At 60.1% G+C, this 51,547-nt stretch carries 72 protein-coding genes (1 of these 72 cut by a window edge); 25 read left to right on the top strand and 47 right to left on the bottom strand.

Annotated features, from left to right (window positions below):
- Nucleotides 1-452 carry the 3' end of an acyltransferase family protein gene (locus IRZ77_RS15125; protein ID WP_196173835.1) on the top strand. The gene continues 1,570 nt to the left of window position 1, outside the view, so 452 of the gene's 2,022 nt are visible here — the last part of the coding sequence; its start codon lies off the left edge, out of view; the stop codon is at nt 450-452.
- A 24-nt stretch (nt 453-476) separates the two neighbouring features.
- On the opposite strand, the gene IRZ77_RS15120 is transcribed toward IRZ77_RS15125, so the two are convergent.
- The 39 genes from IRZ77_RS15120 to IRZ77_RS14930 all read right to left on the bottom strand — a co-directional run bounded on the left by IRZ77_RS15120 (nt 477) and on the right by IRZ77_RS14930 (nt 31,883).
- Nucleotides 477-695 carry a hypothetical protein gene (locus tag IRZ77_RS15120; protein WP_108479904.1) on the bottom strand — a complete coding sequence of 73 codons (219 nt, stop codon included), beginning with the start codon at nt 693-695 and terminating at the stop codon, nt 477-479.
- Between the two features lie 60 nt (nt 696-755).
- Nucleotides 756-1,340: a tail fiber assembly protein gene (locus IRZ77_RS15115; protein WP_196173834.1), complete on the bottom strand. Its 585-nt coding sequence runs from the start codon at nt 1,338-1,340 to the stop codon at nt 756-758.
- Nucleotides 1,341-1,348: 8 nt separating this feature from the next.
- Nucleotides 1,349-1,834, bottom strand: a complete 486-nt coding sequence (locus IRZ77_RS15110) for a hypothetical protein (RefSeq protein ID WP_196173833.1) — start codon at nt 1,832-1,834, stop codon at nt 1,349-1,351.
- Between the two features lie 11 nt (nt 1,835-1,845).
- Nucleotides 1,846-2,850 (bottom strand): hypothetical protein, encoded by a 1,005-nt coding sequence (locus IRZ77_RS15105; RefSeq protein ID WP_258229906.1) that lies wholly within the window; start codon nt 2,848-2,850, stop codon nt 1,846-1,848.
- A gap of 44 nt (nt 2,851-2,894) precedes the next feature.
- Nucleotides 2,895-8,567: a TipJ family phage tail tip protein gene (gpJ, locus tag IRZ77_RS27300; protein ID WP_196173831.1), complete on the bottom strand. Its 5,673-nt coding sequence runs from the start codon at nt 8,565-8,567 to the stop codon at nt 2,895-2,897.
- A 56-nt stretch (nt 8,568-8,623) separates the two neighbouring features.
- Nucleotides 8,624-9,235: a tail assembly protein gene (locus IRZ77_RS15095; protein ID WP_153670787.1), complete on the bottom strand. Its 612-nt coding sequence runs from the start codon at nt 9,233-9,235 to the stop codon at nt 8,624-8,626.
- Between the two features lie 56 nt (nt 9,236-9,291).
- Complete coding sequence (locus IRZ77_RS15090; RefSeq protein ID WP_153670786.1) at nt 9,292-9,624, bottom strand: hypothetical protein; 333 nt, start codon at nt 9,622-9,624, stop codon at nt 9,292-9,294.
- Between the two features lie 176 nt (nt 9,625-9,800).
- Nucleotides 9,801-10,178, bottom strand: a complete 378-nt coding sequence (locus IRZ77_RS15085) for a hypothetical protein (protein WP_230386425.1) — start codon at nt 10,176-10,178, stop codon at nt 9,801-9,803.
- Nucleotides 10,179-10,375: 197 nt separating this feature from the next.
- Entirely contained in the window at nt 10,376-11,131 is a 756-nt protein-coding gene (locus IRZ77_RS15080; protein ID WP_196173829.1) for a C40 family peptidase, read from the bottom strand.
- Nucleotides 11,132-11,133: 2 nt separating this feature from the next.
- Nucleotides 11,134-11,883 carry a phage minor tail protein L gene (locus IRZ77_RS15075; protein ID WP_108479911.1) on the bottom strand — a complete coding sequence of 250 codons (750 nt, stop codon included), beginning with the start codon at nt 11,881-11,883 and terminating at the stop codon, nt 11,134-11,136.
- Entirely contained in the window at nt 11,880-12,218 is a 339-nt protein-coding gene (locus IRZ77_RS15070; protein WP_108479912.1) for a phage tail protein, read from the bottom strand. The genes IRZ77_RS15075 and IRZ77_RS15070 overlap by 4 nt, the downstream gene beginning before the upstream one ends.
- Entirely contained in the window at nt 12,218-15,505 is a 3,288-nt protein-coding gene (locus IRZ77_RS15065; RefSeq protein ID WP_196173827.1) for a phage tail tape measure protein, read from the bottom strand. Before IRZ77_RS15065 ends, IRZ77_RS15070 begins: the two co-directional genes overlap by 1 nt.
- Before the next feature lie 45 nt (nt 15,506-15,550).
- Entirely contained in the window at nt 15,551-15,787 is a 237-nt protein-coding gene (locus IRZ77_RS15060) for a hypothetical protein (protein ID WP_196173825.1), read from the bottom strand.
- Complete coding sequence (locus IRZ77_RS15055; RefSeq protein ID WP_153670783.1) at nt 15,784-16,128, bottom strand: hypothetical protein; 345 nt, start codon at nt 16,126-16,128, stop codon at nt 15,784-15,786. The genes IRZ77_RS15060 and IRZ77_RS15055 overlap by 4 nt, the downstream gene beginning before the upstream one ends.
- A 40-nt stretch (nt 16,129-16,168) precedes the next feature.
- Nucleotides 16,169-16,669 (bottom strand): hypothetical protein, encoded by a 501-nt coding sequence (locus tag IRZ77_RS15050; protein WP_047933890.1) that lies wholly within the window; start codon nt 16,667-16,669, stop codon nt 16,169-16,171.
- Nucleotides 16,670-16,722: 53 nt separating this feature from the next.
- Nucleotides 16,723-17,109 carry a DUF3168 domain-containing protein gene (locus IRZ77_RS15045; RefSeq protein WP_135002678.1) on the bottom strand — a complete coding sequence of 129 codons (387 nt, stop codon included), beginning with the start codon at nt 17,107-17,109 and terminating at the stop codon, nt 16,723-16,725.
- Nucleotides 17,102-17,677, bottom strand: a complete 576-nt coding sequence (locus IRZ77_RS15040; RefSeq protein ID WP_196173823.1) for an HK97-gp10 family putative phage morphogenesis protein — start codon at nt 17,675-17,677, stop codon at nt 17,102-17,104. Before IRZ77_RS15040 ends, IRZ77_RS15045 begins: the two co-directional genes overlap by 8 nt.
- 3 nt (nt 17,678-17,680) lie before the next feature.
- Entirely contained in the window at nt 17,681-17,851 is a 171-nt protein-coding gene (locus tag IRZ77_RS15035; RefSeq protein WP_173015093.1) for a hypothetical protein, read from the bottom strand.
- A 9-nt stretch (nt 17,852-17,860) separates the two neighbouring features.
- Nucleotides 17,861-18,187, bottom strand: a complete 327-nt coding sequence (locus IRZ77_RS15030; protein WP_196173821.1) for a head-tail adaptor protein — start codon at nt 18,185-18,187, stop codon at nt 17,861-17,863.
- Nucleotides 18,184-18,525, bottom strand: coding sequence for a head-tail connector protein (locus tag IRZ77_RS15025; RefSeq protein ID WP_196173820.1), 342 nt, complete (start codon nt 18,523-18,525; stop codon nt 18,184-18,186). Before IRZ77_RS15025 ends, IRZ77_RS15030 begins: the two co-directional genes overlap by 4 nt.
- A gap of 4 nt (nt 18,526-18,529) precedes the next feature.
- Nucleotides 18,530-19,063 (bottom strand): hypothetical protein, encoded by a 534-nt coding sequence (locus IRZ77_RS15020; RefSeq protein ID WP_196173819.1) that lies wholly within the window; start codon nt 19,061-19,063, stop codon nt 18,530-18,532.
- Nucleotides 19,064-19,109: 46 nt separating this feature from the next.
- On the bottom strand, nt 19,110-20,291 hold the full coding sequence (locus tag IRZ77_RS15015) for a phage major capsid protein (protein ID WP_196173818.1): 1,182 nt from the start codon (nt 20,289-20,291) through the stop codon (nt 19,110-19,112).
- Nucleotides 20,292-20,293: 2 nt separating this feature from the next.
- Nucleotides 20,294-21,151, bottom strand: coding sequence for a head maturation protease, ClpP-related (locus tag IRZ77_RS15010; protein ID WP_196173817.1), 858 nt, complete (start codon nt 21,149-21,151; stop codon nt 20,294-20,296).
- A gap of 16 nt (nt 21,152-21,167) precedes the next feature.
- Entirely contained in the window at nt 21,168-22,466 is a 1,299-nt protein-coding gene (locus IRZ77_RS15005; RefSeq protein ID WP_196173816.1) for a phage portal protein, read from the bottom strand.
- A gap of 150 nt (nt 22,467-22,616) precedes the next feature.
- Nucleotides 22,617-24,305: a terminase large subunit gene (locus tag IRZ77_RS15000; protein WP_196173815.1), complete on the bottom strand. Its 1,689-nt coding sequence runs from the start codon at nt 24,303-24,305 to the stop codon at nt 22,617-22,619.
- Complete coding sequence (locus IRZ77_RS14995; protein WP_196173814.1) at nt 24,302-24,847, bottom strand: terminase small subunit; 546 nt, start codon at nt 24,845-24,847, stop codon at nt 24,302-24,304. Before IRZ77_RS14995 ends, IRZ77_RS15000 begins: the two co-directional genes overlap by 4 nt.
- Before the next feature lie 157 nt (nt 24,848-25,004).
- Nucleotides 25,005-25,343 carry an HNH endonuclease gene (locus IRZ77_RS14990; protein WP_196173813.1) on the bottom strand — a complete coding sequence of 113 codons (339 nt, stop codon included), beginning with the start codon at nt 25,341-25,343 and terminating at the stop codon, nt 25,005-25,007.
- The gene (locus IRZ77_RS14985; protein ID WP_196173811.1) at nt 25,343-25,624 is read right to left on the bottom strand and encodes a phage holin family protein; all 282 of its coding nucleotides are present in this window, start codon (nt 25,622-25,624) and stop codon (nt 25,343-25,345) included. Before IRZ77_RS14985 ends, IRZ77_RS14990 begins: the two co-directional genes overlap by 1 nt.
- Entirely contained in the window at nt 25,625-25,999 is a 375-nt protein-coding gene (locus IRZ77_RS14980; protein WP_196173809.1) for a putative holin, read from the bottom strand.
- Between the two features lie 74 nt (nt 26,000-26,073).
- On the bottom strand, nt 26,074-26,610 hold the full coding sequence (locus tag IRZ77_RS14975; protein WP_196173807.1) for a YfbU family protein: 537 nt from the start codon (nt 26,608-26,610) through the stop codon (nt 26,074-26,076).
- 179 nt (nt 26,611-26,789) lie between these two features.
- A complete protein-coding gene (locus tag IRZ77_RS14970) occupies nt 26,790-27,476 on the bottom strand; it encodes a hypothetical protein (protein ID WP_196173805.1) in 687 nt (228 codons plus the stop codon).
- Between the two features lie 11 nt (nt 27,477-27,487).
- A complete protein-coding gene (locus IRZ77_RS14965) occupies nt 27,488-27,805 on the bottom strand; it encodes a hypothetical protein (RefSeq protein ID WP_196173803.1) in 318 nt (105 codons plus the stop codon).
- Entirely contained in the window at nt 27,802-28,050 is a 249-nt protein-coding gene (locus tag IRZ77_RS14960; protein WP_196173801.1) for a hypothetical protein, read from the bottom strand. The genes IRZ77_RS14965 and IRZ77_RS14960 overlap by 4 nt, the downstream gene beginning before the upstream one ends.
- Nucleotides 28,047-29,345 carry a tyrosine-type recombinase/integrase gene (locus tag IRZ77_RS14955; RefSeq protein ID WP_196173799.1) on the bottom strand — a complete coding sequence of 433 codons (1,299 nt, stop codon included), beginning with the start codon at nt 29,343-29,345 and terminating at the stop codon, nt 28,047-28,049. The genes IRZ77_RS14960 and IRZ77_RS14955 overlap by 4 nt, the downstream gene beginning before the upstream one ends.
- A complete protein-coding gene (locus tag IRZ77_RS14950; protein ID WP_108479931.1) occupies nt 29,342-29,770 on the bottom strand; it encodes a VRR-NUC domain-containing protein in 429 nt (142 codons plus the stop codon). Before IRZ77_RS14950 ends, IRZ77_RS14955 begins: the two co-directional genes overlap by 4 nt.
- Nucleotides 29,767-30,063 carry a DUF1364 domain-containing protein gene (locus IRZ77_RS14945; RefSeq protein ID WP_102885479.1) on the bottom strand — a complete coding sequence of 99 codons (297 nt, stop codon included), beginning with the start codon at nt 30,061-30,063 and terminating at the stop codon, nt 29,767-29,769. The genes IRZ77_RS14950 and IRZ77_RS14945 overlap by 4 nt, the downstream gene beginning before the upstream one ends.
- 25 nt (nt 30,064-30,088) lie before the next feature.
- Nucleotides 30,089-30,772: a replication protein P gene (locus IRZ77_RS14940; RefSeq protein WP_196173797.1), complete on the bottom strand. Its 684-nt coding sequence runs from the start codon at nt 30,770-30,772 to the stop codon at nt 30,089-30,091.
- Complete coding sequence (locus IRZ77_RS14935) at nt 30,769-31,497, bottom strand: DnaT-like ssDNA-binding domain-containing protein (protein WP_196173795.1); 729 nt, start codon at nt 31,495-31,497, stop codon at nt 30,769-30,771. Before IRZ77_RS14935 ends, IRZ77_RS14940 begins: the two co-directional genes overlap by 4 nt.
- 209 nt (nt 31,498-31,706) lie before the next feature.
- Nucleotides 31,707-31,883 carry a Cro/CI family transcriptional regulator gene (locus tag IRZ77_RS14930; RefSeq protein WP_003260575.1) on the bottom strand — a complete coding sequence of 59 codons (177 nt, stop codon included), beginning with the start codon at nt 31,881-31,883 and terminating at the stop codon, nt 31,707-31,709.
- Between the two features lie 88 nt (nt 31,884-31,971).
- Here IRZ77_RS14930 and IRZ77_RS14925 point away from each other — a divergent pair, with 88 nt between their 5' ends.
- Both IRZ77_RS14925 and IRZ77_RS14920 read left to right on the top strand, forming a co-directional pair.
- Nucleotides 31,972-32,823, top strand: coding sequence for an XRE family transcriptional regulator (locus IRZ77_RS14925; protein WP_196173793.1), 852 nt, complete (start codon nt 31,972-31,974; stop codon nt 32,821-32,823).
- A 23-nt stretch (nt 32,824-32,846) separates the two neighbouring features.
- The gene (locus IRZ77_RS14920; RefSeq protein WP_137163815.1) at nt 32,847-33,740 is read left to right on the top strand and encodes a DUF7946 domain-containing protein; all 894 of its coding nucleotides are present in this window, start codon (nt 32,847-32,849) and stop codon (nt 33,738-33,740) included.
- A gap of 33 nt (nt 33,741-33,773) precedes the next feature.
- Here IRZ77_RS14920 and IRZ77_RS14915 read toward each other — a convergent pair whose 3' ends face one another.
- Complete coding sequence (locus IRZ77_RS14915; protein ID WP_196173791.1) at nt 33,774-34,094, bottom strand: DUF1654 domain-containing protein; 321 nt, start codon at nt 34,092-34,094, stop codon at nt 33,774-33,776.
- Between the two features lie 348 nt (nt 34,095-34,442).
- On the opposite strand from IRZ77_RS14915, the gene IRZ77_RS14910 reads away from it, so the two are divergent.
- The 6 genes from IRZ77_RS14910 (at nt 34,443) to IRZ77_RS14885 (ending at nt 37,294) form a co-directional block, all read left to right on the top strand.
- A complete protein-coding gene (locus IRZ77_RS14910; RefSeq protein ID WP_196173790.1) occupies nt 34,443-34,748 on the top strand; it encodes a hypothetical protein in 306 nt (101 codons plus the stop codon).
- Between the two features lie 140 nt (nt 34,749-34,888).
- Nucleotides 34,889-35,272, top strand: coding sequence for a response regulator transcription factor (locus tag IRZ77_RS14905; protein ID WP_196173788.1), 384 nt, complete (start codon nt 34,889-34,891; stop codon nt 35,270-35,272).
- 19 nt (nt 35,273-35,291) lie between these two features.
- Nucleotides 35,292-35,561 carry a hypothetical protein gene (locus IRZ77_RS14900; protein ID WP_196173786.1) on the top strand — a complete coding sequence of 90 codons (270 nt, stop codon included), beginning with the start codon at nt 35,292-35,294 and terminating at the stop codon, nt 35,559-35,561.
- On the top strand, nt 35,558-36,016 hold the full coding sequence (locus tag IRZ77_RS14895) for a hypothetical protein (RefSeq protein WP_196173784.1): 459 nt from the start codon (nt 35,558-35,560) through the stop codon (nt 36,014-36,016). Before IRZ77_RS14900 ends, IRZ77_RS14895 begins: the two co-directional genes overlap by 4 nt.
- 88 nt (nt 36,017-36,104) lie before the next feature.
- The gene (locus IRZ77_RS14890) at nt 36,105-36,452 is read left to right on the top strand and encodes a hypothetical protein (RefSeq protein WP_196173783.1); all 348 of its coding nucleotides are present in this window, start codon (nt 36,105-36,107) and stop codon (nt 36,450-36,452) included.
- Between the two features lie 26 nt (nt 36,453-36,478).
- Nucleotides 36,479-37,294: a DUF2303 family protein gene (locus IRZ77_RS14885; RefSeq protein WP_196173782.1), complete on the top strand. Its 816-nt coding sequence runs from the start codon at nt 36,479-36,481 to the stop codon at nt 37,292-37,294.
- 98 nt (nt 37,295-37,392) lie between these two features.
- On the opposite strand, the gene IRZ77_RS14880 is transcribed toward IRZ77_RS14885, so the two are convergent.
- Together IRZ77_RS14880 and IRZ77_RS14875 are read right to left on the bottom strand one after the other, a co-directional pair.
- Complete coding sequence (locus tag IRZ77_RS14880; protein ID WP_196173781.1) at nt 37,393-38,262, bottom strand: hypothetical protein; 870 nt, start codon at nt 38,260-38,262, stop codon at nt 37,393-37,395.
- Between the two features lie 110 nt (nt 38,263-38,372).
- Nucleotides 38,373-39,344: a hypothetical protein gene (locus tag IRZ77_RS14875; protein ID WP_196173780.1), complete on the bottom strand. Its 972-nt coding sequence runs from the start codon at nt 39,342-39,344 to the stop codon at nt 38,373-38,375.
- Here IRZ77_RS14875 and IRZ77_RS14870 point away from each other — a divergent pair.
- Nucleotides 39,343-39,936: a hypothetical protein gene (locus IRZ77_RS14870; protein WP_196173779.1), complete on the top strand. Its 594-nt coding sequence runs from the start codon at nt 39,343-39,345 to the stop codon at nt 39,934-39,936. The genes IRZ77_RS14875 and IRZ77_RS14870 overlap by 2 nt on opposite strands.
- A gap of 78 nt (nt 39,937-40,014) precedes the next feature.
- Here IRZ77_RS14870 and IRZ77_RS14865 read toward each other — a convergent pair whose 3' ends face one another.
- The 3 genes from IRZ77_RS14865 to IRZ77_RS14855 form a co-directional block, all read right to left on the bottom strand.
- Nucleotides 40,015-40,185: a hypothetical protein gene (locus IRZ77_RS14865; protein ID WP_196173778.1), complete on the bottom strand. Its 171-nt coding sequence runs from the start codon at nt 40,183-40,185 to the stop codon at nt 40,015-40,017.
- Between the two features lie 93 nt (nt 40,186-40,278).
- The gene (locus IRZ77_RS14860) at nt 40,279-40,458 is read right to left on the bottom strand and encodes a hypothetical protein (RefSeq protein ID WP_196173777.1); all 180 of its coding nucleotides are present in this window, start codon (nt 40,456-40,458) and stop codon (nt 40,279-40,281) included.
- Between the two features lie 113 nt (nt 40,459-40,571).
- Nucleotides 40,572-40,853: a hypothetical protein gene (locus tag IRZ77_RS14855; RefSeq protein WP_196173776.1), complete on the bottom strand. Its 282-nt coding sequence runs from the start codon at nt 40,851-40,853 to the stop codon at nt 40,572-40,574.
- Nucleotides 40,854-40,905: 52 nt separating this feature from the next.
- Here IRZ77_RS14855 and IRZ77_RS14850 point away from each other — a divergent pair, with 52 nt between their 5' ends.
- Entirely contained in the window at nt 40,906-41,829 is a 924-nt protein-coding gene (locus IRZ77_RS14850; protein ID WP_196173774.1) for a DNA cytosine methyltransferase, read from the top strand.
- Here IRZ77_RS14850 and IRZ77_RS14845 read toward each other — a convergent pair.
- Entirely contained in the window at nt 41,826-42,284 is a 459-nt protein-coding gene (locus IRZ77_RS14845) for a hypothetical protein (RefSeq protein ID WP_196173772.1), read from the bottom strand. The genes IRZ77_RS14850 and IRZ77_RS14845 overlap by 4 nt on opposite strands.
- 46 nt (nt 42,285-42,330) lie before the next feature.
- Between IRZ77_RS14845 and IRZ77_RS14840 the strand changes: the two genes are divergently transcribed.
- The gene (locus IRZ77_RS14840; protein WP_196173859.1) at nt 42,331-43,005 is read left to right on the top strand and encodes a hypothetical protein; all 675 of its coding nucleotides are present in this window, start codon (nt 42,331-42,333) and stop codon (nt 43,003-43,005) included.
- 53 nt (nt 43,006-43,058) lie between these two features.
- Here IRZ77_RS14840 and IRZ77_RS26955 read toward each other — a convergent pair whose 3' ends face one another.
- Nucleotides 43,059-43,358: a hypothetical protein gene (locus tag IRZ77_RS26955; RefSeq protein WP_230386423.1), complete on the bottom strand. Its 300-nt coding sequence runs from the start codon at nt 43,356-43,358 to the stop codon at nt 43,059-43,061.
- A 182-nt stretch (nt 43,359-43,540) separates the two neighbouring features.
- Between IRZ77_RS26955 and IRZ77_RS14835 the strand changes: the two genes are divergently transcribed.
- The 13 genes from IRZ77_RS14835 (at nt 43,541) to IRZ77_RS14775 (ending at nt 51,488) form a co-directional block, all read left to right on the top strand.
- Nucleotides 43,541-43,867, top strand: coding sequence for a hypothetical protein (locus IRZ77_RS14835; RefSeq protein WP_196173770.1), 327 nt, complete (start codon nt 43,541-43,543; stop codon nt 43,865-43,867).
- Nucleotides 43,864-44,160, top strand: coding sequence for a hypothetical protein (locus IRZ77_RS14830; protein WP_196173768.1), 297 nt, complete (start codon nt 43,864-43,866; stop codon nt 44,158-44,160). Before IRZ77_RS14835 ends, IRZ77_RS14830 begins: the two co-directional genes overlap by 4 nt.
- Nucleotides 44,157-44,483, top strand: coding sequence for a hypothetical protein (locus IRZ77_RS14825; protein ID WP_196173766.1), 327 nt, complete (start codon nt 44,157-44,159; stop codon nt 44,481-44,483). The genes IRZ77_RS14830 and IRZ77_RS14825 overlap by 4 nt, the downstream gene beginning before the upstream one ends.
- Nucleotides 44,480-44,788: a hypothetical protein gene (locus IRZ77_RS14820; protein WP_108479838.1), complete on the top strand. Its 309-nt coding sequence runs from the start codon at nt 44,480-44,482 to the stop codon at nt 44,786-44,788. The genes IRZ77_RS14825 and IRZ77_RS14820 overlap by 4 nt, the downstream gene beginning before the upstream one ends.
- On the top strand, nt 44,785-45,180 hold the full coding sequence (locus IRZ77_RS14815; RefSeq protein ID WP_196173764.1) for a phage protein NinX family protein: 396 nt from the start codon (nt 44,785-44,787) through the stop codon (nt 45,178-45,180). Before IRZ77_RS14820 ends, IRZ77_RS14815 begins: the two co-directional genes overlap by 4 nt.
- 43 nt (nt 45,181-45,223) lie before the next feature.
- Nucleotides 45,224-45,997 carry a DNA-methyltransferase gene (locus IRZ77_RS14810; RefSeq protein WP_196173762.1) on the top strand — a complete coding sequence of 258 codons (774 nt, stop codon included), beginning with the start codon at nt 45,224-45,226 and terminating at the stop codon, nt 45,995-45,997.
- Between the two features lie 50 nt (nt 45,998-46,047).
- Nucleotides 46,048-46,545 carry a hypothetical protein gene (locus IRZ77_RS14805; RefSeq protein ID WP_196173761.1) on the top strand — a complete coding sequence of 166 codons (498 nt, stop codon included), beginning with the start codon at nt 46,048-46,050 and terminating at the stop codon, nt 46,543-46,545.
- Nucleotides 46,487-46,825, top strand: a complete 339-nt coding sequence (locus IRZ77_RS14800; RefSeq protein WP_456239167.1) for an excisionase — start codon at nt 46,487-46,489, stop codon at nt 46,823-46,825. The genes IRZ77_RS14805 and IRZ77_RS14800 overlap by 59 nt, the downstream gene beginning before the upstream one ends.
- Nucleotides 46,806-47,912, top strand: coding sequence for a phage integrase Arm DNA-binding domain-containing protein (locus tag IRZ77_RS14795; protein WP_196173855.1), 1,107 nt, complete (start codon nt 46,806-46,808; stop codon nt 47,910-47,912). The genes IRZ77_RS14800 and IRZ77_RS14795 overlap by 20 nt, the downstream gene beginning before the upstream one ends.
- Nucleotides 47,913-48,097: 185 nt before the next feature.
- Nucleotides 48,098-48,838, top strand: coding sequence for a response regulator (locus IRZ77_RS14790; RefSeq protein ID WP_003250463.1), 741 nt, complete (start codon nt 48,098-48,100; stop codon nt 48,836-48,838).
- Complete coding sequence (locus tag IRZ77_RS14785) at nt 48,835-50,121, top strand: sensor histidine kinase (protein ID WP_046615676.1); 1,287 nt, start codon at nt 48,835-48,837, stop codon at nt 50,119-50,121. Before IRZ77_RS14790 ends, IRZ77_RS14785 begins: the two co-directional genes overlap by 4 nt.
- Before the next feature lie 246 nt (nt 50,122-50,367).
- A complete protein-coding gene (locus IRZ77_RS14780; RefSeq protein ID WP_046615677.1) occupies nt 50,368-50,985 on the top strand; it encodes a ferric reductase-like transmembrane domain-containing protein in 618 nt (205 codons plus the stop codon).
- A 14-nt stretch (nt 50,986-50,999) separates the two neighbouring features.
- Nucleotides 51,000-51,488 carry an HvfX family Cu-binding RiPP maturation protein gene (locus IRZ77_RS14775; protein WP_046615678.1) on the top strand — a complete coding sequence of 163 codons (489 nt, stop codon included), beginning with the start codon at nt 51,000-51,002 and terminating at the stop codon, nt 51,486-51,488.
- Nucleotides 51,489-51,547: the final 59 nt, after the last annotated feature.

The raw sequence follows: 51,547 nt of genomic DNA, 5'->3' as shown, positions 1-51,547 counted from the left end.
ATAACGGATCATACGAAGACGTGAACGACCGTATCGATGAATTGCAGTTCGACACAATAAAAAAATACCTAGACGCCGGCGTAATAGTTATAATCCTAGTTCAGCCATACGCCGAAATTGGAAAGACTGAAGTTAATCGACTGCGCGAGGAGAAGTTACGACACGCAATCATTGATGAAACGTACAAGCCCGTACAGGCCGATACAGACCGCATAGAATATAAAATCAAAGCCAAATTCCCGCAAGTCATTCTGATTGATCCGAACAATGTCCTTTGCGACTCAGGTAGATGCAATGCAGTTGTCGGCGGAAAAATAATCTTCCGCAACGACGGCTCGCATCTAAATGCCGTAGGAGCCGAAAAAATTGGGGAAGAGTATTTGAAGAGGTTTGGAAACCCGCTTGCGGGATTGGAAAACACCCAAGCCATTCGTCGCTCTAATGGAACGTAGCAATAACTTCTATTACTGGAGTACTCATTCAACGACCTCTTGTACTGGCTGCTCTGCAGCCTCCTCCACGGACACGGTGACCTTGGCGGAATAGCGCTTTAGTACCTGTGCGGTGCGGACGATTGCAGTTGGCTGCTCCTCCAGCAGCTTGCGGGCTGCGGCATCCGCCACCTGCTCGGTCGCGTACTCGTTCTGGTGGATCGGGTCAAAGTTGTTGCTGCTGTTGATGACGATGAAAGGCATGGGTTTTCTCCGGGCAAAAAAATACCGCCAGGCGGCGGTTGAGTTGGGTGTTGCTGCGAGTCAGGCCGGTGGTACAGGCCAGTCGATATCAGTCGGCCAGCCAGCCTGTTCTGGCACTCGGTTGAGCAGTACGCGGAACCGTTGCCAGTCCGTGAGTTTTTTCGCCTCCGCCTCGCTGGCCATCCCCAGGGCCACGGCATCGGCCAACGGCGCTACGGCCTGGTCAGCTTCCCTGCGGAGCTGGGCAATAGTCGTGAGCGCCAGCGCCTCAGCCTGTTGGGCTGGGGTCTGCATCAGGCTCCAGTCGATCTGAGCGAAGCCAAGGGTCGGGAAATGTTCCTCGACCGCCTTGCCGGGCAGAGCGACGCGCCCGTCGGGAACATCTACCAGGTCGCGAGGGAAGCGCTCGGCTTCGGTTGACTCAGGACTATTCGGGAAGAAAAGAGTCAGCACCACTTGTCCGCCAACACGCTGGATGGGCCCAGCTACCCATGCCGAGCCGATAGCGTTGGCCGGCAGTGAAGCCCCGTCCACCAAGTTGGCCAAGTCAATCGTCAAACCGTTGATGTTGAGCTGCTCGCCGTTCTTCCATACAGCGAGCTGCTGCGGCGGGTACATTTCCTGGGGTGTAAGTTTGATGATCATGAATGCCCCTATTTCCACCAGCCAGTGCCAGTGAGCGACACGACGTTTTGTGCACGGGTGACGCTAGAGATGAACGCCGCCCCGCTAGGAGTGGCCCACGCAGTCGGTGATGAATTGTCGTACCCAGTGACTGGCACGTTCGAGACACCTAACCCGACATTAGTACTGGCCTGAAAAGCGAATGGCCAAGTCACGTTCTTCACCACGTTGGCGGAATAGCCGGTGAACGTCGCAACACAGATCAGTAGGCCGCTGGCGAACTGGAAGTAGTAGCCATTGGTATTTGAGCCTGATCGCATAAGTGCTCCGGCTGCCGGGTCCCCCATGATCGGTGCTGCTGCAGCGATACCTGCCGGAATTGCTCCATTGGCGGGCGCTCCCAAGGCGCTGTAGAGCTCGTTGAAGTTGTTGATAGCTTTCAACCAGGCGCTCCGGCGGTCATCCCCGCCAGCACCGCTGGGTGCGGTGCCGAGGTTGATAGTTTGCTTGGCCATATCATTCCTTGCTAAAGAGTAGGTCGGGCTGCGAACAACGTTCGCCCGTTTGGATCAACTGGGTTGATTGCGCCGTAGTTCTCGGTATAGGCCTGTAACATATCGCGTCGCCCGTTCAAGAAGCCCGCAATAGTGGCTAGCCATGGACTTGTAGTTCCTGCAGGAACGTACGTTGGCGAAAGTAATGCATTAGCCAGAAAGTAGTCACCCACATTGTTAGTCCAGGGCATCTGACAACTAGCCGCATAATATCCGGCACCAACAATTGGGCTTCCCGCCACTATGAAAGAGGTGGTTGTCGGCTGGCTGTTTAAGCGAACAATGTTGTTTGTGGATGTGAATATGTCCACCCCCGATGCATCACTCACTGTGGCGCCATACGCTCCGACAGACACCGGACTGGCTGAATAGCTGCCCACGAACCAGTCCACCTGCATGGCTTCCAGCCATACGGGCCCAAAGTCAGAGTGCATGTATTTGGCGACTCGCCAGCCAGTCCAGTTGCCTGGCTGCCCCAACACATAAAAGTTCGAGAGCATCAAATGCCCAGGGCCGTTCACGAAAACAAGCGGACGTTCATATGTCGTTATCGGCGTCGGAAAATCATATCCATTGAGGAACGGCTGATCCCTGTTCGCCCACGATGGAAAGGTAAAAGAACCTTGATACATAACATTCAAGACCCGATTAACCGAGTCGATTTGTGATTGGATGTTATTGTTTACCGATCGCACCCCATACTGACCAACTGCTGTAAATGGGGCTCCACCGCTCGACAAGACCAGAACCTGCCACGTCTCGTTGAACCCACGTCGAATTGTAAGAAGCCCAGGCGAGTACCAGGCCTGTGGAGACCAGTTAGTCGTCGGGCTCGATGCCGGCGCCAACCGGTCCACCACCACAAAAGAGTCACTTTTGATTTCTGGTATCGAAAAGGTCTGCTCAAAGCTACCGTCACAAGTTACCTGTAGCATCTTGAGGGAGCGGATTGGCGTGCTTGCGGTGTCGAGTGTCACCCTTGAGGATGCATCCTTCGTCCTCAGCCCATATAGAGCAGCCATCAGGTAAGCCTCCCAACCGCAACACGTTCAACGCCATTCACGTCGTACACATAGAGTCCTCCATTGTTCAGCAGCGTGGAGCCCTGAGCATCCTGGCCCCGCAGCGTAAACGTGCCCGCAGCGAAGTTGATTTCCAGCAGTGGGAGACCTTGGGCGTTCAGCGCAGCAGATCGAATCGTCATCCCGGCTACAATCTGCTGGATGAACGCGGTATTGATCACCGCCTGGTTGATGAACACCTGTCCGCCTTCGACTACGAACGGCAGGATCGTCTGGCCATTCAGGCTGTCGATAATCGCTAGGCGTTGGGCCATCAGCAGGATCTCGCCCTCCTCCCCATTGCTACCGATCGCGATGCCCGAGACGACCTTGCGGCCGCCCTGGTTTGTCTCGACCTTCAGCGTGGTTTGAGCCGACACCCTGCCGTTGATGTCAGCCATGACCTCGCTGACCTGCTGGACCGACGCATTGGTCTGGCCCATCTGCGCTTGGACCGTTTCAACCTGCCGCCCCATAGCGATACCGTCCTCGATCCGGGCCGATTGCTCAGTCCAGACACCCACCAGACCACCCGCGGCGCCAGCCAGGCCGGACGCATCACCCTCCATTTCCGGGTTCACCTGGACATAAAGCCCATCCAGGCGACTGGCCTGCGCGGTTATGGCCGTGCCCTGCTGCTTCACAACCGTGTCCATCTGGCTGATCGCAGTAGCCTGAGCGGTGACCGCCCGAGCGCTAGGCCCAGCGACAAACGGTGACGGGGTGTTGCTCTCTCCGACCCGCTTTTCGACCATGATCGAGTCCACCACCATCGAGGCGCTTGGCGCTGCATGCCGGTTCGGGTAGATCAGTAGACCGACCTTGCCGCTTTCCGTGATGGTGATTGGGAACGTGATGCGCGTACGCTCGGTGGTATACGGCTGGGTCGCCGATCGAGAGGTCACTCCGTTGTACAGGTTGACCATCATTGAGCCGGACGTGCCGCCTTTCACATGCATCGACACAAGGTAAACACCAGGTTCAACCCGGATGTTGAAGGCCGCCGGATTGTTGGTCGGAGCTAGCACGATGTACGAAAACAGGCTGTCGGTGTCTGCCTCCAGGGAGTAGCCGAACCCGGAGTCAGCCTCGGGCACCGCCACCCCAGTCTTGGTCAACAACGCGCCCCCAGTGACTGGCAACGCGGCCGAAGTCAACCAGCTGTAGGCAATGTCGAGCAGATTGGCGCCGTTCCCCCCAATTCCTCCGACGCTGCTTTGCAGTTGCGTCAGAGCCTGGCCCTGGCTGGTCAGCATGTTGCCTTGCTGGGTGACACTCGCGCCGAGGGTGCTGATGGCATCCGCGTTCGCTGTATCGGCAGCGGTGACGCGGCGCGCGACGATGTTGCACCACAGCGATCGACCTGTGCCGTCCGCCGGTTCAGTACGGGTTAAAAACCGCGCCGATACGGCTCCCGCCGGCGCAGTAATGCGCCCGGCGTGAGACTTGAATCCTGTCGCCGCAGCCACTATCGAGAATGCGTTGAAATAGCCCAAGTTGGTCCCGGCCTTGTCAAAGAACTGCATCTGCAGCCGGGCAGTTTGGCCAGCGGTCATGTAGCCCGGCCAGATATCTGCCGACAGGTCGAACTGCTCGCCGCCAGCAGTCACTACGTTTGCTGCCGCCCCGCAGAAGCTGTTCGTATAGAACGACACGCCTTTGCCGGCGGAGGGATGCGCCGAGACATTTGTTATCCGGGCATCACCGGTCCAAGGGTCAGTCAGGCCATCCTCGAAACTGCCACGCAGGATCAGGTTGTCAGGTTGCTGACCGATGGACGCCTTGATCTGAGTGAGCGAGGTGCCCTGGGCAGTCAGCGTGTTGCCTTGGTTGGTGACTGCGGTTTGCAACGCCTGCAACGCAGAGGCGTCAGCTTTGGCCGCAACTTGAGCGAGCGCACTAGCGGCAGCTGCTGCCGCATCGGTGGCCACCTTGTCGGTTACCGCAACCCAGGCGGACCCGGTCCAGCGCTTCGGTGTGTTCGCCGCCCCCGTGGTATCGATCCACAGGTTCTGCGCCAGGCGCTTATCCGTTGCCGGCTCGGTGCTGCTGTAGATCACCTCCCCTTTGCCGCCGGCCTTGTCGGATGCCGCTTGGGCAGCCTGCTGCGCAGCCGTCACGTTTCCGTTTGTGGTCTGCAAGCTGCTGCTTACGCCCATGATGGCCGAAGCGTTCACCTCATCACCACTGATCCGGGCGGTGCGCTCCTCCACAACGGAGGCCACGGACGCCGAGGGCGCGATCTGGCCCACAGCGATCCAGTCGATTTCGAACACATCACCAGCTGACGCGCTAAGCCACAGGTAAAACCTGGTGATCGTGCTGTCCGACCAGTCGGACCCGCCGACAGTCAGCTGCGACATGTCCCACTCCAGCACCATGCTCTGACCGACCGCCAAGCCTGGGTCCGGGATGACTTTACTGTAGGACGAGCTTGAGAAATGGTTAGCTGTCGCATAAGTGACCTGCCCGCGCCATCCGGTACCGGCTCGACGAGTGATCCTGCAGCGAATGCGGTCATGATCGCGCCCATTGATAGACACAACCGGACTGTTGAGGCAAGCGTTGATGTCATTGTTGGTTGCGATCAACCGCCCATTCTCCACCGCCAGGCTGCAGCGGGTGCCCGACCAACCTTCTTCGATCGCGGCAAAGCCAAAGTTCAAAGCGGTATCGAACCCACCAGACTCGGCCCGGATTGTTGCAATCTGCGAAGCCAGGGCCGCGTCCGCATTGGTTCGCGCCGTGGTCTCGTTGCTGATTGCCGACGAGTTGGCCGCGCTGCTGGCCGCCACGGTGTCGATCCGCTGCCCCAGAGCCGTGTCCGCATTGGTGCGCGCGGTGATCTCCGACTGGATGGCAGCAGCGTTCCCCCCCGCCGAGGCAGTGACGGTGTCAATGCGCTGACCCAGGGCGGCATCGGCCGATTGGCGGGTCTGCGCCTCGCTGGTGATGGCGGTGCCACGCGCCTGGGCCTCGGCCAGCAGGCCCTGAGCGCGTGCCGCCGCCTCGGCGTCGATCGCCTGGGTGCGCGCCGTCGCTTCGGCTGCAACTCGCTGAGCGACAGAGCCTTCCAGTGTGGGCGGACCCGAGATCAATTCGATCTCTTCCCGCAGCTCCGGATACAGAGCGCCATTGGTGATCTTGTCCTTGAAGTACTCCTCGTATTCCGATTGGTCGCTGCTGGCTTGGCCGTTCACCCCGACACCAGTTGGATACCATGGACCGACATTCCCGCTCCGATCCACTAGGCGCGCCCAGTAGAAGAAGGAAACGCCCGCGGCAAGACCGTGGATTTCGTGCTCAGCCTGCGGATAGGCGAAGTCGCCGAGTTTGGTGGCGTCGTTACTACTGGTCGTCGCGCTCTGCCAGATCTCCGTCCGCTCGGTGTCTTCGGCGCCAGCCGGGAAGCCCCAACTCAAACGAGTTCCGTATACGAGTGGTGTCGTGGAAAGGAATGCAACCGCGGGCGGCAGCCCCTCTTTCCCCTTCAGCTGGGTCAGCGTGGAGTCGCGCCAAATCGAGGTAATGTCGAACGAGCTGACTGCACGCACACGGGCAAGGTAAGCGCCCGCGTAAATCCCTACCACATCGACCGAAGTCGCACCGGTACGCTGAATTCGAACCCAGTTACCATTGTCCTTCCGCCATTCGACGTCATAAGCAATTGCGCCCTGTACTGCCGGCCAGGCGATCGTCATGGTGTTGACGCCGATACCCTGGTCAACGGCATAGGCCGATGTCAGCGTCACGCTGGCCGGCGGCTGCACGGTTGTCACCGGGATGATGCTGATCGGGCGCTCATCCAGCTTGGCACCAGTGTCGATAGCCGCAAACTTGCTCGGATTGAACTCGAGGGCGGTGATCTCGTACTCGCCTTCCTGGGTGCGCGTCGTTTTCAGGACGCGGAACAGCTGGACCGCCAGGTCCTCATAGTCGATCGCCCATTGCAACTCGGGTTCTGGCTCCACGCTGTATGCGGTAGTGACCGTCACGGAGCGGCCAGAAACGGACTGCACGGTACGAGCCTGGGCGGTGCCGTTCGGCAGGTTCAGGATCAGACGGTCACCGGCCTTGATAGGCGTGTCACGGTCCAGCGTCACAACCCGGCCAGCGGCCGCCGAAATCCGACCACCGTTAGGCCGGCCTGCCACCAGCTCGTCAGCCACAGGGATGACGAAGCCAGGCAGCGGGATGCGGCCTTCCATGCCAGTCTTGAAGGTGACGGTGCGATCCTGACTGTTGCTCAGCAGCGCCCACTTACCACGGCGCTGGGCCTCCGAGGCCCGTGTGCACCCGATAGCCGAAATCTCTACCGGACGATCTCGGTACCGTCTCTGGAGTGCCAGGTCGGTCACCGGAATCACGTCGGTGTCGTAATTGTTGGCCGGATTGTCGTAGCTGACCAGGGCGCGGCTGTAGTGGGTGTTGCGCTCGGCCCCGCCATACACGAACTCGCCGTCGATGACGTTGGCTCGGGTGAACACGTAGTCGATGTCCTGGGCGCGCGGCATGTCCGCCTGCATGAACAGCGAGCCGTGAGCCCAGTACACCATGCCACGGTAGATGGCCGAAAGGTCGCGCAGCAGGGTCCAGGCTTCGGCGCGGCCCTGCAGGTTCATGTCGCACAGGTAACGCGGTTCCTGGCCACCCCGCCCATCCGAAACCAACTGGTCGCAGTACTGGGCGATGCGGTACATCTCCCATTTGTCCACCATCCATGACTTGATGCGCTTGCCCAAGCCAAAACGGTCCTCGACGCACAGGCCGTAAGTGACGAACGCCGGATTGTTGGTCCAAGCCTGCTTGAAGGTGCCATCCCACACACCGGTGTAGGTACGGGTCACCGGATCGTAGTTGGACGGCACGGGCCAGCGCTTGGCCTTGCACTTCACAGTCACGGCCGGGATGTTCTGGAACTGTTGTGCGTCGAACTCGATGTAGAGCAGAGCCGTATTCGGGTAGCGCAGCTTCTCGTCGATGATCTCGGTGTAGCCGGCAATGGTCATCGTGTCAGCTACGGTACCGCTGTTGGCATTCGGGGTAATTCGACGCACACGCATCATCCAACCGGACGTTGCCGCCGGCAAATTCACCCGCACCGAGCGCTGATACCCGTTTGTAGTTTTGCCGTCCACCGCCCCCAGGTGAGCCTCGACGTACGCGCCGCCATCGGTGGCAATGTCGATGGCATACTCGATGCGGTAGCCATTGGTGTTGCCGCTGCTGTCCTGCTGGGCCAGGCGCGGCCAGGACATACGCACGCGCACGGCCGACAGTTGGATGTTGCTCAGCGCCCGGGTGAACGGGTTGTCGCTGCGCAGTTCGACGTTGACGGTGGTCTCGCTCTCCACCGACGGAATACCCTGGATGTAGTCCTGCTCGACGGAGCCAGGGCGCCACTCCCACTTCACACCCGGGAAGTTCACGTTGCCGCTGGCGTCCATGATCGGCGTGTTGTCGAGGTAGATGTCGCGATCAGTCGGCGTGCCGTCGAACTCACCTTCACCCAGGGCCAGCAGGATTTTGGCGATGTTCGTCGACTGCAGGCTGTCAGGAGCCTCGACGGGTGTCTTCGGTTTGCTCCCGCCACCCTTGCCGCCGGTGATGTCCAGATGATCTGTCGGGCCCATGCTTTCCTCCGGGCAACAAAAAACCGCCCGGAGGCGGTTTGTACGCTGAATCGGCGCTAGGCCTTGTCCTGTGCCTCGATGGAGGCCGAAATGATCGCCCCGCCCCACCGGCGCTCGCCGATGCAGATCGGGACTGGGTTGCCGCTTGCGGTGGTGTTCTTAGCGCTGCCGAAGGCGTAGGACGCCAAGTTTTCGGGTGCAGCGCTTTGGGACAGGCCCTTGGCTTGGGGGCTGAGCATCTGGATGACGCCACCAATCATCATGGCCGCGCCAGCCTGATAGAGGAACGGAGATGCACCGGCGAAAGGCGTGAAGGACAGCACAAATGCAGTCGCGATCAAGACTGCCCCGATGACTGTCTGAAGAGTCCCTCCGCGCTTGCGTCCTTCCGCAATAGGGACTATCCGTACTTCCCGCACACCACCTCGGTCGAACTCGCTCTCCCCAACGTTCTGGCCATTACGGAAAATGGCGAACCTCATCCCCAGGCGATCTAGCCGTTTTATTTCTTCATCAAAGCTAGGCAGCGTAGCGCTGAGAGCTCTACATGCATCTCTGAAGCTTCTTACGTCCAGAAGCCGGCGATGCACTCTGCCGAATCGCCTGGCGAGAGGACCAGACAGTTTGATTATTGTCATTGGCTCATTATGAGCGGGTATTGCAGCCATGCTTTTCTCCAGGCAATAAAAAACCGCCCGAAGGCGGTTCATGTTTCAGGACTAGATCATATGCAGCTGCGTGCAACGCTTACCCAGTTGGACCAGGTGCTATTCCTGATGTACACACGCACCTTGGCGCCTCCGGCGGCCTCCTCGACAAGAGCCATTACCGGCGTGCCGACCATATCGATATCCAAACGAATGCGGTACCCACTTTCAATTTCAGTCGATGCGACTCGGGCATTGAGATCCTGCCACTTGGGGGTCAGGCACTTCGAATAGTCACGTGCCGATTTTTGCGTGAGCGAATCAAGGACAGGGCCCTTCTCCTCAAGGTCCGCCGGTGACACGCACCCCGCCAACAACGCCAGCCCTATCGCACCGATCAGAATTCGCATGTAATCCCTCCTTTTTGATGCGGGCAATCTACCACCATCAACGGGAGGCGCCAAAACCCGGGCTATCGCATCCCAAAGGAATATCGGATGGCTATCACCGAAATCGGGTGCATGGCCCTTGCTCGCCGCAAGTTCTTCGACCTGCTTGTAGTGAACATGTGTTCGTCGGACGCTTATCAAGTACCCGCTATGGGGTAGTGTTCAATACGGCACTCATGGGGATGGCCATCGCCTTTACACGTCCCATCCAGATATCGGTAGTTGATGTGCATCAACTGGCCTTTTTTGGGCCACTGCCTGCGTGGGAGCGTGCTTTGGTAATCAGCAGTTTCCGGTACGAATGTGATAGTCGCCCCCTTTTCCGGGCATTCTGCCGTGGTCGATGCCTGGCTTACCTTCACGACCTGGGCCTGTAGCTTTGGATAGGGAAGCTTCAACACATCAGTGATCTGTAGCTCCATACGGCAAATTTGCCACGTCGATGCTTGTAATGGCTGGCACATTACGAAGAAGGGAATGGCAAATAGGGCGTAGCGAGTTGCACCGTAGTCCATTATTGGCCCTGCCTTGAATATTGAGATTCGAGGCATTATCAGTCGTGGACTCACCGAATCATAGGGCGATCCTGTCTCGCGCGCATTCAGCCAATTCGATGCGCGCCCAAGCCATGCAAGGTGACTTCAGCGAACGCTTAGGGTTGATACTCCCTTGTGGCATGCTGCATCTCACTCTCTCCTGCGGCCAAGCCGCTTCATTTTGCGTCCTGATGACGCAACACAAGGCGCATCCGTTCGAGCCAAGGCCCGCCGAACACGATGATTTCCGATGGCCGCCCCAGCAAGTGGTGCAGCATGAACGGCCCTGGCCCGAAAACCTGAGCCGCTTCCTCGGGCAGCCGCGCGTCACCACCCAGGTAGATGCCGGCGTGGTTCGGATGAGCCGTGCGACCCACGGCCATGACGATCATGTCGCCGCGTTGCGGCTGGCTGACCTGGTAGAAGCCGGCTGCCTCATAAGCCTGCTCATAGAGACTCGGTCCGTCCGCCTGCTCCCACCAGCCCTCTTCACGACTATAGGCCGGGAAATCCAGGCCCCACTGCCGTTTGTACCAGTCCGCGCAGACCTGCCAGCAGTCCCAGGCTCCGTGCACGAACGGCCGGCCGAGCAACGGTGCGTGACCGGTTGGCGTGACGGTGCGCAGGTCACCCTCCGGCCAGGATAGGATGTGCCAGGGCAACCCAGTGGCCTCGCACATGGCCAGGTCACGGGGTGAAGGCCTGCTGGTGGCATCTGGATGCGAGTGAACAATGCCGATCACTTCACCCTGATCTTCGGCTGCAGCGTACTGCTCCGGCGAGATGCGGAACTCCTCTGCAGGATCCGCAGCGGTGTTGTCACACGGGAAGTACCGCTGAGCGCGCCCCACAGCGATGAGCAGCCCGCAGCACTCCCGAGGGTATTCAGCCGCTGCGTGCGCTTGCACGGCGGCCAGGATGTGTTTGCGCATGGTCAGCTCCGTGCGATGAGGGAAACGGCCGGGAAGCCGCCAAAGGGCAGTTGGTTGCCCTGGCCAAACCGGACGGTGCAGCCTGAGTCGAGGCAACCGTTGCACTGGTCTTTGGCCGGGTCATCCGTGGGCTTGCCGTCCAAGTCGTAGTAGGGGCCGGTGTATCCACAGTTCGGGCCACGGTAGCCGGCAGTCATTGCCCAGTGGCATAGCTGGGTCATCTGCCGGCCGATCGTCTCCCCGCCCACGTCGCCAGGGCTGGCCAGCTCCCAAGAAACCGTGGTGCCGTTCTCGGACACCTTCTGGTCGATGTACCAGACCTCGATGGCTTCCTCGGTCGGGTCGGCCTCAGTGTTGCCTGCCGGAAAGTTCACCGCATCCAGGTAACGCGCCATCGTGTGGCGCATGGTCAGCTTGAACTCGATGAGGTTGTCGAAGGCCAGGCACAAGGCTGTGATCCGGCCATTCACGTTGCCCACGGTCAGCGTGGGGCGCACGGCGGTGCCGTCCGAGTTCGCTTCGATGCCCTCGATCTGCACCGGCCAGGCGCCGTACTCATTGCCCTGCCACCAGATCGACTTCGCCGGCAGCTGGTCGGCGCTCGCGCCAGCCGCTGCCAGTTCTTGAGGTGTGTGCGGTATCGCGTGCCCGTGGAATCGCAGCGTGTCCGCTCCAAAATCGGAGCCATCCAATTCGAACAGAAGGATTTCCGCGCCCGGCTCCAGCTTCTGTAGCTGAGTGATCAAGCTCATGGATGAAATGCTCTTTCAAAGGAGGCTGTCAGCACCGCCACGCCGCCCGGCTTGCGTTGCTGCCTGAACGTCTCGCACCGGTACAAGCCGAGCACGCCCTCTGGGTTCGTCCACAAGAACGACTTTGCCCCCCGGTGCCGCCGGATGAACGCCAGGATGGGGGCGACCTCGTCAGCCAGGCCGCCGAACGACAGCGACCAGCTGTCAGACTCGGCATTCAGGCCATCAGTGGACACTTGGGCGTAGTTGTCCCCGAACTGTGATTTCCGGGTGCGCAAGGTGCTGTCACCGCTGGCCTCGTCATCTGGCGCCCAGGTGAATGTTTCGATCGCCATCAGCGTCTCCCGTTACTGTTTCGATAGCTCACTCCCCCGGCCCGCCAGGAAGCGGCAATAGCCCGCTCTGCCACCCCCTGCATCTGTTGTTGCAGATTCTGCTGGAGAGCGGCGCTGTCCAGCTCCATGCCGTCAGCGCTCCGGTCCTCAACGTTCACCGAAACCGGCACGTTGAGCTGAACCACCGTGGCCCCGCTGCCATTGCCGCCAACGACCTGAACCCCAAGTGATCCGTCCGAGCCTCTGGCCAGAGGCATGATTGCCTCGGGCCCAGCCTCGCCGGCTACACCCAGGCCGCCATTCGCAATTCCAAAGGCAGTCGGTCTGCTCAACACGCTGTTGGTGAAAGCTCCGCCCTTGGCGAACATCTGCACGCCGTCAGACCATGCACCACCCAGCGCCTGAGGAAAGTACTTGGCGCCATAGCCAGCTTGCGAAGCACCGAGATTCGACGATATGGCGCCAGCAGAACCAGGCGTCATGCCGTTGCCGGAGCCGCCGCCTAAGTAATTGCCAACCGCGGAGACGCCCAGGCCAACCAGCCCACTCAGCAGTGAGCTGGCGGCCTGCTGGCTGGCGATCCTGGCCATGTCGTTGATGACGCCCGATGCGAAATCCCTGAAGCTGGCTTTGCCTTTGATAGCGAAGTCGGCCAGGCTGTCGCGTGCCTTGTTGAAACCCGTCGTGAGCATGTCGTCAGTGGCGCCAGCCACGTTCGCCGCATCTGCCTGGATGTTGGCCCAAGCTCGTTTGACGCCGTTGCGGTAGTCCCGCTGGGCTTGCAGCCTCGCCTCAAACCCGTCGACCTCCATCTGCAGCTCGCGGGCCTGATAGTCAGCCAGATCAGCCAGCCGTTGCTGGTAGGCGTCCTGGCTGAGCCGCCGCGAGACATCCTCCTGCTGTTCCTCCAGCTGCCGGCGCGCTTCGGCATACTTCTGACGCACGGCATTCAGCCGATCGGCTTCCTCGCGCTGATCGTCGCCCATCCCAACCCCGGCAACGTCCGCATTGATGGCGTCCTGGCGGGTCTGCAGCACCACCTCCATGGCCTTGCGGTAGGCCTCGGCGCTGTTGCGCCGGATCTCCGCAAGCTTCTTTTCCTCCTCCGCCCGCTTCTGGATGGTGGTATCGGCGTACGCCGTGTTCAGGTTCTTGATGCCGAGCTCCATCTCGGCGGCGGTGATCTTGCCGACGGCCTGGGCCTTGCGCAGGCCCTGAACTCCCTCGGCCAGGTCGGCGAGCCGCTTCTTCTCCGGCAGCGCCCGATCAATGATTGCGTCGAGGGCCTTGATCTCATCATTCAGGGCCTTGGTGCGGCCCTTGCTGCCCTCGGTGGCATCCTTGTTGGCTTTCTTCTGCGACTCGATCGCACTGGCCGCCGAAAGAATCGCTTGGCGATCGGTTTCGGTGAGGTCGGCGTTTTCCGCGATGTATCGGTTGGCGGCCTTGGTGGCGTCGCCATTGTCCTGCAGGCCCGCAAGCTGCTTCTGTAGCGTTTCGAGGTACGTCTGCCCGGCGGTGCTCATGCCGGCCTTCGCGGCGTTGTTCGCCTGGGTGGCCGAGGTGTTTTCCTCGGTTACGCCGGTGAGCACCCTTAGTGTTTCGGCGATCAAGCCCGAACGCTGGTCGGCGTCGCTGACCGCGCCGGCCTGGGTTATCCACTGCTGCACCGTGCCGGCAGGCAATTGAAGGCGGTTACCGACCTCTTGCAAGATCGGCGAAAGCCCCTCGCCTGCCAATCGCGCTTCATTGAGGCGGTCGACCAGGGCCTGGTACTCAGCCAGCTGCCGGTTGTACTGGCCACCGGAGTCGCGCGCAGGCGCAGTCACCACGGCAGAACGGATGGACTGCGCCAGGTCGCCATAGGCGTCCTTGACCTTGTCGGTCGCAGTGACCTGCTCCTGCTGCCACTTGACCAGCGATGCTTCGCGCTGGTCCTTGTTGAGCTTTGAGAATTCCTCCCGCAGCTGGGCAACCGGCTTGTGCAGGTCTTCCAGGCTCACGCCCGCCTGATCGGCGTTGTTGCTCAGCAGCAGAAAGCTGGCAGCCGCCGTGCCGGCCAACAGGGCAAGCCCCATAGGCCCACCCAGGAAGCTGAGGAGCCCTGCACTGACGGTGCGAAGACCAGCCTGTGCAGTTGCTACCGCAGCAGTAGCAGCTGCTTCGCGCTGCCGCGCCTGGGCCAGCTGGATGGACATCTGCGTCTGTACCGCAGTGCCGCGCGCCGCAGCAGCCTCGCGGGCGGCAAGAATGGTTGCGGTCTCGGCCTTGCGCTGATCGGCGAGAGCCGCCTGCACCACGGCCTCAGCCTGGGCGATACGAGCCGCCCTGTCGGTCAGCGCAGCCTTCACGGCCAGCCCAGACTTCGCCACATAGTTGGTCAGAGCTGCAACGCCCACGCCGCCCATGGCCACCGCCACCAGGTCGACGTTGTCGGCCAAGGCAATCAGCACGCTCGACAGGCCCGCGACAGCGCCGGTCTGCTCCTCCATGCCGCCCAAGAAAGACTGAACGACGTTGCCGATGTTTACCAGGGCGTCCTGCACACTGGTGGACATGTCGGCCGCAGCCTTGCGATTGGCCTCCACGGTACGCAGGAGACCGGTGTTGATCGTTTCCAGCGACAGCTTGCCTTCCACGCCAAGCTTGCGGATCTCCTCTGCGCTCTTGCCGGTAGCCGAAGCGATCGCTCCAACGATCGTTGGCATCGCTTCCTGAATCGAAACCCAGCCATCGGCCTCAACTTTGCCGGTCTGCAAAGCCTTGGAGTAAGCGCCAAGGGCAGACCCGGCTTTGTCAGCGGACGCGGCGTTCGTTACCAGCAGGAAGCTGAAGCTGTCGGTGATGTCGAGGGTCTGCTGGGTGTCATAGCCCAAGCTGCGCATCGCATCGGCGGTACGGATGTAAAGCTCTTGCGCCTCGGCCAAGGGGCGGTAGGTTTCCTGGGCCGTACGCAGCAGGTGCTCCTGCACCGCCTGATATTCGCCAGCACTGCCGGCGGCGGCCTTCATACGGTCGGACATCTGCCCGTAGGCGTCGACTTGCTTGATGATTCCACCGATTACACCCGCACCGGCCACGGCCGCAAAGGCGCCACGGATCAACACGCCGGCCTGCTGGGCCGCGCCGCCCGCGCTGTCGAACGCGGAGTCAACCTGCGCCAGATTGCGGTCGATCGACTGCGAGGTGCGCGCCACCACCTCGTCGGCGCTGGCCAGCTCGCGGCGCAGCTGCGCCGTGGTGGCCTCGATCTGGACCAGCATTCCCTGGACTTGTTGGTCGGCCATGCATATCTCCAAGCACAAAAAAACCGCCCGGAGGCGGCACGCTATCTACTGTTTGGGGCGCCCTCGCAGGAAGCTTTTCAACTTGTCTGCAACGCCTTGGCGGGTCGGCGGCTTTGCGCTGGCAGCCTGGCCCTGCGCCTGGCCACGCCCTGTCCAGTCGAGCCTGGCATCGAGGGCGAGCATGATCTGTGGGATCGGGGTGTGCCACGCGGTGTCGGGCGGCCAGCCGAGCCAGCCGGTAGCCACGCCGAACAGGTAATCGACGTAGCTCCCGTTCTTCACTGCGCTGTGCTGACCGCCTCGTCCTTTCCCCGGGCGGCCACGCTCGGCGGCACCGGGTTGAGCAGCACGGTAATGAAGTCAGTCAGCTGCCCCGACACCTTGGCTACTCCCGTGCGGAACACATCACCAGCGATGACCGCGTGCTCGTCCGGTTTGAGATGGGCGCCGGCGATGATGATGTCCGCGCAAGCGGCAATGCTCATCAGCCTCATGGACTCCAGCGCCGCACGCAGCCCGCCGAAGCGGGACTCGATGAGCAACGCCGCATCCAGGGTGGGCTTGAGGGTGTAAGTGCGGCCACCGACCACCAAGGTGGCGGTGCCGTACAAGGCTTCGCTCATTGGAATTCTCACAGTCAAGGACGGGGCTCAGCCCCGCCGATCATGGGACAGCCGGTCCGGCCGGGATTTCGATGATGTCGGTGTTAATCGCGAACGTCATGTTGCGGCGTACCACGTTGTCAGCCGAGCCCGCGGCCACCGTGTTGTTCATTACCTTCACTCCGAAGTAGAAGGTAGTGGGCAGGATGGCGGGGGTAGCAGTCGGGTCGCCGTCGTTGAGCGTGATCTTGACGTTGTAGTTGCCCTTGGTGCGGTCCTTGTGTGCAACCGCAACCGCCTTCTGACCTGCGTCGCCGGCGTCCAGGCCAACCGCCAGGGTCATGTTGCCGGCGTCGGCGGTACCTTTGTACTTGCGCACTCGTCCGTCGCTCAGCGCGGTGAAGTTTACGGCGCTGAAGGTGTCGCCGAACTCGCCCAGGTCTTCGATCTCGCCGACCTGGACATAGGTGTCAGCCTCGTATTCGGCAAGGGTGGCCGGGGCGGTCTTGCCACCAAAGGCGAGGCGGCAGCCGGCGGCTGTGTTGAGGTTGTCATCGGCCATGGGGGATCCTCCAAATGGCATTGGATAAAGCCGCGGCGCGGCCGGTAGGTGATTCAATGGGTGGTAATCACGCGAACGGTGATCGAGCCCTGGTATGTGATGCCGTCAGCGTCCCGCTGGGCGTCGGCCTGCTCGACCCGCACAGAGACTGCGCGGCCCACCTCCAGCGGCAGTCGGCGCTCGTCTAGGGCGGCGATAACCTCGCCGTTGATGCGCTTCACCTCGGCCTGGCCCACGGCATCGGACCAGACCGACAGGTACAGCAGGCGTGTTTCGCGTTTGCGACCTGAGATCGGGCTACTGTTGACCGAGACCTCCCGGTCGATCGACACGTACGGCATAGCCGCATTCAGCGGCGCACCATCGTAGATCGGGCAACTGACCTCAGCCTGAAGCCTGGCGAAGATGGCCTCCTGCAGGGCCAGCGATGGATCAGCCACTCCCCACCCCCTGGCTCGCCTTGCGCAGCGTGCGCCGGACGGCTTCCTCAAGGTCGGCCATCACGTACTCGCGGTTTACGTCCAGAGACGGCCGCAGCCAGGGGTGAGCGGGCCTGGCGGGTATGTCCGGGTACTTGCCGAAGAAGTTCTGCCCATCCGACTTGTTCTTGGTGTCGCGCTGACGAAACGCGTTGCGGCGCCCTTTCAGCTTCGACTTGTCGCGGTTGTTGGTGTGCACACCGCCCACCGCGTTGCGGTCGGCTCGCTGGTACATGCTGCCGGAATAGCCCTTGGTGCCGTACTCGAGGAACCGCAGGTAGAAGAATCGGCGGTTGTCCCGCTTGCCCCTGATACCGACCTGGGCATCGAGACCGCTTGGGTTGACGTAGACCTGCAGGGCCGCCGACGCAGCGCCAGTGTCCTTCGGAATCAGCTGCTGCTGAGTGGCCAGCACACGCGCCGCCGCCTTGGCCATCGCCGGCTGCAGTTCGTTGTCCATCGTCTTGTGTATGTTGCGCAGCGTCCGGCGCAGCCGGATATCGCCACGGATACTGGACCGGCGCGCCATGGCCTACTCCTTGGCCTGGGCGGCCTTCGCTGGTTTTTCGGCCTTCTCGATGATTTCAACGGCGTAGCCGCGAGCGATCATGCCCTTGCCGTACGCATCCTCAACTTCGAAGATTTCGCCCTTCTCGCGCTCGCCAGAAGCGCCGGTCAGCGGTCCCAGTGCTTGAATTTTCATAGTTTCACCTCATGGATTCGGTACAGATGAGCAAAGTAGCCTCATCAGGGAATTCTCGTTGTCCGGTAAAACCGCCTCGACCTGGTAGGTGACCCCACGTCGCGTCAGGCGCGTTCCGGCAGCAATGTCTGGGCGCGGTCTGCCGATGATCTCGGCCGTGACGACAGCATTCAGCTTTTCAGCAACGGCTGTTATCCGACCAGTAGGGGTCCGCACCTCGCCCCACATTTCAGGTCGAGCAGCAGGAAGCCAGGTCACTACAGCCCCCCCGGACTTATTCCTCTCTTCATGTCGGAAGGTCACTTTGAATAGGTGACGCAGCGGCCCGGCTCTCATACGCCCCACCCGATGCGGTGTGGAGTCAGGAGGGCCTGCGATCCCTTTGGAAGCTCGGTGGCAATGGTCCCTATCACAACGTCCTCACGGTTTGCGTAAAGGTGCCCAAGGATCAGCAAGCAGGCCGCGTTGATTTGCTTGTTGCTGACCAATGGGTATTCACCGGCATCCCCGGCGGCGACAGCCTCGTCCAGAGCTTGTTGATCGGCGTAAAAGCGACGATTCAGATAGTCCATCGCCTGCCCTTCGGCTGCCTCGATAAGGAGCTCCAGGTACTCGTCAGCATCGTCCGGGTCTCGAAGGTGATGACGGGCGATGGCCAAGCTGATGACCGGCATACTGTCACTCCTTCAGCGGCTCGAACGATGCCAGCTTCCGCTGTACCAGCTCTTCAGCATGCCGACGAGGTACCGAATAAGCCTGACCGCCACGACGGCGGAGCTCACCTTCATCCATGTAGGAGCGCAGCGGATAGACCTGAACAGTGACAGGGTTGGGATTGGTCGCAGGATCGACCTTGCCCACTGACTGGCCGGAATCATTACCGTCATCGCTTGCTGCTGGGACAGCTTGATCGGCAGCTTCAGAGTTGTCGGTGCCTGGAACTGGCGCGCTGGGTTCAGGCGCTGGGATGATGGCAGACTCACCAACCTCTGGACCTGAGCCTTCCTGCCCCGTCACCGGCTCCTGGCTCTCTACCTGAGCCAGGCCTGGATCAATTGCCGGAGCACCGCCCTCGTCGGCGGTCAGCAGTGCCGGGGTTTCAGTCGAGATGGACAAACTGCCAACGTCAGGCTGAAGACCATTGCCCTCAGCGGACGAAGCGGCGTATTTCACCTCAGCAGTAGATGCTGGTGTTTCCTGTTTACGTGCCATGGAAGTACTCCAATCGGGCGTCATTCCTGACCCCTAGCCAAATGAATCAGGGAGTGATCAGCGGACCGGTGACGAATGCCTCATCGCGGTAGATGGCAAAGGCAAGGCGTTCTTCAGCACGGATCGTTGCCATATTCTTCTCGAAGTCATCACTGTTCTCGGTCGAGATCAGCACTTCGATTTCCATGCGGTCGAAGATTTGGGCGCCAAGCTTGAAAGCACCGACGAGGAAGTCGTTCTGTGTCATGGCCTGGGTAGAAACCACAGGGCGATTCCAGAGCTTCGCGTTGGTACCCTCCTGAGGCTGCCCGATGATGTAGCGGCCCTCCCCATCCTTGGTCAGTTCAATGGCAGCCCAGTCAATCGGATTGAGCACGATGCCGTCGGATGGAAACTCGGCCAGTTCGGCCTGCAGCAGCGCCAGGCGCAGACGGTCAATGCGCTGCTCGCCCACTACAGCTACGCCAGCCGGGGCGGCGTACAGTTGAGCAACGGTCATGAGGCCCTGCAGGTTCACACCGGTGCCGTTGCCGTAGAGCAACTGAGCCTCTTCAGCCATGTTGAGGCCATAGCGTGCACGACCGTCGATGTAGCTCTGCAGGGCCTTGGCATCGTCCAGCATCTGACGGCTGGCTTTGAACAAATGGGCGATGGTCCGCACGTTCGCAGTGGTCAGGCCGAAGGTCAGATCGGAGTACGGCTTGGCAGTGGTCTCCGCCACGGTGCGGGCGTTGTTGGTGAAGCCGGTCTCACGGACGTACTCGATGGAGTTCGATTCGGTGGTACCCGGCGCGACCAGGTCGCGAACGGTCAGTCGGCGTTGAGCCGGGGCGACGATCCCCGGCAAGCGCTGAGTCTGCACCAGGTCACCGCCGGTTGCGGTGGTGATGGCCGCGCGCGGCACGGAGACCCGGCGAGAACCACGGAAGGACGAGTTCATGTCCTTCATCTCTTCGTTTTCAATCACGAGAGCGCCTACCGATTTCTGCGGCTCTTTCTGATGGCTGCGATCCCGGCTAGCGTTCACGAGCTTTTGCTCGGCCTCGCCCAGTCGCGCCTGAAGCTCGCCCTGCTTGGTCAGCAATTCATCGACCTTGGCACGGGTTTCGATATTCATTTCTCCAGAAGCCTTGATTTGCTTCTCGGTCGCCTCGGCCTGGCTTTTGATCTGATCGCCAATGCCCTTGAGGCTGGCGTTGAGTTCCTTGACTTGGGCTTCAAAGTCCATGGTCACTTTCCTTTCAGAGAATTGAGGAGATTGGTTGCCGCGCTCAGAGAGGCGGAGAGGTCTGGCGCGACAGCGCTGGGCTTATCGGTCGAGGCAGCGTGACGCGTGCCTCCGCCAGCAGCGCGAGGCATGCTGGACTTGAAACTGGCAAACAGTTCGCGCCGCTCGGAGCGAGGCATACCGGCCTTGGCAAGGGCTATATCCATTGCCTTGAGCGCATTGTTCTGGGTGGCGTCTTCGGTTTCGCGTTCGGTGACTTCGCTGGAAGACAACAGCCCAGTGGCCAGGCCAAGCTCTACGGCGCGCTTGCCACGGATATAGGTTTCGTCGTCCATCAGCTCGGCCATGTCCTCCGCCGACTGTCCACTCGTCTCGGCATAGAGGTCGGCCATCGCCGCATCGAACTCCTCCATGTCGTTGGCTATGTCGCGGAGGTAGTTGCGATTGCCTGCGAGCCAAGTCCAGCAGTTGTGGATCATGAGGAAGGCGCTGGTGGCCACCTCTCGCTTCTTCCCAGCAAGGAAAACAATCGAAGCAGCGCTGGCCGCCATGCCGAGCACCTTGGTGGTGACCTGATGGCTGTGCTCTTGTAGGCGGTTGTAAATGGCAATGCCTTCGAACATGTCGCCGCCTGGCGAGTTGATATAGACGGTCACATCTCGCTCACCGATGGCGCGCAGCGCGGCATCGATCCGCTTCAGCGTGACGCCGTCCCCGTACCAGTCTTCGCCAATCACACCGTAAACCGTGATGGTGTCAGAGGTGTTCTCAACGGCCGCCTGAATCGCGGGGTTCCATTTATCGAGCGCGCGCGGGCTCATCTCGCTGCGCAGGCCGCGAGACTGGATTTTGTGTTTCATGGATTGCTCCCGAGATTTACTGTTCCGGCTGTTGTAGCCAGTTCATCAATGCGACCCTTGCGGCCTGCCCATCGTTTTGCTTGCCCAGCTGATCCAGTGGCACCAGGTTGGATTGCACGGTCAGTACGTCGCCACCCGGCATGCTCGGAAGGTTTTCCTTCCGCCGCCCCTCGTTTCGGGTCATGTAGCCGTTCTGCCCCATAGTGCTGAGATAGGACGCCCGGCCGGCGCTGTCCGCACGCAGGAACGCTTCAAGTGAGTACTCGGCGTAGAACTTGATCCGGTCAACCGCCGTCATGCACCACTTGTTCACGCACTGCTCGATCGGCGCCGTGTAGGACATGATGCAGTACGTGAGAAACGCGATCTGCTGCTGCTCAAGGCCGGTCCCCCAGTTACTGCCCTTGTCGGTCTTCATGACCATCCAAGGCGGAACGCCGAACCATCGGCAAATTTCCTCGATGCTGTGCCCTCTCGACTCCAGCAACTGCGCGTCGGCCGGGTTGATGCCGATCATCTCCGGCTTGACGCCCTGCTCAAGCACGGGGCTCTTGCCGGCATTCAAGGCTCCGGAGATCGTCTTTACATACTCACGAAACTCAACGCGCTGAGCCGGGTTCAGCGTCTTGTCCACCGAAAACGCGACCGTGGGCATCATGCCGTTGCGGAAAGTGCTGTTGGCCGCGTCATCGGCGGACATCGCCGAACCGAAAACATCTGCACCGTAACGAATGGCCGAAAGGCCTACCCGGCCGTCCAGGGTAAACGCCGGGATGTGCAACATGTTCTGCCGCACAATCTCCCGGCGCGCCCCCTTCCTCGGCCTGAAAAAGTACCTCAGCCGGCCATCATCATCGAACTCAATGTCGACCCGGGACGGCATCAAGAAGTCCAGCGCAATGACGTGGCCTGCAGATCGATGGATCTCGCAATAGGCGTTGCCCCACAGCAGCATCGAGGCAACCACTGCCTGCCAGAAATGGAAGGCAGCCATGTCCTCGTTGGGGCTGGTGTGCACCACGTCGTACAGCGGAAAGTCCCGGGCGCTCTCTCGGCTGCCATCGGGCATCCGCCGGTAGATGCTCAGGGGCAAGCCAGCCACCGAGGTCGAGATGATACGGACGCATGCCCACACCGTGGAAAGGCGCATCGCTTTGTCAACGCTGACCGACTTTCCGCTACTGGACTGAGCCCCGAGAAAAGTGCCCCAGAAGCCGCCATCCGATAGCTTGATGCTCTTGCCCAACCATTCGCTCATGCTTGCGGAGGGCTTGGCGGCCGCAGCCCCCAATGCCTGGGATAGGGTTTTAATCACTGGTCAGTCCTCGGCGAAGGAAACCGGCGATGCAGAAGAAACTCAGCGCGCCCGCGAGCAAAGCCCAACCAGTGCCGGCCAGCACCCATACGCCAGCACATGCCAGACAAAAGGCCACCAATGCGCAGGCGATGAAAATGTGAAGTGCGTTCATGCGATCAGTGGATCCCGAATGCCAGCCATGAAGTTTTCCATGCCACTTTGGCCGGCAGGATTGAGGGCCATAAGCGTCACGGCGTTGAAAAGCGCCATGAGCGGGTCGATCTTCGCCGAGCCGCTCGCTTGCTTCGTAATGAGAATCGAGTTTCCTCGGGGTTCAACCTTTGCGTTACCACAACACCAGGCCATCATCGGCTGGCCGCCGTGAAGCAGAGTGCCTTCAGCTAACTTCCGCTCAGCCGTCTTAATCGCCCCGCCCAGTCGCCAGCCTTGCGAGATGCCGTCGATCTTGTCTCGCGGGATGCCTGCGAACTCGAGCGCATCTAGGATCGCTCCGACTCCGGCTGGGTCGAGGCCCACCTTGTCCAGTAGGCCGGATAACTCAACTTGCGAAACGAGTTGTGCCACTTCGTCGATGTCGTTCCCGATTCGCTCTACCAGCGTCAGATGGCCGTCGTTGGCAAAGTCGCGAATACGAGGCGCCTCAGCTTTCCGGCGCTCAAGCACTGACGGATGCGCCCAAGCGTGTGTCCACATCAACCAGCGGCGAGTGTCTCGTTCGCGCCCCACGGCTGCGAAGCCGAGCAGGTCATCGAGGCCGCCGCCGTCGATACCGATATCGATCACTTCGCAGCGCGCTATCAGGTCCTCCAGCGTCCGGCAGTCCTCGGAGGCTTGCTGCTCCCAATAGTCGGCACCAGCCCAGCGATCCGACAGCAGCGCCAGACCGATCTCGACATTGAGGTGCTTGGCCAGGAAGCCCCGGAACGACTCCTCACCATCCAGTTGGGCCTGTGCATACCCGCGTTCAATGAACGGCTCATCAACCGACAGCCCCAAGTTCGGGTTGGTGATGTAAGCGTTCGAGAAGTCTCGATGCGCACCAGCGTCGAGCATTGCTTTCGGGAATTCGTACAACACCGGCAGGAATGACTTATCGACGATCTCGCCATCCCGAACCTTGCGGGCGTACATCAGCTTCTGTCGGAATACGCCGGCGGGCGGAGCATCGGACTGGGTTGTCGCCCAAATGATGAAGCCCTCGGGGCGAGACGCCAGGCCCCCCGTGGCTTCGCGCAGCATCGCCTCGGCGTTCGCGCGCTTGCCGAAAACCCACAGCTCGTCAACGAACACGCCGATGGCTTTCTTTCCTGAAACCGTCTCGCTGTCAGCCGCCACCACCTTGAGCGTTGCGTTGGTCTGCCGGTGAGTCACAGTGCGCAGGTGGTCCTGCACCTTAAGCAAGGCATCGAGCTCTTCGTCTGCCCGCACCATGTCGCGTATCGGGATGTAGGAGTTGTCTGCGATCTCTTTGGTGGGCGCCAGGATGATGAACTCGCCCGACGGCCGCCAGTTCAGGATCAGTGCCGTGAGCATGATGCCGGCGGCGATCGTGGACTTACCGTTCTTTTTGCTGATCAGCAGCATGAACTCACTGACGAGGCGCCGGCCTTCATCGGGGTCATACGCCCCGAAAATGGCTGCCACAAACTGGTTGACCCAGTCGCGCACAGTCTCGGACATCAGCGGGCTGCCAGTGGCATCGACCATGCGCAGCGCGCCGAACACTTCCAAGGCTTCCTCAGCCTCGGTCGGGAACAACGGCTTGAACGGGATGAGGCTCCGCCGGCTGACGATGCGCTGCTCCCAGTCGGGGCATGCAGTTGTCCACGCCATCATTTGACCGACCTCAGCGGACCGCGGCGAGCGCCGAACTTACCGGTCGATGCCTGCTCAGCTTTAGCCTGGGCCTGATCCTTCTTGCCGCTCTCGCCTTTGCGAGGATGCACGAACGGCATCAAGGCCTTGGCTGCATCGACCCGTAGCTTCGGCTCGGACCCAAGGTCGTTCATCACCGACAACAGGAAGTCCTTCGGGTCGCGGTGGAGCAGCGCCTGCATTAGGTCGAAACCAGCAGGCTCAGGGTCGGCATGCTCGTCCGTCGCAGCGGCCGGTTCGACCCTCGGCTCAGCTTGAGACGAGGGCTCCGGCGACTGCTTAGCTTTAACATGCGTTTTAACATCTGCTTTAACATCTGGTGGCATCAGACCCAGGGCGCGCAGCTTGGCCAACTCGGCCGCTACATCCTTGTCCTTCACCAGCCGAGACCCCGCCGCAGACGCGGTCTTCTCCGAATAGCCAGCCGCAACAGCTGCGTCCCGATTGGACGCACCTTCCCTTAGCGCTGCAATAAATGCACGCTTGCGGGATGTTAAAGCCATTTAACAAAAATCCTGTGGGGGAAAAAAATCTGTACGTGGGGTCGGTGGCGGTCTAGCTAGATGAGAATTCCTAGCTTTTGACCCCCCTATCCCTTTCGAGGCACGTCGCAGGCGTGCTGCTGCATCGCGCACCGGGTTTCGACGATCCGCTGACGCCTCAGCCGACCAGCCCCGCAGCCTCCTCGGCTTGCTTGACGGAGTCGTGGCAAGGCTTGCAGAGGCTCTGCCAGTTGGTCTGATCCCAGAAGAGAACCATATCTCCACGGTGAGCAATGATGTGGTCGACCACCTTTGCAGCGGTCGTACGGCCGTTCCGCTCACAGAAGACGCAGAGCGGATTGGCATTGAGGTACTGCTCGCGAGCCTTCTGCCACTTGTAGTCGTAACCACGCTGGGAGCTGGTCATGCCGCTACGCCAGCTGCCAGGCGTCATCACCTTGACCTTTGAGCCTGCGCTCTCCTTGATGCGGGAGCCGAGCGTCTTGAGCCTTGCCATCAGTCAACCCGAACGATCTTGGCCACGTTGCCCTTGGCCCGGCAAACCAGGATGGCAGCCAGCAGGTAAAACGCAGTGTTGAACCAGGATGCATCAGCGAAGTCATCGTGCAAAACCATGCGGCCGATGAGGCTAACGCACTGCATGCCGGTAACGGCGCAGGCAGCCCAGGCCATGAGCGACACACTAAGCTTGTAGCGAGCCTCGGGGTAAGGCCGGTAGCGCAATCCAATCATCACAAAGATGATGGCGCAGAGCGCGGCCTGGATAACGGCAACCATTCAACCCTCCTTCCTAGCTCGCAGACGGAAGACCCATTGCAACCAGGTAGGCATACGACCAGTCTGCATCCACTCCAACAACCCAGAGAATGTGACGACGCAGAGTACGCCGCATACAAATGCACTGAAGCCTGCGGTGTGGGTCCATGCCCGGCCCATAAGCTCAGCTGCACCGAAGTAGCCACCAATCCAGCCAGCCAGTAGATAGCCGACACGGCGCCAGGTGCTGATGTCCTTGGCGAACACCACGTAGAAGAAAGCCCCACCGAACGCGCCGACCAGTGCGGCGAGATCCAGCTGGGGGAATGCAGCACCCAGGCCGACGCTGGCAAGTACGCCGGTCACTGCAAGGGCGCCGGTACTTGGCTCGGCCATAAGCACTGCTCCATAAAAAACCCGCCAAGCGGCGGGTTAATAATTACATTCCGGGTTCTTAACCGTGCTGCAACTCAGCGGCGCGATGGATGAATGCGCGCCCGGAGAATCGCCTGAATCTGATCAAGACTCAAAAGCCCTGGCTGATAGACATCAACCTGTTGATCTTTCTCTTCGAGCATCCGCTGATAAAGATCGGTAGTCGGCATGTGCGAGTTGTGAATCCGGCCTTTGAAATTCGGCCACTTGTTCAGCTCATCAGTGAGCACGTGAGCAATCGAAGAGAGTTCGTACTCGTTGTTGCCGTCGAACCCAGGGAACGTCGCGGCTCCGGCTGACAGATCAAGCTGAGAGCGCTCTTCATCGCTTAGATCTGCAACAGACGCCTCTAGAAGCTCCCACAAATCCAAAACATCCATGACGTACTTCACTTCCGCAGGAGTTTCGGACTGCCGGAAATGGTTTGGGTACTTGTGCGGAATAGCCCAAGCATTATCTCCAAGCGCCATGCGCCTGATAAAACCCGCATCGAACGAGTCCTCTATCCCAAGGGCTTCGTGAATGTCAGCGAGCAGCGTGAGCTGCAGCAGCTCTTTATCAGTAAATTCCATCTCATCATCTCACAAAGTACATGGCATCAAATGGCCACACTCAATCCTAGCGGATAGAAATGACGAGCACAAAAAAGCCCGACTTATTAGCCGGGCTTTTGGGTGTCAGTCCTCAACGTGCGCAGGAATGACAGGATGGAGATAATTTCTCTCACTCTCTCACTGATGTCAATAGGCGATTATGCCGCGTCATTGATCAGCAGGCCTTCCGCCTCAAGAATCGCCCGAACCTCTCTCAAGGAGTCATTGATCATGCCATCCAGCTTTTCCTTGATTCCTGCACGCCAGCGGTAGCGTGTGGGCTCCGAAGTAGCATCGAGGTCCCAGGTGTTCATGTCGTAGAAGCTGTCCGGCAGAATGATCAGATCCTCGGCCAGAGCCTCTGCCTTTTTGCGTTCAGCCTGGCCAGCGGCCAATGCAGCGTTGACCAGGTTCTCGCGGCGCCATTCAGGCGCATCCAGCGGAATATCAACTGCAACCGAGCGAGGCCCCTTGCGACGCGCCCCCTTGAGCTTTGGGATGGCCCAGGTGGTCACGGCCTTGTAGACGAACAGCTGAGGCGCTGGGCTGGCAATCAACGACGCGATGCCCGTGATGCCCTGCAGCCGCTTCGCCTTGTTGGTGGCGTACTTCGCATTGAGGGCGCTCCAGTGACGAGGAATAAGTAGGTGGTGCAGGCGCGCAGCCAGCCAGTAGTCCACCTGGGCCCGGTCAAAGCCGCCTGAGTTCCCTCCCAACGAAGCCAGGCAGCCACCCTCTTCTTCTGCCGACTTGTATAGCTTCTGCCATGCCTGGCCTTTCGCAGCGCCTTTCTCTCCTGCCGCCAAAGCGGCAACTACTGCACCCGATACGCTGTTGTAGATCATCTCCTTTCCCCTCAATCACCGGTGTAGTTGGTGCCGCCGGCGCCGCGCCGGTTGCTTCCCTGATATGTAGCCTCAGGCCCGGATGCCTGAGGGTTCTTCAACTGCTCGATCTGCCGGAGCGCTGCCCGAAGCCTCATGCTGAGCTGGGTCACCAGTTCATCCAGGGCCAAGGCCTCGCCGGTTGCAGCCACTACCCAGCCTGAGGCGTTGCAGTTGTCGCATGGCAGTTCGTAAAACAAACCCTTGGTGACCGCTCTCCCACCGCACAAAGGGCATACTTCCAGATCAATTACGGCCTTCTTGAAAGCCGGGCCGTGGCTTTTGCTCATTGGCGGGAACGCCCCTTCTTGGCTCGAAGCCAAGGCTTGGTCGCACAGCAGCATGGAACGACACCACTGGCAGCCACAATCGGCTTGTCGAATTGCTCCAGGCCAAACAAGCCTCCTTCCCGCGGCGCCACGGTCACTTCCTCGCCGAGGTCCACGCCGGACCACTCATCAATGATCACCTGCCCAATGGCGCGACCTTCCAGGCCGTAGAGGAAGGCCACGGCTCCGTGCTCGGAAATATTCATTTCGAATCCTCGCTAATTACAAATTCGGCAAGGTCGCTGGACGCCTTGTGTTCCACTGGCTGGGCCGAATTCTGTGAAATTTCGGATAAGGCCTTGGTAAGGCCGTGAATGGCACCGAAGCCGATGCCGTCTAACCAGGCGTGCCACTTCTCCAGGGCGACCCGCCGCTGCTGCATGGCCTGGGTGTGGATGTAGGTGCTGGCGATCTTCCCCAGCGTGTGGTTCAGCAGCATCTCGCCGATGTGGCCATCGATGCCGAGGTCAGTCCAGGTGGTACGGGATACCTTGCGCAGGTCGTGGCTGGTCCACTCGCCCTGCCCCAGTCGGGTGAACACCATGCTCGCCTGGGTTTCGCTCAGCGGCAGCCCGCGGCGGTTCGGGAACAGGTACACGCCCTCATAGCCCCGGGCCTGCTGGATCGTCCGGTACCGGGTCAGCAGCGCCGCCACCTGGGCGGTCAGCGGCAGGCGGTGCTCGGTGCGGGTCTTGGTGTTCGCCGCCGGGATGAACCATTCGGCAGCGGCCAGGGAGATCTCGCTCCAGCGCGCCATGCGGGTCTCGCCGATCCGGGTGCCGTGGGCCAGCATCATCAGGGCCAGCATGGCGTCGCCTGGCTCCTGCTCGAAGGCCTGGGCCAGTTGCTGCATCAGCTCGGGCAACTGCACGCCACGCAGCCGAGCCGCCTTGGGCAGGATCCGGGCCTTGGTGAAATCGTTGAAGCGCATCCCGGCCATCGGGTTGCGATCGATCAGCCCCAGCTGCAGGGCCTGGCGGAAGGCGGTCAGCAGCAGCGCGAACATTTGCCGCAGGTAGGACAGCGACACTTCGGCCTGGCACGGCCACATCAGGTGCTTGTCCAGCGCATCGGCATTCACGCAGGCCACGGCCAGGTCATCCAGGCGCGGCTTCAGGTGCTGGGCAATGGCAGATCGGGCGCCGGCCTTGCGCTTCGCCGACAGCGAGCGGTCGCGGGCCATCCGATCGCCGTACCAATCCAGCAGCTGGCCTACGGTAACCATGCCCGACGCCACGGGCACAGTGGCCGGGGCGCGCAACAGGCGTTGGCGCAGCGCGGGCAGTTCGGCGATCACCGCCGCCACGCTCAGCTCGGGCCAGCGGGCGACCGGCACCCACTTTTTGCCGCGCACCAGGTACCAGGTGCCGCGCTCGCGGTTACTCCAGAAGCGTAGGTACAGGCCCGGGTGACGCGGATCGCGCACGTCGCGCACCGACTTGTCGGCGGCCTGCCGGCGCACCTCGGCCTCGCTCAGCTTCACTTCCCTGGTCGCGCTCATGCGGTCACCGTCGCAGGCTGCAGCAGGTAGGCGCGGATCGCTTCGACCGCGTCGATGTTGCCTCGGCACACGATGGCCAGGTAGCCCTGTGCGGCCAACGCCTGCAGGTAGGCATCCTGGCTCGCCGACACCGGCGCATCGAACGGCGGCCTGGCCTTGAACTCGATGTACAGGCCGAAGTAGCCGCCCCGCGCCATCGGCAGCACCAGGTCAGGCACGCCGGCCTTCACCCCCTGCCCCTTCAGCTTGGCGGCCACGGCCTTGACCCGGTGCCCGCCGTTCGGCACGTGATAGATCAGCTTGTAGGCCTGCGGGTAGCGCAGCTGCAGCTCCTGCATCAGTGCGGCCTGCTCCTGCCCTTCCCGGTCGACGGGCTTGGCGCGGGCCGGCTTGGCCTTGAACGGGCGAAGGGCAGGAGCATTCATGCGATCAGCACTCCCTCGTTCAGCAGCAGCGCCTGGGTGCGCATGACGCCCTCGGCGTGGTACTGGCGGGCGGTATCGCGGTCGACGGCCTTGCTGCGCCCGTCGCAAGCGTCATGGCAGGCGCTGCAGCACCACGCGCCCTGCAGGTCGTGCGGCTTCTTGCCGACTCCGCAGGTGCCGGCCAGCCGGTAGTGTGCCAGGACGGTGGTCTCGGGGTTGCCGTTGCACACGCCCGGAATGCGCACCTGGCACTCCCGGCCGCGAGCAGCCTTGGTCAGTTTTGTTTGGCGCACGGGACGCCTCCTTGAAGGTAATTGATCAGCGCCCCGCCAAGCGGGCGCGCATGGCTGCCAAGGCAGAATTTCCGACTTGCGGAGTGCGGCGCACGGAAACCTCCGCAGGAAGTGCCAGCGGCATCTTCTGCAGCGGCTCACCGGCCATAAGCCGCCGAACTGCGATGGTGTAGTTGCGCTCGAACAGCTTCGAGCTAGCATCGGATGGCAGCTTGTTGAGATTCTCGAAGCCGCACTCTTTGGCCGCGTGCCAGACCGCGTCATGACTCCACTTACCCCGACCAGCCATCGCAGGATGGGCATTGCGGGTTGCTTCGCGGAAAGCGGCCGCCAAGGCCGGCAGACCGAGCATCTCTGGTGACGGCTGACACCACTGGATGAACTCACCGGGAGGTGGGATGAACGGAGCCCCCGACTGGCGGCAGCGCATCAGTCCAAACTGCAACTGCTCGGGCTTGCAAATGCCGGCCTCTAGAAACGCAGTGAGCCATTGCTGTTTCGACGCGTTGTAGGTGGCCTGGTCGGGCCAAGCCTGCTTCCAGGCAGTGCAGATGGAGCGCAGGTCACGGAACAGATCGTTGATAACCTCTGCCGTCTTCCGGTTAAGCTCGGCCTTCACCTCATCGGGCAGATCGTATCCAGCAGAGACGTGCTGACCGGACTGAACCTTGGCCCACAGGCCATGTGTGACAACTGCGACTGGGTTCATTGGGCACTCCCTTGCTCGATCCAAGACGTATCGTGGTCATCGAGCTGCTGGCCACCCGGACCCGCACGCAGGGGAACGACCTTCGCAGCATTCGCTAGGTCGCGCTTTCTCCAGGCGACCAGGTCAGCGATCCATTGACTCTCGGTTTTAGCCAGCCCCTTCGCGTCGTGGTGGACGACAAATCCTGAAATGGCCTTTTCCGAGAACTCTGCGATAGGGACGCCTGATCGCTTGGCGTACGCCTCAAGCTGCGCCTGGTCAGGAACCCACTCGAGGAACATCGCGAACGGCTCACGCGGAGAGTGTGTATTACTTCCCTTCCCTTCCCTTCCGGGGGTGAGGCCTCGATCACCGCTAGACGAACCTTCGCCAACTTCTTCGTGAGCGCTCGGCGAGGGCTCGACGAATTCTGGATGCTTTACGGTAGGTCTATCGATCTTCTGGTGATGCCATCCGTTGACGTGCAGGTACTGTTTCGATCCCGCCTCGTAGAGAGTAATCAGCCGGTTCGTTACCAGCTCGATGAGCAGGCCTTCCACGGCCAGCGCAGTGATGTCGTCACCGGGGAAAACGAGAGCTTTGATGGTCTTCGGTGACATGGGGTGGTTGCCTGCGTCATCGCAGAAGTTCCAGATCCCGATGAAGAGGAGTCGAGCCATCGCCGAGCACTCCATGACCTGTTCACTGGTCCAGAACTCAGGCTTGATTGTGCGGATACGAGCCATTACGAACGCCCTCCATGACTGACAGCTGACGCGGAATGCGCGGTATTGCCTGCATCGTCTGTGCGGTGCATAATCAACCTCGATGTTGTTTCAGAAGACCGCCCTGCCAGGCGGTTTTTTTTCGCCCGCGATTCCAGTACTGGATGGATTCGCAGGTGTTTCAGCCATCTACTGGCGCAACGCTGGATGTCTGACAATCACACCCAAGGTCACGCCGCTGCGCCTTTCTGGTCAGCCTTAAGCGCCCCAGCAGTGATCCTTTCGATTTGGTACTGCCTCAACTCCGGCACCTCTGCCCACTGGCGCACCGCTTCGTAGGTAACGCCAACTGCCTTCGCGAGCGCCGAGATGGAACCGAAATGTTGAATTGCTTGGCTTTTGGTCATGGCAACCTCCTTTGCTCGTCTAGACATTCAAGCATGCTTGCATATTCAAAACAAGCATGCTTGACAAGCAACCTTGTAGATTGCGCACATGAAGACCACAGACCGAATTACCAAACTCGTCCTGGCTCGCAGGCCTGAACTCGGCGTGCGCAACGTCAAGCGGGATATCGCAACCACTTGTGGCATCAGCTACGAAGCTGTTCGCCAGTGGTTCGCCGGCGATACTGAAAACATCAAGAACGAGAACTTAGTGGCCTTGGCTGACGGGTACGACACGACCGTTGATTGGTTGCTATCCGGAAAGGGAGAACCTCCGCGCAAGGCGGAGCCAAAGGCAGGTGGAGAGAAAGATGTCGCTACATCTTTGTCGGCCGCGGATGCGGTCCGAAAAATGCTCGAAAAACATGGCAAGGGCCTAACCGCTGAGGCGCGACAGAGCATTGTTCGTGCCGTGGAAGAAGATCCACAGGGCGATAGCACTAGCGGGTTTGTCATCGCGACTGCCAAGCCACCAGAAGGCGATATCTCCATTCCCCAGTACGACATACGTGCAGCGATGGGCCATGGGCAGGTGCCGGCCGAGTACAGCGAGGTCATCCGGAATGTGGTGATCCGCGAGGAAGTTTTGCGGGAGAAAGGCGTGACCTACTCCGCAGCACAGGCCTTGGCGATGATCACCGGGTGGGGCCAGAGCATGGAAGGGACGATCAATGATAAGGATCCTGTGATCGTTGATCGCGGCGTGAACGACTACCAAGGTGAAGGCGTGTATGTGGTCACCTGGCATGGTGACCTGCTGATCAAACGTCTGCAGCGCCAAGACGAAGATCATGTCTGGCTAATCTCTGACAACCGCAACTACGAGAAGCAGTCGGCACGGATTGATGATGTGACGATCCACGCAAAGGTTTTGCTGGTTTGGAATGCACGACGGGTTTGAATAGTTTCTAGGAAAGGTGAAACGTGGATTGGGATTCGTTGACCGGCGTCGCCGGACACATGGATGTGAAATACGACGGCCTCGACGCCGAACGACATCTACTGGATTCACAGCAGTACGCACGCTCGGTAGAGGGATCAGCCCGCCTGTACAAGCTGGTCAGCCATTACTGCCTTTACGGCGAAGTACTCAGCGGCCGGAAAACCTCCGACATACGGTGCTACTCGGCTCCACCACAGAAAGGATCTTTTGAGTCAACACTGGTTATACTTACAGCACTTACTCATCAGTACCCAGCCTTCAACGACATTTACAAGAAGGCATTCGACTGGCTTGTAGCCAAGGTCATGGGACATGTGAAAGATGCGCTGTCAGGGGGATCCAGTGTGAAGGAGCTAGTGGAAGTGGTCAGGGAACAGGCCAAATCTTCAACAGAGCTCAATACCCTACTGGCGAATGGGCTTATCAAGGCAAACGACAATCTTGCGGGCCTGCAGGAAAAGATGATCCAAACCATCCCTGCATTAGTCGAGGCGTCTAAAGCCCCGATGCGGGCCGCCTTGACACCGCTAGGAAAAAGCTGCGATCAGATCATCCAGTTTTCGGGCTCAGAACACCCCATCCGAATCGAGGAGCCGGAAGCCCTTGCAATCAGATCAGACGGTGATGTGGTTGTCGGTGAGGCCGGTGATTTTATCGTGACTCGAATCTACTCACTCAGCCTAGACAGTGGCGTATGTAGGATTTCCATTGATGGCTTCGTGGGGATGTACCATGGGAAGATCAATGACGTGTCCCTGACTGTGCCTAACAATCAATATACGAGGGCAATGGACAGTCATAGCCAGCTCAAGGTACGGGGAAAGCCTGTATTCAAAGATGGAGAACTACATCGTTTATTCATCACAGAAGCTTGAACATAGCCCGCCTCGGCGGGCTTTTTAATCCCCTCAGAAAGGCGCCTCCTCCTGTGCGGGCTCAACCAGGGCCACATCTTCTCCCCTATCAATCACACGGTCATCATCGGTGGGCAAATCCCACTGCAGGATCACCGCCCCGTCATCACGGAAGGTCATGCCTAGGCCGTCAGTTTCAGACAGCAGCTCCATGATCGCCTCCCAGTCCTGATCTGAATCCGTATCGAGGCGGTGTATCAGCACCTTTCTGCCTAGCTGAGCTACGGGCGAGTTGATCATCGCTGACACCCTCAGGCCCAGCCGCTCAAGGCTCGTTAATTCCTCGATTCGAACTGCATTTTCCTGCACTGACATCCGCCACCTCCTGAATGCTGGATATCCATACAGTATTCGAAAATCGCACAAGTTTGCTTGCATTTAAAAAACAAGCATGCTTTCATGAATACAAGTTCGCTTGCATTTGCAACGAGCCTGGTAGCCATGGCAGCCCGCTCTTTACACAACTGGACACCCGTCACCCTCAGCGGCACATGAGGGCAGCAGCTGCCTCATGCAGTGAGCTGGGTTCAGGTAACCAAGTGGCGCGCATGCCAATGCGGGGAAGCGCGTAGCCCAAAGAGCGATGGGCGCCTGGATCACTTCGATTTCACTGGCTGGCCTTGGCGACAGGGCCAGACGGGAAATCAACCCGAGGACATCACCGTGAACAAAGAAGAAATTTACGACGAGCAAATCAGCCCGCTGATGCAGAGCATCATCGCCGTTTGCCGTGAGCACGGCATTGCAATGATCGCCAGCTTCAACATTGCCCACGATGGTGAAGGCCCGAACGGCGAAGACTGCTCCCGCCTGACCTGCACCTCCCATCTGCCTGATGGTGAAGGCGCTTTCGACGAGCGCTTCAGCAAGGCCGCCGTAGCGATCCAACGAAGCGCGCCGCATCACATCAGCATGCACATCGCAACACAGCACGCCGATGGCACCCGCACTCTGGCGGCAGTCATTTGATTCCCTGATAGCCGGAAAGACGGCCCGATCCACCTGGTTCCCCATCACCAGGCTGCATCGGTCGTGGCGTTCGCCCTCCCCTGGTCCGGGAGGTAGCGGCAGCGAGCGTCACGACCAATGCAGCCCACCGAGGACTCTTCATGAAAACGATCACTTGCGGCTCATGGATTGGCCAGCTCGGCAAGGCGCTGGCTCCCCGTGAGCTCGAAGCACTGTTGTGGGTGGCCCAAGGACTCACCACCAAAGAAATCGCCCGCCAGATGTCGGTCAGCCCGGGCACGGTGGCCAACCGCATCGAAGCCGCGCTGTTCAAGCTGGAGGCCGGCCGCCGCATCGAGGCGGTCACAAAGGCCATGCGCCAGCAGATCATCAGCCCGCTCTGCATCGCCCTCGCCGGCCTCATCGCCATGCACGCGGTGATCGACGACAGCGACCCCATGCGCCGCGATCGCCGCGCGCCGGAGCGCCGCACCGCCCAAGTTCGAATCGTTCGCAAGGCCGAGGCCTTCGAATACCACGCCTGACCCACCCGGGGATCACCCAATGCAGACAACAATGCACCAGGCCTTCCAAGAGAAGGTGGAAGGGCTCAAAGCCCTGCTCGAGTACAGCAAATTGGTCAAGGCGGAAGCCATGGCAAAAGTCAGCGCAGGTTCGCCGCGCTACCAGGCATTCGGGAAGGCCGGCACGTGGGATGTGGTGGAGATCGCCACGGGCGCCGTCCAGGGCTTCGCCTTCAGCTACCGGGCCGCGATTCGGTTCGTGGATGCGATGGAAGCCGGGGCGGCAAGCAAGACAGGCACTCGGCAATGAGCAAGCGCAAACCCCACAACATGCGGGCACGCCTGGAGCGGACTTGCCGGGCGCTGGTCTCGGCCAACCACGCCGCCGTGGTGAACATCGACCCCAGCGGCCAGCAGGTGCTGATCAACTGGAAGAACCTCAGGCAGATCCGGGTGCGCCAAATCGTCGACGCGGTCTGCGATATCCCGCACCGCTGGACGATCTACCTCAGCGTGTTGTGTCGGACCGAGTTCGGCGAGCGGTACAACAAGTCGATCGAGGTTGCACCGCAAGGCAGCTACCGCGCCGAGCACCTGACCGACGTGATCGAGGCGACCTACACCGACCTGCGGGCCACGGCCAACCCTAATCACCTGGTGGCGGCCGGCTGGATCGCCATCCCTACCGACACAACGCTCGACGAAGCAGAGGCCGCCAAGATCTTTGCCGCTGTCGGCGCCTGGAATCAGCAGAAAGCAGCATGAAACGCATCACCTCACGCGTCCGGCACGGCCGGCGCCAGCAGCACATCACTTTGCCGCCAAGCGGCATCCATCCCAAGGAGTCGAAGCAATGTCCACCCCAACCAATACTGCCGAGTTCCTCGAAGAGCTGAACGGCGGCGCCTTCGCCAGCCAGGTCGGACACGCCCTGTCTGAAGTCGCCGCCGGCGTGGTGGATCACGGCAAAGCCGGCAAGGTGACCATCATCCTGGACTTCAGCCGTGTCGGTGAGTCCAGCCAGGTGAAGATCAAGCACAAGCTTGAGTACAAGGCCCCAACCAAACGCGGCACCCGCAGCGAGAACACCAGCCTGGATACCCCGATGCACGTCGGCTCCGGCGGAAAGCTCTCCCTGTTCCCCGAAAAACACGACCAGCTCTTCACCCGTGAAGAAGCACCTGTTCACCCACGCTCGTAATTCACCGCACCCACAAGGAAAAGCGCATGTCCCTCAGCAAAGAAGCTATCGAACTGATTCAAGAAAACGCCGTCGCCGCAGCTGGCATCCAGCTGCCGGCTCTCGGCCAAGTGGCCGTCCTCCCGCAGAACTTCAACGTGGTTGACCTGGAACGCTACCAGGCCGGCCGCAACCGCTTCCGTGGCACCTACTCCACTCACTCACTGGCTGACTACAGCGCCTACGTTGTCGAGCGCGCCGCGCCAGCAGCCCGCGGCTTCATCGACCAGGACAACATGAGCTGCATCGTGCTGTTCAACATCGGTACCGCCGACGATCCGGGCCACGCCGATGATCGCGCCGTTCTGCGCCTCAAGGCCTCGGCTGCGTTTGCCGCAGTTCAAGCGGTGTGCGGACAGAGTCTGGTGCAGAAGGCCATGAGCGACTGGATCGAAGACTGGAACCAGCACTTGTCCGCCACCGATGAGGATGGCCAGACCATGACCATCGCCAAAGCGATCGCCGCAGTTCGCACCATCACCGTGAAGGCATCGTCCGAGAGCGACCACGCCGTAGGTGAATCCCGCGCCAGCCGCAGCACCATGGACCAGATCGAGGCCAGCAGCAAAGAAACCCTACCGGCCTGGCTGGAATTCAAGGTCATTCCGTTCGAGGGCCTGGGCGAGCAAGTGATCCGCTTGCGCATGTCTGTCATCACCAGCGGCTCGCAGCCGGTGCTAAAGCTGCGCTGGCTCCGAGAGGAATTGCAACGTGAAGCCGTTGCTCAAGAGTTCAAGCGGGTTCTTGAGGAGAAAGTAGGCGAGTCCGCCAAGCTGGCATTGGGCACGTTTGAGGCAAAGTGACTCGGCTAAGCGCCACAGCTAAGACTTGTAATTTTGTGGCGCTTCAATCAATGTAGACAGATTAAAATTTGAAAAACCAAAACCGACTACTAAATGAATTAATTAAGATGAGCCACTGAGGTTGCCAGCTTCCTAATTGTCACTCCGTTTTTACCTGCAATATCAGAAAGCAGCTGGACATCAACCTTCTGTGCGCCAGTTACATTTATCGTTGATTCCAAAACTCCACCCTTGCTTGCCAAGGTCTTTCTCACATGCACCTTTCGACCAAAAGAAGCCAATGTATTAATAAAACCATCCATTGACTCCTCATCACCAGAAACAACTAAGGCGATTGATGATTCAGAGGGGCTATTGGTTGCAGCCGTAAGCCCCCGTAAAAGCCCCTCAATATTATCCAAGCGATCGATCAAAATCGCTTTCGCATCGCCTTGCCCTAAAGACTCCATTAAGGCACGATGATTGCTAACCCTGGTAATAGGATTATCTTGCTCGCCTCGGGAAATAGATTCTTCAATTGCCTCAACAAGTAATGGCCGAAGTTCAAACACTCCACGCATATCATTTTTATAAAAAATTGTGCGCTGATCAGCTATATCGAAGGGTAACCGGGTCCCCTCTTCTGCAATTGTCACAACAGCTTTCCCCGTACAGTGCCGAACAGCTAATTCATACATCACGTTCGGGTTCAGCTCCGAAAGGTTGGCGATGACCAATTCCGACTCCAAGATATACTCAAGCACCTGGCGGGTGATAGAGCCAGTGAGAGATATCTCATGAGCCACGACCAGTTCAAAACCCATGTCATTCAAAAGTGGCCTCAACACAGAATTTATCAACCCATCAGCCGCGCGACGAGTTGCGCTATCTCCACTTCCGATGGGAGTAACTATAAAAGCTTTCTTTAGCACACTCGATGCTTTCGATGTAATTTCGCTTTTACTTTGATCTTCTTTGTTCTTAATCACGTGCTGTCCTCGAAAATCCCTTCGAAAATGAAGGATTGCATTCTAAACCAGATCGCCACCATGCGCCCAGCGGCAACAGGGCACCTAATAAGCTGGCCCTGGAAACCTGATCAAGCATCTAGCAGAGCAAAATCCATACTTACAGCAAATGCGTCTATTGACTGGTTGGTCGCCTCACAGTACGAAGCAAGATCACTCCAGAACGGCCAGTCACTTACCTCGTGCAATGTAAATACTAAATAAGCTCCAACACTCCAATCATTTTTCTCATCGATAGAGGCAACACCGTATGATTGCAACCTATTCCCATACTCAAAAATTTCATGCAGTGACATCCTGAACGCACCGGATAAATCATGAACAGCAATAGCCCGCTCGCTCCATCCGTATTTAACAACTGCACCGGTATCCTTTACGCGCTGCATCCTAGCCACAACCTTTCCGAGAAAAACTCGTAAGTCTAGAGGTACAGCCTGGAATTTATCAATATATTCATCAACACTTTTTAGGTAATTAACCTTACTTTCATTATCTAGCGTCCCCCAGCAAAATGGGAAAAGCCCATTCATGTTTTGTGGCTTGGTGAAGGTGTAATCTATGGTCCAATCCTTGAAGGAATCAAAAATCACCCTTCCCGGATCAGAAAACCTCAGCTCATGCTGGAGTTTCATACCTTTTAACCGTTCCACCGTATACAGGCTAACGTCATTCGTAACTTGATGATGCTCGTAACACATCAGCATTAAGTTATCAAACTGACGACGCTCTTCGTTGCTCATAAAAGGATTAAAGCGTTCACCTCCTTCCTCAGCCGCCTCTATGTGACAAATTTGCCCTATGAAAACACCGCTCGCATTCATCATTAAATTTGTACACTCAGGAAAAGCACATAAATTTCCTGACTTCAAAAATAACTCACGCAGAGTCCCAGAGAGCGGGGTTAGACGCTTTACTTCCTCAGACATTTTTATCTCACATATTTCCGAGAACATACTGTGGAATACTTCATACGCCATTTTTTGGCAAATTGCCACCATGCCGCATCCGGCCACGGAGGGCGGCGCATGCATGGAGAAAGCCATGAGCGATACTGAAGCCAGCCCGAGCCTGGCAACCGGCCACCCGATGACCGCCGATACCTGGTCGGACTTCGTTAACCGCCTTCGCCATCACTGCAACGGCCAGGGTGTGAAGTGGCACCACACGGCCTGCGCGCTGTTTACCGTGCAGCAGAAGCGAATCGACTACGGCTATGAGGCTGACTACGCCGAGGGCTTAGTGGTCTGCCTGGAAGACAACAGGTGGTTCAGCCCTGAAGAATACTGGGCAGATCTCGACGAGGAAGAGCAGCAGGAGATCAACCAGGCGGTCCAGGTCGGCCACGAATGCGATTTCCTAGAGCTCGATACTGATGACCAGTGGGAGTTCTTGGCCGAACTCGACGACCACACCGTCACCGGCTGGAACAAGCGCTGGGAAATCGTGAACAGCCACTTTACCAAGGAAGCGGCCGATGCCTTCATTCGCCGAAAGCAGCACGACTACCCCGAACTGCGGGTTTACGTCGAGTCGCAGTACTACGCCTGGGAGTTCGAAGCGATCAAGGATGCCATCCTCGACGGCACGCTGGTCTACCAGCCAAAGCCTGCGGCTGAAGACGCCGCTGCCGCCTGACCCTCCGGCTCTGCCCGCCAGCGCCACCGGGCATATGAAAACGCCGCCCTTTTCGGCGGCGATAAGAACTGCTTTGAATTAGGGTTTGAACCCTTGGTCCTTGCTCCGGTCTGGCGGCGTGATTTCCCAGAGTTTTTCGCTGGCCTCTTGCTGCTCCTTCGCCTTCTCTTCGGCCTCGGATTCGAAGCAGCCGCTCAACGACAGCGCAGTGACAGCAACGAGCATGGCGCCAATGATGGTGCGTTTCATAAGGATCCTTCCTGTGAAATGGTCGGGCGTTATACCAAAGATTGAATCCTTCCGCAAAAACTGACACCAAGCGCTGCCCGCCAGCGCCTTCTCCTATTCAAGGACAGAGTCGGCGCCCAGGCCTTTCCGGTAGCGCGCAATCGCGATGATCTGGCGCAGGCAGATGACCATTTCCTTCTTCAGGTGGTCATCCGGCAGCCCGATCTTTTTAAGCATTGCCCGGGCTTCTTCCTCGATCGAGGCAAGGGCCTTGGTATCGCTTTTCAGTGTCATGGCGACCTCCACCAGGTCGAGTCAACCATGGATTGATAGCTCACCAGAACAACGCGCGCCAACTACGGCGCCTTCCCCTATTCAACGATAACGCCTCCCCGGCGAGGGCGATTTCAGCGGTTCAGCTGATCAGTGATCGAGTGATGAAATCCTTTCGACCTGATCCTTTCTCGCAGCTTTGCACTGATAAGCGCCACCTGTCCATTCGATAGAGCCGTATTCGCCTGGAACTGAAGACGATCTTCGTCTTGCACCACATTGCCGAGCGGCTTAGGAAGTGAATCTCTTTCCCACAGCAGAATTTCCTGGCCGGTTTCTATTACCGATATTGAGATCGAGTCGTAGAGCTCCAGGTTGGTCGAGTCCAAGAACTCGATAGGCATTTCCTGAACCATGTCACCAACTCCATGAAAGCGGAGCCGGCAATATAGCGCCGGGATTAACACTATGACCACAGCAATCGACCTGTTCGCCGGCCTCGGCGGATGGAGCACCGGCGCGCGCGCCGCAGGCGTCCAGGTGCTCTGGGCGGCAAACCACTGGCCGGTAGCCGTTGAATGGCACAGCGCCAACCATCCAGAGACGCAGCATGTCTGCCAAGACCTGCATCAGGCGCGCTGGGAGCAGGTACCGTCCCACGATATCCTGCTGGCCTCGCCCTGCTGCCAGGGCCACGCCAAGGCCCGCGGCAAGAAGTCGGGCAACCCCGAGCATGACGCATCGCGCTCGACGGCCTGGGCGCCGGTATCTGCTCTGGAATTCCACCGGCCGCAGGCAGCAGTGATCGAGAACGTGCCGGAGTTCACCGACTGGCTCCTCTACCCGGCTTGGCTGCAGGCCATCCAAGCGATGGGCTACCAGTGTGCGCCGCACATCGTGGACTGCGCGGACCTCGGCGTTCCGCAGCACCGGGTGCGCCTGTTCATGGTCCTGACGCGCAGCAGGGCCCCGCTGATGCTGCAGTTACCGCAGGAGCGGCATGTGCCGGCAAGCAGCTTCCTCGACTTCGACGCCGGCCGCTGGTCACAGATCGAGAAACCAGGCCGGGCCCAGGCCACGCTCGACCGGGTGCGCAACGGGCGCCAGCGCTTCGGGGACCGGTTCATCATGCCTTACTACGGCAAAGGCTCCGGCACCACCGGCCGCGACATCAACCGGCCGATCGGCACCATCACCACCCTGGACCGTTGGGCCCTGGTCGACGGCGACCGCATGCGGATGCTCAGCGCCAACGAGGCCTTGGCCGCCATGTCGTTCCCGGCCGACACCCTGCGCCCAGACAACCACAGGCTTACCATGCATATGGCCGGCAATGCGGTACCGCCGTTGGCTGGGCAGAGGGTGATTGAGGCATTGTTGTTGGCCGCTTAGGTATTACGCCGATAAGCAGTGGGGTGGAAAACCTCTTCCACTTTCACAACGACCCCTGCCGGTATCTCGCCGCCATCCTCCGCCCTAATGGATACCTCTTCCTCCTGGGGATATAGAGGATCGTCAAACTCCTTTGCGACGACGCCATGATGAGAGAACAGGGTTTCGTCCAAGTGGTAGACCACACCGTGATACTGCTGACCAAATTCGTCAGAAGTCGCAAAGAATTTGGCAACCTCGTAGTTTCGAGAAGTAGATACGAAGCACCCACCCCACTTGCCGTTTTCAATGTGGTGAGCTCGCACGGCGTTGTTTTCTGAGTAGCCGTAAGTGAACGTACCGTCGTAACGGATTGTCCCGTCATGTCGCGGAATCACTTCTATTTGGCCACCCCTCGGGCAAATTCTTCCTCCTGCTGCCTCGTGATGGTCTAACCGTACACCTCGATAGAGCATTCTTTTCTCCTCATCAATGCGGAAAATATAGCCGCAAGGTATCCCCATGCCCACAGAAAACCGATCCAGCAACACCGACCCGCGCGATGTGTTCATCAGGCTCAACCCGCTCGGACTGGGCGAGGCGGAGCTGCGCAAGGACAGCACCGGCTTCGAAGACCAGCGCACACACAGCGACTACCTGCTGTTCCTGGCGGGGTACCGCGAAACGCACCCAGAGCCACAGCCCCACCCCGAGCCAATAGCCTGGATGGTTGGTACTGCCTTCTGGTGGACCCAAGAAGAGGCAGAGAGGGATGCGACGGAGACTGGGCTGCCCATGATTCCGGTTGGGCCGATGACCGGTGCAGGTGGTATCGGTTTGCCAAAGTCTAAGCCGCGAGTGCACAACGTCACGATGTTCCAGCGCGCGTCAGCGCCACCGACGGTCCACGGGCACAAGCTCAACTGTAAAGCCCTCCACGACTACAAGCCTGGAGAATGCAGCTGTGGCCATGTAGAGGCCAGTGCGCCAGCAGCTCATGCCGTAAGAGCCGGGATGCTTGGGGACGGCATCAGCACACTCGTCTACCACGCGCTCCTCCCCAACGGATGCGCTGCATGCAGCCACATGCTGGACGTTCGTGATGAAGGCTTGGCGAAGGATAAGCCGGTCGAGATGCGCTGCAAGAAAAAGGCGTGCAGGAAACTGTTCGAACAGGTCGACTCGGCGACAAGTTAACAGAAACGAAAGGAGAACATTTGTACTCCGCCCAGCTGTAACCCCTCTCCCCCCTATTTCGCGCAGGCGACCCGGTCGAACTTCGGCTGTGCCTCAGTAGCGATTCGGCGGGCCCTACCCACGCCCCAGGCCAAAGCTCTGGTCATGGATTCACCGGGACGGGAATCAAACGCCTCTTCGTGAAGGGCCATGCCACTCGCGGCATACACCCCAATGAACATCTGCGTGTTACCCGTTCGCGACAGGCGCACCTGAACATCAATGTGCGTTCCATCGCTGAGGGTTTCGTCGTGAGCACGGTGGTGAAGCGTTGGATCAGCCCATTGCCAGAAAACTTCACCGCGAATCCTCATGTCGACCTCCTACGACTTTAGTTGTATGCCACAGGTGAACCCTCACCATAGCCAAAGCGAGGCGAGACGCAATCTCGGTATCGCAGCTTGAGAACTGAATCGGACCACCGGCCGATTTTCTTGTACCGAACCAAACCCCTTGTACAACTCACTGCCGCGATATGGCGGCCAAGGACGAAGTCATGTCTGAAGAAAAGCAACTGATCCAGCCGCTGCAGGTTGAGCGCGACGAATACGGCTTCTGGACCCACCCGGCCTGGCCGGACGACGGCGACGAATGCGCGCTGCCCAAGACCTGGTTTGCCGAGCACGGGCTGGAGCTGTGCCTGGTTGAAATGGAGAGCGACGGGCCGGAAGAGATGATCGAGGCCTGGATGGATGACGGCGACTACGACTGCAATCAGTGGCAGCCAAGCAAGCCGTCCGGCGACGGCTGGTTCATCTTCTCCATCCACGACACCGAGGACGGCCCGCTCTGCGTTTGGGTCCGCCAAAAGGTGGCGGCATGAGGCTGAAACAATATCCGCTGGACGTGCAAAGCGTTGGCAGCGACACCTACATCGCAATGAGCAAGGGTCACCACGACCTCGATGTATTCATGGCTGAAGCCGTGAAGGAACACCCTGGTTGGTTCCTGGGAGGTCCGCGGCACAAATGGTGCAAGACGGTGCCGGATCGCTCGGGCGAGTTCGCGCACCGATACGTGTTCGTCGAGGAAGGCACGCCAGGTGCATGGCCGGCGACCTACTGCTGGGAATTCGGCGAGGACTACAAGCGCTACAACGGCGAGGTGCAATCATGACCCGCCTCGCCCTCTGCCTTCTGCTGCTGGCCACCCTGGCCGGCTGCATTGAGCAACCAGGTCACCTGGAAGTGAAAGAAGACCCGGCGCGCGCCGTCACCTGCTGGCAGTCGGATAGCGGCATGTCCTGCTTCCCCAACTGGATGCTCAGGAAGCCTGAGCCTGAACGGTGCATGACGCACGACCTCAAGTCCGAGGCATGTCGCAAGCTCTTCAGGGAGAACGCCGGCAACGAGCGCCAGCTCTCCCCGCACGAAACCCAACCCGAACCTACACCCGCTCTGGCGCCTGGGCGCTGGATTGATGAGAGGTATCAGCTGTGAGCAAGTATCGTAAAGGTCAGCTTTACACCCGCCGCATGCGCCCGTCTGACGACAGTGACAGTTGGCGCATGGCAATGCGCCTGGCGTTCTACACAACCATGCTGCGCAGCGGCGAATACAAGAGTGCCTATGTGCTCTGCCGCCACGGTGTGAAAGGGATTATGGAAGTTGGCAGGAGCCGGAAAGACCTGACTTCCACCCTGTTCATGTCCGGTTGCCGCAACTTCAAGGATATCCAGCGCAAGAGCAAGTTCGGCAACATCGAGCGCGCCAGAGCTGCCAAGACCAAGCAGGTAGCGCCATGACCGACCTGATCGAAGTGAGGGTATCCAACCTGGTCGGCGCGCCGCTGGACTGGGCCGTGGCAATGGCTGAAGGGTTCGGTATAGATCCTGAGAGCCGGACAACCGTGTGGCACCCAGGCGGCTTGCCTTGCAGCATAAGCATCCGCGGCGCTGCAGATGGCTTCGGTTGGCGTCCATCCACCGACTGGGGACAGGGTGGCCTGCTGATAGACAAGCACAGCGGCACCGCACAGCACATTCCCGGGCTTCCAGATGACCTGCACTACGCAGGCGGCCCGGCCGACGCTGGGGTTTGGTGCTACGGGCCCACGGCCCTGATCGCGTTCTGCCGGGGTCTCGTCAACCACAAGCTCGGCGATACCGTCCAGGTGCCGAAGGAGCTGATGACATGATCGCCCTCGCCTACATGGCCTACCTGATCTACAGGGGGCCGCGATGAGCGAAGTTAGCTTGCACCATGGCAACTGCCTGGAGGTGATGAAGTCGATTCCAGACGCCAGCGTCGACCTGGTGCTGGCTGACCTGCCCTATGGCACAACGCAGTGCGCCTGGGATGTGGTGATCCCTTTCGCCCCACTCTGGGAGCAGTACTTGAGGATCGCCAAGCCTGAAGCGGCCATAGTGCTCTGCGCGGCTCAGCCGTTCAGCTCGCTGGTAGTCGCCAGCAACCCCCGCGACTACCGCTACGAATGGATCTGGGAGAAAGGCAACGCTACCGGCTTCCTCAATGCGAAGAAGCAGCCGCTGCGGGCTCATGAAAGCGCCCAGGTCTTCTACCGGCGCCAGCCTGTGTACAACCCGCAGATGACCATCGGCCACGAGCGGCGCACGGCGAAGCGGAAGACGGTCAACTCGGAGTGCTACGGCAAGGCCCTGTCGCTCACCGAGTACGACTCGACGGAGCGGTACCCGCGCTCAGTGCAGTTCTTCTCGAGCGACAAGCAGACGGCCAACTTCCACCCGACCCAGAAACCGGTCAGCTGGATGCGCTTCTTGATCGCAACCTACACCAACCCCAACCAGGTGGTGCTCGACAACACCATGGGCAGCGGCACAACTGGCGTAGCCTGCATCCAACTGGGCAGGCGCTTCATCGGCATCGAGCAGGACGACGTGCACTTCGGTACCGCGCAGCAGCGCATTGCCGAGGCCATCACCATTCGCGAAACCCCGGCCCCGCAGTTCGAACTGTTCGAAGCGCGCGCCTAACCCATCCCCTACAACTCAAGCCCGCCGACATGCGCGGGCGAGGATTCCCTATGTCCGCAACTCAGCAATTTCATCAAACCGCCAATGACTGCCTGGAGCGCATCGCGGCCGACCTCTGGCCCGAAGCCAAGCTCGCCTTGGTCATCTACACCCCGAACAAGCCAGAGCTCGACATTGTGCTGAAGGATAGCGGCCTAAACGTCGACGAGGTCGTCAGCACTCTGCGTCGGCGCGGTGGCCTGGGCCTTGATGGCGAGAACATCTACAAGCGGCTGCTCTGTGACGCCATCATCGGCGCCATGGCGTTCGGCAAGCAGAACAGCAACCCGTCGCCGGAAGGCCATTGGAGCAAAGAGTTCTGGGATATCGGCCACGCCGAGGGTGCGCTGCAGGATGAACTGACCCAGGCGCTGCGCCTGGCGCGCAAAGAACTGGACGCCTGCCAGCGCGTCATCCACTACGCCGGGGGCTTCGATCCGGCCTACGTCAATGACGCCCAGACTGCACTCAAAGTCGCCGACACAGTGCTCGAAAAGACTCCCGCCTGAACAACAACCTGCCGCCACCGGCGGCGTGGAGACCATCATGTGCAAAGTCACCCTCGATGAATGGGCGCACGATCACTTCAGAACGCCGCCCAGCAGCAACACCCTCCGCCGTTGGGCCCGTGAAGGCCTGATCACCCCGGCCCCGGTAAAGCACGGCCGCAGCTACTATGTTGAGGCTGATGCCTGCTACCGGGAGCCCGAGCCGCTGCCCCGCGTTCCTGTGGGTAGTTCCCTTGTAAATAGAATTGCGAGTGCACGATATGGCGCCCAGGCCGCGTAATCCTGGATCAAAGGACCTACCGCCCAACCTCTACCGAAAGACCGACAAGCGAAACGGGGTCACCTACTACACGTACCGCGACCCCGTGAGCAACCGGATGTTTGGTCTGGGCAGCGACAAAGCGAAAGCGATTTCGGAGGCGGTCACCGCCAACATGGCTCTGCAGCAAGCGTTGCCAACCTTGGCCTCTAAGATCTCTCCCGAGCCGACGGTCAAAGATAGAACGTTCCCCGAGTGGGTGGACGAATATCGGCAGGTCCTAGCCGATAGAGAACTTTCGGCATCTACCATGCGCACCAACCACTACATGCTCATACGCCTAGTGGCAGCTTTCGACGACAGAGGAATGCGCTCGATAACCACCATGGACATCGCTGATTTCCTCTCTGGATTTGTTAAGGCCGGGAAAAGTCAGATGGCAAAGGGAATGCGATCTTTGTTAAGGGATATTTTCATGGAGGCCATGGCAAGGGGGTGGGTAGACAGCAACCCTGTTGAAGCCACCCGTGCGGCCAGGGTGAAGGTTAAGCGCCAGCGCCTGACCTTGGAGCTATGGAAGGCCACCTACGAAGAAGCGAAGCATCCGTGGCTCAAGCGAGCCATGGAGCTCGCCATTCTCACCGGGCAGCGCCGTGAGGACATCCTTTCTTTCGTGTTCAAGGATGAGGTGGACGGATTCCTGCAAGTCGTTCAAGCGAAGACGGGGGCCAGGCTCAGGATCAGCACCAGCGTTACACTGGAATGCTTAGGCCTGAACTTGGGTGAGGTGATACGGCGTTGCCGTGACAGGGTGATCTCCAAAACTCTAATACACCACCATCGCACGGTCGCACGCGCAAAGGCAGGAACTCCACTCAAGCCGGATACAGTAAGCAAAGAATTCGCTGCTGCTCGAGATCGTGCTGCAGCGAAGCTTAATCTGGATCTGGGCGACAGCCCGCCATCGTTCCACGAACAGAGGTCGCTGGCCGCACGATTGCACGAGGAGGAAGGCCGGGATGCCCAGCGCCTACTCGGTCACCGTACGGCAAAAATGACCGACATGTATCTCGACAGCCGGGGCTCTGCGTGGATCGATGTCGCGTAGGTTTGTAATTTAGTTTTTGGGAGATATTGGGGATATTTTGGGGAGGAAAGAAAAACCCCTTAGATTCAGCGTGTTAAGACTTTCGCTGTATCAATGCCGGATACACTGCAATACAAACCCCCGCAGGCAAGCGCTAACGCGCTCGGTACACTGCGCCCATCCCCTCTTGCACAGGAACGCAGCGCATGGAACACGTCGATCACATCCTGATCGTCGACGACGACCGCGAAATCCGCGAACTGGTCGGCAACTACCTGAAGAAGAATGGCCTACGCACCAGCATCGTCGCCGACGGCCGGCAGATGCGCGCCTTTCTCGAAGCCAACAGCGTCGACCTGATCGTCCTGGACATCATGATGCCCGGCGACGACGGCCTGCTGTTGTGCCGAGAGCTGCGCGCCGGCAAGCACCGCAACACCCCGGTGCTGATGCTGACCGCCCGCAACGACGAAACCGACCGCATCATCGGCCTGGAAATGGGCGCCGACGATTACCTGACCAAACCGTTCTCGGCTCGCGAACTGCTGGCCCGCATCAACGCCGTGCTGCGCCGCACGCGCATGCTGCCCCCCAACCTGACCATCAGCGAAAGCAGCCGCCTGCTCGGTTTCGGCCAGTGGCGGCTGGACACCACCGCGCGCCATCTGCTCGACAGCGAAGGCACCCTGGTTGCCCTGAGTGGTGCCGAATATCGCCTGCTTCGGGTGTTTCTCGACCACCCGCAGCGGGTGCTGAGCCGTGAGCAGTTGCTCAACCTGACCCAAGGCCGCGAAGCCGACATCTTCGACCGCTCCATCGACCTGCTGGTCAGCCGCCTGCGCCAGCGCCTGGGAGACGACGCCCGCGAACCCAGCTGCATCAAGACCGTGCGCAGCGAGGGCTACGTTTTCTCGCTGCCGGTGCAACTGCTCGAGTCGCCATCATGAAGTGGCCACGCACCCTGGCCTCGCGCCTGGCACTGATCTTCTTCACCGGCCTGGTGCTGGCCTACGGCCTTTCGTTCGGCCTGCAGGCCTACGAGCGCTACATCAGCAGCCGCTCGATGATGCTCAGCACCCTGGAGCAGGACGTGGCCACCTCGGTGGCCATCCTCGACCGCCTGCCCGCGGCCGAGCGCGCCGCCTGGTTGCCACGCCTGGAGCGGCGTACCTACCGCTACCGGCTGGACCATGGCCTGGCGGGCGAAGCCATGCCCAGCAGCGACCCGCCCATGGCTGCCGACTCGATCGTCAAGGCCATTGGCGCCGACTATCGCCTTTCCTTCCAGGAAATCCCCGGCCCGAACGCGCACTTCCAGGCACACCTGACCCTAGCTGATGGCGCACCGCTGACCATCGACGTAACCCCATCGCCGGTTCCTGTGGCACGTTGGCTGCCCGTGGTGTTGCTGATCCAGTTGGCCGTGCTGTTGCTGTGCACCTGGCTGGCGGTACGCCTGGCGATCGGCCCGCTGACCCGCCTGGCCCGCGCGGTGGACAACCTCGACCCGGACAAGCCTGGCGTGCAGCTGGATGAAAGCGGCCCGCGCGAGGTGCGCTACGCCGCCGTGGCCTTCAACGCCCTGCAGGCGCGCATCGCTGCCTACCTCAAGGAACGCATGCAGTTGCTGGCAGCCATTTCCCATGACCTGCAAACGCCGATCACGCGCATGAAACTGCGCGTCGAAGTGATGGACGACGGGGTTGAAAAGGACAAGCTGTGGAGCGACCTGGGCGAAATGGAACACCTGGTGCGCGAAGGCGTGGCCTATGCCCGCAGCATGGACACCAGCACCGAGGCACCGTGCCGGGTGAACCTCGATGCCTTCCTCGACAGCCTGGTGTTCGACTACCAGGACAGTGGCGCCCAGGTCGAGCGCCATGGCAGCAGCGGCAGCCTGCTGGAAACTCGCCCCCATGCGCTGCGCCGGGTGCTGGTGAACCTGGTGGACAACGCTCTCAAGTTTGCCGGTGCTGCCGAGCTGGAGGTGTGCCGCGAGGGTGACATGACCGTGATCCGCGTGCTCGACAACGGGCCTGGCATACCCGGTGATGAACTGGATGAAGTGCTCAAGCCGTTCTATCGCGTGGAAGGCTCACGCAACCGCAGCACCGGCGGCACCGGGCTGGGGTTGGCGATTGCCCACCAGCTGATCCAGGCGATGGGCGGCCGACTGACCCTGAGCAATCGTGCAAGCGGCGGGCTGTGCGCGCAGATCGAGCTGAAGTAAGCAATCTCAGGTAGGCGCGGCCTTGTGTCGCGCTCGGGCCGCAAAGCGGCCCCGGCAATTCATGCGCCGAAGCTGAAACCCTGAGGCTGCTTCGCAGCACATCGCGACACAAGGCCGCTCCTACGGGGACTGCGGCGCTTGAGCGACTTCTACAATCCGATACACAACCCCACCACCGCCGACACACTGCAGATACCCCACCCCGACACACTCCCGGTCACACAACCACACCTGGGAGTCTCCCTGATGAAACCCCTCACCCTTCCCTCCGGCTGGAAGCTGTTCGCCACGCTCGCCGGCCTGACCCTGGCGATGACCGCCGTGGTCCTGGCCAGCCAACCTGATCCCGACGGCCTGCGCAGCGCGATCCGTGCCACTGCGCGCAGCTCCTTCGCGCTATTCCTGCTGGCCTTCCTGGCGTCGTCGCTGGTGACCCTGCTGCCTGGCACAAGCAGCCGCCGCCTCCTTCAGGAACGGCGCTATCTGGGGCTGGCATTCGCCTTTTCCCACACCGTGCATGGCGTACTGATCTACCGCTACGCCCAGCAATTCCCCGAGCTGTTCTGGGCCGGCCGCACGCTCACCTCCAGCCTGCCCGGTACCCTCGGCTACCTGTTCCTGCTGCTGCTCACCATCACCTCGTTCAAGGCCCCGATGCGCCTGTTGGGTGGCCGTGCCTGGCAGGCCCTGCACAGCACCGGCATGTGGGTACTGGCTGCGGTGTTCTGCCTGTCGTTCTACAAACGCATCCCCATGGGCGGCTGGTACCCGCTGGCGTTCGCCCTGATGTTCAGCGCCATCGCCGTCAAGCTCACCGCCAAGCTGGCCCGTCAGCAACGCCGCAACGCCCGTGCCCTTTCCTGAAGAGAGAAACCAGCATGACTACCTTGACCCGCACCCTGACCACCTTCGACCGTTTCGGTACCTGGAGCGCCGACCTGCCGTTGCGGCTGTTTCTGGCCTGGGAATTTTTCGAATCTGGCTGGGAGAAATTCAATGGCAGCAACTGGTTCGCCGACCTGCAAGCGAACTTCCCGTTCCCCTTCAACCTGCTGCCTGCAGAGCTGAACTGGCAGCTGTCGATGTGGGCGGAGCTGATCCTGCCGTTACTGCTGTTGCTGGGGCTAGGTACCCGGCTGGCCTCGTTGGGGCTGATGGTGGTGACCGTGGTGGCGATTGCCGCGGTGCATTGGCCGGCGCACTGGTCGAGCCTGGCCGAGCTGGCCCAAGGGTATGCGATTACCGACCAGGGTTTTGGCAACTTCAAGTTGCCGCTGATCTACCTGGTGGCGTTGCTGCCACTGCTGCTGAAAGGGGCTGGGCGGTTGAGCCTGGATCATTGGCTCAGAGGGCGGTTCTGCAGGTGATTTCGCCGGGGCTGCGTTGCAGCCCATCGCCGGGGGGGGCGGGCGGCCCCCGCGGGGGC

The organism is Pseudomonas pudica, from assembly GCF_015680405.1.
Taxonomy (GTDB): domain Bacteria; phylum Pseudomonadota; class Gammaproteobacteria; order Pseudomonadales; family Pseudomonadaceae; genus Aquipseudomonas; species Aquipseudomonas pudica.
This window is presented reverse-complemented; position numbering and strand designations above follow the sequence as displayed.

What these genes read in the sequence shown, in the direction of transcription:
- IRZ77_RS15120 (WP_108479904.1), bottom strand. Translation starts at nt 695, where the DNA reads ATGCCTTTCATCGTCATCAACAGCAGCAACAACTTTGACCCGATCCAC.
- IRZ77_RS15115 (WP_196173834.1), bottom strand. Translation starts at nt 1,340, where the DNA reads ATGATCATCAAACTTACACCCCAGGAAATGTACCCGCCGCAGCAGCTC.
- IRZ77_RS15110 (WP_196173833.1), bottom strand. Translation starts at nt 1,834, where the DNA reads ATGGCCAAGCAAACTATCAACCTCGGCACCGCACCCAGCGGTGCTGGC.
- gpJ (WP_196173831.1), bottom strand. Translation starts at nt 8,567, where the DNA reads ATGGGCCCGACAGATCATCTGGACATCACCGGCGGCAAGGGTGGCGGG.
- IRZ77_RS15095 (WP_153670787.1), bottom strand. Translation starts at nt 9,235, where the DNA reads ATGGCTGCAATACCCGCTCATAATGAGCCAATGACAATAATCAAACTG.
- IRZ77_RS15090 (WP_153670786.1), bottom strand. Translation starts at nt 9,624, where the DNA reads ATGCGAATTCTGATCGGTGCGATAGGGCTGGCGTTGTTGGCGGGGTGC.
- IRZ77_RS15085 (WP_230386425.1), bottom strand. Translation starts at nt 10,178, where the DNA reads ATGGACTACGGTGCAACTCGCTACGCCCTATTTGCCATTCCCTTCTTC.
- IRZ77_RS15080 (WP_196173829.1), bottom strand. Translation starts at nt 11,131, where the DNA reads ATGCGCAAACACATCCTGGCCGCCGTGCAAGCGCACGCAGCGGCTGAA.
- IRZ77_RS15075 (WP_108479911.1), bottom strand. Translation starts at nt 11,883, where the DNA reads ATGAGCTTGATCACTCAGCTACAGAAGCTGGAGCCGGGCGCGGAAATC.
- IRZ77_RS15070 (WP_108479912.1), bottom strand. Translation starts at nt 12,218, where the DNA reads ATGGCGATCGAAACATTCACCTGGGCGCCAGATGACGAGGCCAGCGGT.
- IRZ77_RS15065 (WP_196173827.1), bottom strand. Translation starts at nt 15,505, where the DNA reads ATGGCCGACCAACAAGTCCAGGGAATGCTGGTCCAGATCGAGGCCACC.
- IRZ77_RS15055 (WP_153670783.1), bottom strand. Translation starts at nt 16,128, where the DNA reads ATGAGCGAAGCCTTGTACGGCACCGCCACCTTGGTGGTCGGTGGCCGC.
- IRZ77_RS15050 (WP_047933890.1), bottom strand. Translation starts at nt 16,669, where the DNA reads ATGGCCGATGACAACCTCAACACAGCCGCCGGCTGCCGCCTCGCCTTT.
- IRZ77_RS15040 (WP_196173823.1), bottom strand. Translation starts at nt 17,677, where the DNA reads ATGGCGCGCCGGTCCAGTATCCGTGGCGATATCCGGCTGCGCCGGACG.
- IRZ77_RS15035 (WP_173015093.1), bottom strand. Translation starts at nt 17,851, where the DNA reads ATGAAAATTCAAGCACTGGGACCGCTGACCGGCGCTTCTGGCGAGCGC.
- IRZ77_RS15030 (WP_196173821.1), bottom strand. Translation starts at nt 18,187, where the DNA reads ATGAGAGCCGGGCCGCTGCGTCACCTATTCAAAGTGACCTTCCGACAT.
- IRZ77_RS15025 (WP_196173820.1), bottom strand. Translation starts at nt 18,525, where the DNA reads ATGCCGGTCATCAGCTTGGCCATCGCCCGTCATCACCTTCGAGACCCG.
- IRZ77_RS15020 (WP_196173819.1), bottom strand. Translation starts at nt 19,063, where the DNA reads ATGGCACGTAAACAGGAAACACCAGCATCTACTGCTGAGGTGAAATAC.
- IRZ77_RS15015 (WP_196173818.1), bottom strand. Translation starts at nt 20,291, where the DNA reads ATGGACTTTGAAGCCCAAGTCAAGGAACTCAACGCCAGCCTCAAGGGC.
- IRZ77_RS15010 (WP_196173817.1), bottom strand. Translation starts at nt 21,151, where the DNA reads ATGAAACACAAAATCCAGTCTCGCGGCCTGCGCAGCGAGATGAGCCCG.
- IRZ77_RS15000 (WP_196173815.1), bottom strand. Translation starts at nt 24,305, where the DNA reads ATGATGGCGTGGACAACTGCATGCCCCGACTGGGAGCAGCGCATCGTC.
- IRZ77_RS14995 (WP_196173814.1), bottom strand. Translation starts at nt 24,847, where the DNA reads ATGGCTTTAACATCCCGCAAGCGTGCATTTATTGCAGCGCTAAGGGAA.
- IRZ77_RS14990 (WP_196173813.1), bottom strand. Translation starts at nt 25,343, where the DNA reads ATGGCAAGGCTCAAGACGCTCGGCTCCCGCATCAAGGAGAGCGCAGGC.
- IRZ77_RS14985 (WP_196173811.1), bottom strand. Translation starts at nt 25,624, where the DNA reads ATGGTTGCCGTTATCCAGGCCGCGCTCTGCGCCATCATCTTTGTGATG.
- IRZ77_RS14980 (WP_196173809.1), bottom strand. Translation starts at nt 25,999, where the DNA reads ATGGCCGAGCCAAGTACCGGCGCCCTTGCAGTGACCGGCGTACTTGCC.
- IRZ77_RS14975 (WP_196173807.1), bottom strand. Translation starts at nt 26,610, where the DNA reads ATGGAATTTACTGATAAAGAGCTGCTGCAGCTCACGCTGCTCGCTGAC.
- IRZ77_RS14970 (WP_196173805.1), bottom strand. Translation starts at nt 27,476, where the DNA reads ATGATCTACAACAGCGTATCGGGTGCAGTAGTTGCCGCTTTGGCGGCA.
- IRZ77_RS14965 (WP_196173803.1), bottom strand. Translation starts at nt 27,805, where the DNA reads ATGAGCAAAAGCCACGGCCCGGCTTTCAAGAAGGCCGTAATTGATCTG.
- IRZ77_RS14960 (WP_196173801.1), bottom strand. Translation starts at nt 28,050, where the DNA reads ATGAATATTTCCGAGCACGGAGCCGTGGCCTTCCTCTACGGCCTGGAA.
- IRZ77_RS14955 (WP_196173799.1), bottom strand. Translation starts at nt 29,345, where the DNA reads ATGAGCGCGACCAGGGAAGTGAAGCTGAGCGAGGCCGAGGTGCGCCGG.
- IRZ77_RS14950 (WP_108479931.1), bottom strand. Translation starts at nt 29,770, where the DNA reads ATGAATGCTCCTGCCCTTCGCCCGTTCAAGGCCAAGCCGGCCCGCGCC.
- IRZ77_RS14940 (WP_196173797.1), bottom strand. Translation starts at nt 30,772, where the DNA reads ATGAACCCAGTCGCAGTTGTCACACATGGCCTGTGGGCCAAGGTTCAG.
- IRZ77_RS14935 (WP_196173795.1), bottom strand. Translation starts at nt 31,497, where the DNA reads ATGGCTCGTATCCGCACAATCAAGCCTGAGTTCTGGACCAGTGAACAG.
- IRZ77_RS14930 (WP_003260575.1), bottom strand. Translation starts at nt 31,883, where the DNA reads ATGACCAAAAGCCAAGCAATTCAACATTTCGGTTCCATCTCGGCGCTC.
- IRZ77_RS14925 (WP_196173793.1), top strand. Translation starts at nt 31,972, where the DNA reads ATGAAGACCACAGACCGAATTACCAAACTCGTCCTGGCTCGCAGGCCT.
- IRZ77_RS14915 (WP_196173791.1), bottom strand. Translation starts at nt 34,094, where the DNA reads ATGTCAGTGCAGGAAAATGCAGTTCGAATCGAGGAATTAACGAGCCTT.
- IRZ77_RS14905 (WP_196173788.1), top strand. Translation starts at nt 34,889, where the DNA reads ATGAAAACGATCACTTGCGGCTCATGGATTGGCCAGCTCGGCAAGGCG.
- IRZ77_RS14900 (WP_196173786.1), top strand. Translation starts at nt 35,292, where the DNA reads ATGCAGACAACAATGCACCAGGCCTTCCAAGAGAAGGTGGAAGGGCTC.
- IRZ77_RS14895 (WP_196173784.1), top strand. Translation starts at nt 35,558, where the DNA reads ATGAGCAAGCGCAAACCCCACAACATGCGGGCACGCCTGGAGCGGACT.
- IRZ77_RS14890 (WP_196173783.1), top strand. Translation starts at nt 36,105, where the DNA reads ATGTCCACCCCAACCAATACTGCCGAGTTCCTCGAAGAGCTGAACGGC.
- IRZ77_RS14885 (WP_196173782.1), top strand. Translation starts at nt 36,479, where the DNA reads ATGTCCCTCAGCAAAGAAGCTATCGAACTGATTCAAGAAAACGCCGTC.
- IRZ77_RS14870 (WP_196173779.1), top strand. Translation starts at nt 39,343, where the DNA reads ATGAGCGATACTGAAGCCAGCCCGAGCCTGGCAACCGGCCACCCGATG.
- IRZ77_RS14875 (WP_196173780.1), bottom strand. Translation starts at nt 39,344, where the DNA reads ATGGCTTTCTCCATGCATGCGCCGCCCTCCGTGGCCGGATGCGGCATG.
- IRZ77_RS14865 (WP_196173778.1), bottom strand. Translation starts at nt 40,185, where the DNA reads ATGAAACGCACCATCATTGGCGCCATGCTCGTTGCTGTCACTGCGCTG.
- IRZ77_RS14860 (WP_196173777.1), bottom strand. Translation starts at nt 40,458, where the DNA reads ATGACACTGAAAAGCGATACCAAGGCCCTTGCCTCGATCGAGGAAGAA.
- IRZ77_RS14855 (WP_196173776.1), bottom strand. Translation starts at nt 40,853, where the DNA reads ATGGTTCAGGAAATGCCTATCGAGTTCTTGGACTCGACCAACCTGGAG.
- IRZ77_RS14850 (WP_196173774.1), top strand. Translation starts at nt 40,906, where the DNA reads ATGACCACAGCAATCGACCTGTTCGCCGGCCTCGGCGGATGGAGCACC.
- IRZ77_RS14845 (WP_196173772.1), bottom strand. Translation starts at nt 42,284, where the DNA reads ATGCTCTATCGAGGTGTACGGTTAGACCATCACGAGGCAGCAGGAGGA.
- IRZ77_RS14840 (WP_196173859.1), top strand. Translation starts at nt 42,331, where the DNA reads ATGCCCACAGAAAACCGATCCAGCAACACCGACCCGCGCGATGTGTTC.
- IRZ77_RS26955 (WP_230386423.1), bottom strand. Translation starts at nt 43,358, where the DNA reads ATGAGGATTCGCGGTGAAGTTTTCTGGCAATGGGCTGATCCAACGCTT.
- IRZ77_RS14835 (WP_196173770.1), top strand. Translation starts at nt 43,541, where the DNA reads ATGTCTGAAGAAAAGCAACTGATCCAGCCGCTGCAGGTTGAGCGCGAC.
- IRZ77_RS14830 (WP_196173768.1), top strand. Translation starts at nt 43,864, where the DNA reads ATGAGGCTGAAACAATATCCGCTGGACGTGCAAAGCGTTGGCAGCGAC.
- IRZ77_RS14825 (WP_196173766.1), top strand. Translation starts at nt 44,157, where the DNA reads ATGACCCGCCTCGCCCTCTGCCTTCTGCTGCTGGCCACCCTGGCCGGC.
- IRZ77_RS14815 (WP_196173764.1), top strand. Translation starts at nt 44,785, where the DNA reads ATGACCGACCTGATCGAAGTGAGGGTATCCAACCTGGTCGGCGCGCCG.
- IRZ77_RS14810 (WP_196173762.1), top strand. Translation starts at nt 45,224, where the DNA reads ATGAGCGAAGTTAGCTTGCACCATGGCAACTGCCTGGAGGTGATGAAG.
- IRZ77_RS14805 (WP_196173761.1), top strand. Translation starts at nt 46,048, where the DNA reads ATGTCCGCAACTCAGCAATTTCATCAAACCGCCAATGACTGCCTGGAG.
- IRZ77_RS14800 (WP_456239167.1), top strand. Translation starts at nt 46,487, where the DNA reads ATGACGCCCAGACTGCACTCAAAGTCGCCGACACAGTGCTCGAAAAGA.
- IRZ77_RS14795 (WP_196173855.1), top strand. Translation starts at nt 46,806, where the DNA reads ATGGCGCCCAGGCCGCGTAATCCTGGATCAAAGGACCTACCGCCCAAC.
- IRZ77_RS14790 (WP_003250463.1), top strand. Translation starts at nt 48,098, where the DNA reads ATGGAACACGTCGATCACATCCTGATCGTCGACGACGACCGCGAAATC.
- IRZ77_RS14785 (WP_046615676.1), top strand. Translation starts at nt 48,835, where the DNA reads ATGAAGTGGCCACGCACCCTGGCCTCGCGCCTGGCACTGATCTTCTTC.
- IRZ77_RS14780 (WP_046615677.1), top strand. Translation starts at nt 50,368, where the DNA reads ATGAAACCCCTCACCCTTCCCTCCGGCTGGAAGCTGTTCGCCACGCTC.
- IRZ77_RS14775 (WP_046615678.1), top strand. Translation starts at nt 51,000, where the DNA reads ATGACTACCTTGACCCGCACCCTGACCACCTTCGACCGTTTCGGTACC.